This is a genomic window from Clostridium sp. D33t1_170424_F3 (assembly GCF_015667585.1).
Lineage (GTDB): Bacteria > Bacillota > Clostridia > Oscillospirales > Acutalibacteraceae > Anaeromassilibacillus.
The window spans coordinates 173,015-227,726 of record NZ_JADPEG010000002.1 but is presented as its reverse complement, the minus strand read 5'-3'; the positions used below and the strand labels follow the sequence as shown (position 1 = coordinate 227,726).

Annotated in this window: 69 protein-coding genes (1 of these 69 only partly in view); 51 read left to right on the top strand and 18 right to left on the bottom strand. The window is 54.8% G+C overall.

The genetic code is table 11. The features are described from left to right. Positions 1–256: 256 nt before the first annotated feature. The gene (locus tag I4V53_RS02450) at positions 257–1,390 is read left to right on the top strand and encodes an LCP family protein (RefSeq protein WP_195983802.1); all 1,134 of its coding nucleotides are present in this window, start codon (positions 257–259) and stop codon (positions 1,388–1,390) included. A gap of 59 nt (positions 1,391–1,449) precedes the next feature. On the opposite strand, the gene I4V53_RS02445 is transcribed toward I4V53_RS02450, so the two are convergent. Next, on the bottom strand, positions 1,450–1,980 hold the full coding sequence (locus I4V53_RS02445) for a helix-turn-helix domain-containing protein (protein ID WP_195983801.1): 531 nt from the start codon (positions 1,978–1,980) through the stop codon (positions 1,450–1,452). A 504-nt stretch (positions 1,981–2,484) separates the two neighbouring features. Between I4V53_RS02445 and I4V53_RS02440 the strand changes: the two genes are divergently transcribed. After that, positions 2,485–2,832, top strand: coding sequence for a MazG nucleotide pyrophosphohydrolase domain-containing protein (locus I4V53_RS02440; protein ID WP_195983800.1), 348 nt, complete (start codon positions 2,485–2,487; stop codon positions 2,830–2,832). 457 nt (positions 2,833–3,289) lie between these two features. Here the strand turns inward: I4V53_RS02440 and I4V53_RS02435 are convergent, their stop codons facing one another. Continuing rightward, on the bottom strand, positions 3,290–3,739 hold the full coding sequence (locus tag I4V53_RS02435) for a GNAT family N-acetyltransferase (protein WP_195983799.1): 450 nt from the start codon (positions 3,737–3,739) through the stop codon (positions 3,290–3,292). 1 nt (position 3,740) lies between these two features. After that, the gene (locus I4V53_RS02430) at positions 3,741–4,262 is read right to left on the bottom strand and encodes a glutathione reductase (protein WP_195983798.1); all 522 of its coding nucleotides are present in this window, start codon (positions 4,260–4,262) and stop codon (positions 3,741–3,743) included. A 331-nt stretch (positions 4,263–4,593) separates the two neighbouring features. Here I4V53_RS02430 and I4V53_RS02425 point away from each other — a divergent pair, with 331 nt between their 5' ends. From I4V53_RS02425 to I4V53_RS02400, 6 genes are all read left to right on the top strand, one after another. Further along, complete coding sequence (locus I4V53_RS02425; protein WP_195983797.1) at positions 4,594–8,349, top strand: phosphoribosylformylglycinamidine synthase; 3,756 nt, start codon at positions 4,594–4,596, stop codon at positions 8,347–8,349. 106 nt (positions 8,350–8,455) lie between these two features. Continuing rightward, positions 8,456–9,652: an alanine racemase gene (alr, locus tag I4V53_RS02420; RefSeq protein ID WP_195983796.1), complete on the top strand. Its 1,197-nt coding sequence runs from the start codon at positions 8,456–8,458 to the stop codon at positions 9,650–9,652. A 55-nt stretch (positions 9,653–9,707) separates the two neighbouring features. Then, positions 9,708–10,199 (top strand): GNAT family N-acetyltransferase, encoded by a 492-nt coding sequence (locus tag I4V53_RS02415; protein WP_195983795.1) that lies wholly within the window; start codon positions 9,708–9,710, stop codon positions 10,197–10,199. A 67-nt stretch (positions 10,200–10,266) separates the two neighbouring features. After that, positions 10,267–10,800: a GNAT family N-acetyltransferase gene (locus I4V53_RS02410; RefSeq protein WP_195983794.1), complete on the top strand. Its 534-nt coding sequence runs from the start codon at positions 10,267–10,269 to the stop codon at positions 10,798–10,800. A 325-nt stretch (positions 10,801–11,125) separates the two neighbouring features. Then, on the top strand, positions 11,126–11,626 hold the full coding sequence (locus I4V53_RS02405; protein ID WP_195983793.1) for a DUF6530 family protein: 501 nt from the start codon (positions 11,126–11,128) through the stop codon (positions 11,624–11,626). Next, on the top strand, positions 11,610–11,951 hold the full coding sequence (locus I4V53_RS02400) for a GIY-YIG nuclease family protein (RefSeq protein ID WP_195983792.1): 342 nt from the start codon (positions 11,610–11,612) through the stop codon (positions 11,949–11,951). Before I4V53_RS02405 ends, I4V53_RS02400 begins: the two co-directional genes overlap by 17 nt. Before the next feature lie 224 nt (positions 11,952–12,175). On the opposite strand, the gene I4V53_RS02395 is transcribed toward I4V53_RS02400, so the two are convergent. From I4V53_RS02395 to I4V53_RS02385, 3 genes are all read right to left on the bottom strand, one after another. Further along, positions 12,176–12,871, bottom strand: coding sequence for a hypothetical protein (locus tag I4V53_RS02395; protein WP_195983791.1), 696 nt, complete (start codon positions 12,869–12,871; stop codon positions 12,176–12,178). Between the two features lie 336 nt (positions 12,872–13,207). Beyond that, on the bottom strand, positions 13,208–14,008 hold the full coding sequence (locus tag I4V53_RS02390; RefSeq protein WP_195983790.1) for a putative ABC transporter permease: 801 nt from the start codon (positions 14,006–14,008) through the stop codon (positions 13,208–13,210). A gap of 58 nt (positions 14,009–14,066) precedes the next feature. Next, the gene (locus tag I4V53_RS02385; RefSeq protein ID WP_195983789.1) at positions 14,067–15,425 is read right to left on the bottom strand and encodes an oligosaccharide flippase family protein; all 1,359 of its coding nucleotides are present in this window, start codon (positions 15,423–15,425) and stop codon (positions 14,067–14,069) included. Positions 15,426–15,503: 78 nt separating this feature from the next. On the opposite strand from I4V53_RS02385, the gene prmA reads away from it, so the two are divergent. Continuing rightward, the gene (gene prmA / locus I4V53_RS02380) at positions 15,504–16,436 is read left to right on the top strand and encodes a 50S ribosomal protein L11 methyltransferase (RefSeq protein ID WP_195983788.1); all 933 of its coding nucleotides are present in this window, start codon (positions 15,504–15,506) and stop codon (positions 16,434–16,436) included. A gap of 122 nt (positions 16,437–16,558) precedes the next feature. Further along, positions 16,559–17,779: a cation:proton antiporter gene (locus I4V53_RS02375; RefSeq protein WP_195983787.1), complete on the top strand. Its 1,221-nt coding sequence runs from the start codon at positions 16,559–16,561 to the stop codon at positions 17,777–17,779. 71 nt (positions 17,780–17,850) lie between these two features. On the opposite strand, the gene I4V53_RS02370 is transcribed toward I4V53_RS02375, so the two are convergent. From I4V53_RS02370 to I4V53_RS02330, 9 genes are all read right to left on the bottom strand, one after another. After that, complete coding sequence (locus I4V53_RS02370; protein ID WP_195983786.1) at positions 17,851–18,729, bottom strand: NAD-dependent epimerase/dehydratase family protein; 879 nt, start codon at positions 18,727–18,729, stop codon at positions 17,851–17,853. Between the two features lie 18 nt (positions 18,730–18,747). Then, positions 18,748–19,872: a bifunctional chorismate mutase/prephenate dehydratase gene (locus I4V53_RS02365; protein WP_195983785.1), complete on the bottom strand. Its 1,125-nt coding sequence runs from the start codon at positions 19,870–19,872 to the stop codon at positions 18,748–18,750. Next, positions 19,869–20,984, bottom strand: a complete 1,116-nt coding sequence (gene aroC / locus I4V53_RS02360) for a chorismate synthase (protein WP_195983784.1) — start codon at positions 20,982–20,984, stop codon at positions 19,869–19,871. Before aroC ends, I4V53_RS02365 begins: the two co-directional genes overlap by 4 nt. Beyond that, positions 20,965–22,233, bottom strand: coding sequence for a 3-phosphoshikimate 1-carboxyvinyltransferase (gene aroA / locus I4V53_RS02355; RefSeq protein ID WP_195983783.1), 1,269 nt, complete (start codon positions 22,231–22,233; stop codon positions 20,965–20,967). Before aroA ends, aroC begins: the two co-directional genes overlap by 20 nt. Continuing rightward, positions 22,226–23,287 carry a 3-dehydroquinate synthase gene (aroB, locus tag I4V53_RS02350; protein WP_195983782.1) on the bottom strand — a complete coding sequence of 354 codons (1,062 nt, stop codon included), beginning with the start codon at positions 23,285–23,287 and terminating at the stop codon, positions 22,226–22,228. The genes aroA and aroB overlap by 8 nt, the downstream gene beginning before the upstream one ends. Beyond that, a complete protein-coding gene (locus I4V53_RS02345) occupies positions 23,288–24,124 on the bottom strand; it encodes a prephenate dehydrogenase (protein WP_195983781.1) in 837 nt (278 codons plus the stop codon). A gap of 339 nt (positions 24,125–24,463) precedes the next feature. Further along, positions 24,464–25,495 carry a 3-deoxy-7-phosphoheptulonate synthase gene (aroF, locus tag I4V53_RS02340; RefSeq protein ID WP_195983780.1) on the bottom strand — a complete coding sequence of 344 codons (1,032 nt, stop codon included), beginning with the start codon at positions 25,493–25,495 and terminating at the stop codon, positions 24,464–24,466. Positions 25,496–25,823: 328 nt separating this feature from the next. Continuing rightward, the gene (locus I4V53_RS02335) at positions 25,824–26,336 is read right to left on the bottom strand and encodes a shikimate kinase (protein ID WP_195983779.1); all 513 of its coding nucleotides are present in this window, start codon (positions 26,334–26,336) and stop codon (positions 25,824–25,826) included. Further along, positions 26,333–27,217: a shikimate dehydrogenase family protein gene (locus tag I4V53_RS02330; protein WP_195983778.1), complete on the bottom strand. Its 885-nt coding sequence runs from the start codon at positions 27,215–27,217 to the stop codon at positions 26,333–26,335. The genes I4V53_RS02335 and I4V53_RS02330 overlap by 4 nt, the downstream gene beginning before the upstream one ends. A 222-nt stretch (positions 27,218–27,439) precedes the next feature. Between I4V53_RS02330 and acpP the strand changes: the two genes are divergently transcribed. The 39 genes from acpP to nagA all read left to right on the top strand — a co-directional run bounded on the left by acpP (position 27,440) and on the right by nagA (position 49,641). Next, positions 27,440–27,667: an acyl carrier protein gene (acpP, locus tag I4V53_RS02325; RefSeq protein ID WP_050698929.1), complete on the top strand. Its 228-nt coding sequence runs from the start codon at positions 27,440–27,442 to the stop codon at positions 27,665–27,667. A 150-nt stretch (positions 27,668–27,817) separates the two neighbouring features. Further along, the gene (locus I4V53_RS02320; RefSeq protein WP_195983777.1) at positions 27,818–28,015 is read left to right on the top strand and encodes a hypothetical protein; all 198 of its coding nucleotides are present in this window, start codon (positions 27,818–27,820) and stop codon (positions 28,013–28,015) included. A 26-nt stretch (positions 28,016–28,041) separates the two neighbouring features. Then, complete coding sequence (gene proS / locus I4V53_RS02315; RefSeq protein WP_195983776.1) at positions 28,042–29,478, top strand: proline--tRNA ligase; 1,437 nt, start codon at positions 28,042–28,044, stop codon at positions 29,476–29,478. 65 nt (positions 29,479–29,543) lie between these two features. Next, positions 29,544–30,050, top strand: coding sequence for a PH domain-containing protein (locus I4V53_RS02310; RefSeq protein WP_195983775.1), 507 nt, complete (start codon positions 29,544–29,546; stop codon positions 30,048–30,050). A gap of 158 nt (positions 30,051–30,208) precedes the next feature. Next, on the top strand, positions 30,209–30,481 hold the full coding sequence (locus tag I4V53_RS02305) for a hypothetical protein (RefSeq protein ID WP_195983774.1): 273 nt from the start codon (positions 30,209–30,211) through the stop codon (positions 30,479–30,481). A 441-nt stretch (positions 30,482–30,922) separates the two neighbouring features. Beyond that, complete coding sequence (rpsJ, locus tag I4V53_RS02300; RefSeq protein ID WP_038325938.1) at positions 30,923–31,234, top strand: 30S ribosomal protein S10; 312 nt, start codon at positions 30,923–30,925, stop codon at positions 31,232–31,234. A 69-nt stretch (positions 31,235–31,303) separates the two neighbouring features. Further along, entirely contained in the window at positions 31,304–31,936 is a 633-nt protein-coding gene (rplC, locus tag I4V53_RS02295) for a 50S ribosomal protein L3 (protein ID WP_195983773.1), read from the top strand. A gap of 17 nt (positions 31,937–31,953) precedes the next feature. Next, positions 31,954–32,577 carry a 50S ribosomal protein L4 gene (gene rplD / locus I4V53_RS02290; RefSeq protein ID WP_195983772.1) on the top strand — a complete coding sequence of 208 codons (624 nt, stop codon included), beginning with the start codon at positions 31,954–31,956 and terminating at the stop codon, positions 32,575–32,577. Next, the gene (gene rplW, locus I4V53_RS02285) at positions 32,577–32,867 is read left to right on the top strand and encodes a 50S ribosomal protein L23 (RefSeq protein ID WP_050698921.1); all 291 of its coding nucleotides are present in this window, start codon (positions 32,577–32,579) and stop codon (positions 32,865–32,867) included. The genes rplD and rplW overlap by 1 nt, the downstream gene beginning before the upstream one ends. Before the next feature lie 94 nt (positions 32,868–32,961). Beyond that, positions 32,962–33,795 carry a 50S ribosomal protein L2 gene (gene rplB / locus I4V53_RS02280; RefSeq protein ID WP_050698920.1) on the top strand — a complete coding sequence of 278 codons (834 nt, stop codon included), beginning with the start codon at positions 32,962–32,964 and terminating at the stop codon, positions 33,793–33,795. Positions 33,796–33,821: 26 nt separating this feature from the next. Then, positions 33,822–34,103, top strand: a complete 282-nt coding sequence (gene rpsS / locus I4V53_RS02275) for a 30S ribosomal protein S19 (RefSeq protein ID WP_050698919.1) — start codon at positions 33,822–33,824, stop codon at positions 34,101–34,103. A gap of 20 nt (positions 34,104–34,123) precedes the next feature. Continuing rightward, positions 34,124–34,465, top strand: coding sequence for a 50S ribosomal protein L22 (rplV, locus tag I4V53_RS02270; protein ID WP_050698918.1), 342 nt, complete (start codon positions 34,124–34,126; stop codon positions 34,463–34,465). 19 nt (positions 34,466–34,484) lie between these two features. Then, positions 34,485–35,150, top strand: a complete 666-nt coding sequence (gene rpsC, locus I4V53_RS02265; RefSeq protein WP_050698917.1) for a 30S ribosomal protein S3 — start codon at positions 34,485–34,487, stop codon at positions 35,148–35,150. Then, positions 35,150–35,575 carry a 50S ribosomal protein L16 gene (gene rplP / locus I4V53_RS02260; RefSeq protein WP_050698916.1) on the top strand — a complete coding sequence of 142 codons (426 nt, stop codon included), beginning with the start codon at positions 35,150–35,152 and terminating at the stop codon, positions 35,573–35,575. Before rpsC ends, rplP begins: the two co-directional genes overlap by 1 nt. Further along, positions 35,575–35,781, top strand: coding sequence for a 50S ribosomal protein L29 (gene rpmC, locus I4V53_RS02255; protein ID WP_050698915.1), 207 nt, complete (start codon positions 35,575–35,577; stop codon positions 35,779–35,781). The genes rplP and rpmC overlap by 1 nt, the downstream gene beginning before the upstream one ends. A gap of 19 nt (positions 35,782–35,800) precedes the next feature. Then, positions 35,801–36,058 carry a 30S ribosomal protein S17 gene (rpsQ, locus tag I4V53_RS02250; protein WP_195983771.1) on the top strand — a complete coding sequence of 86 codons (258 nt, stop codon included), beginning with the start codon at positions 35,801–35,803 and terminating at the stop codon, positions 36,056–36,058. Positions 36,059–36,090: 32 nt separating this feature from the next. Further along, complete coding sequence (rplN, locus tag I4V53_RS02245) at positions 36,091–36,459, top strand: 50S ribosomal protein L14 (RefSeq protein ID WP_050698913.1); 369 nt, start codon at positions 36,091–36,093, stop codon at positions 36,457–36,459. Positions 36,460–36,474: 15 nt separating this feature from the next. Next, positions 36,475–36,795: a 50S ribosomal protein L24 gene (gene rplX, locus I4V53_RS02240; protein ID WP_195983770.1), complete on the top strand. Its 321-nt coding sequence runs from the start codon at positions 36,475–36,477 to the stop codon at positions 36,793–36,795. A gap of 13 nt (positions 36,796–36,808) precedes the next feature. Continuing rightward, positions 36,809–37,348, top strand: coding sequence for a 50S ribosomal protein L5 (rplE, locus tag I4V53_RS02235; protein WP_050698911.1), 540 nt, complete (start codon positions 36,809–36,811; stop codon positions 37,346–37,348). A gap of 12 nt (positions 37,349–37,360) precedes the next feature. Further along, positions 37,361–37,546, top strand: coding sequence for a type Z 30S ribosomal protein S14 (locus I4V53_RS02230; RefSeq protein ID WP_050698910.1), 186 nt, complete (start codon positions 37,361–37,363; stop codon positions 37,544–37,546). Between the two features lie 24 nt (positions 37,547–37,570). Next, the gene (rpsH, locus tag I4V53_RS02225; protein WP_050698909.1) at positions 37,571–37,969 is read left to right on the top strand and encodes a 30S ribosomal protein S8; all 399 of its coding nucleotides are present in this window, start codon (positions 37,571–37,573) and stop codon (positions 37,967–37,969) included. A gap of 16 nt (positions 37,970–37,985) precedes the next feature. Further along, entirely contained in the window at positions 37,986–38,534 is a 549-nt protein-coding gene (gene rplF / locus I4V53_RS02220; protein WP_195983769.1) for a 50S ribosomal protein L6, read from the top strand. Positions 38,535–38,548: 14 nt separating this feature from the next. Then, entirely contained in the window at positions 38,549–38,908 is a 360-nt protein-coding gene (gene rplR / locus I4V53_RS02215; protein ID WP_050698907.1) for a 50S ribosomal protein L18, read from the top strand. Between the two features lie 57 nt (positions 38,909–38,965). Beyond that, entirely contained in the window at positions 38,966–39,433 is a 468-nt protein-coding gene (gene rpsE / locus I4V53_RS02210) for a 30S ribosomal protein S5 (RefSeq protein WP_154666566.1), read from the top strand. A gap of 15 nt (positions 39,434–39,448) precedes the next feature. Next, positions 39,449–39,628, top strand: coding sequence for a 50S ribosomal protein L30 (gene rpmD, locus I4V53_RS02205; RefSeq protein WP_050698905.1), 180 nt, complete (start codon positions 39,449–39,451; stop codon positions 39,626–39,628). A gap of 19 nt (positions 39,629–39,647) precedes the next feature. Continuing rightward, positions 39,648–40,088: a 50S ribosomal protein L15 gene (gene rplO / locus I4V53_RS02200; protein WP_195983768.1), complete on the top strand. Its 441-nt coding sequence runs from the start codon at positions 39,648–39,650 to the stop codon at positions 40,086–40,088. Position 40,089: 1 nt separating this feature from the next. Then, positions 40,090–41,424: a preprotein translocase subunit SecY gene (gene secY / locus I4V53_RS02195; RefSeq protein WP_195983767.1), complete on the top strand. Its 1,335-nt coding sequence runs from the start codon at positions 40,090–40,092 to the stop codon at positions 41,422–41,424. Positions 41,425–41,439: 15 nt separating this feature from the next. Further along, positions 41,440–42,072, top strand: a complete 633-nt coding sequence (locus I4V53_RS02190; RefSeq protein WP_195983766.1) for an adenylate kinase — start codon at positions 41,440–41,442, stop codon at positions 42,070–42,072. Positions 42,073–42,074: 2 nt separating this feature from the next. Beyond that, on the top strand, positions 42,075–42,827 hold the full coding sequence (map, locus tag I4V53_RS02185) for a type I methionyl aminopeptidase (RefSeq protein WP_195983765.1): 753 nt from the start codon (positions 42,075–42,077) through the stop codon (positions 42,825–42,827). A gap of 12 nt (positions 42,828–42,839) precedes the next feature. After that, complete coding sequence (locus tag I4V53_RS02180) at positions 42,840–43,127, top strand: KOW domain-containing RNA-binding protein (RefSeq protein ID WP_286166997.1); 288 nt, start codon at positions 42,840–42,842, stop codon at positions 43,125–43,127. Further along, complete coding sequence (gene infA / locus I4V53_RS02175; RefSeq protein ID WP_050698900.1) at positions 43,109–43,327, top strand: translation initiation factor IF-1; 219 nt, start codon at positions 43,109–43,111, stop codon at positions 43,325–43,327. The genes I4V53_RS02180 and infA overlap by 19 nt, the downstream gene beginning before the upstream one ends. 64 nt (positions 43,328–43,391) lie before the next feature. Continuing rightward, positions 43,392–43,505 carry a 50S ribosomal protein L36 gene (rpmJ, locus tag I4V53_RS02170; protein ID WP_022174947.1) on the top strand — a complete coding sequence of 38 codons (114 nt, stop codon included), beginning with the start codon at positions 43,392–43,394 and terminating at the stop codon, positions 43,503–43,505. A gap of 153 nt (positions 43,506–43,658) precedes the next feature. Continuing rightward, on the top strand, positions 43,659–44,027 hold the full coding sequence (rpsM, locus tag I4V53_RS02165) for a 30S ribosomal protein S13 (protein WP_050698899.1): 369 nt from the start codon (positions 43,659–43,661) through the stop codon (positions 44,025–44,027). 19 nt (positions 44,028–44,046) lie between these two features. Continuing rightward, positions 44,047–44,454 carry a 30S ribosomal protein S11 gene (gene rpsK, locus I4V53_RS02160; protein ID WP_050698898.1) on the top strand — a complete coding sequence of 136 codons (408 nt, stop codon included), beginning with the start codon at positions 44,047–44,049 and terminating at the stop codon, positions 44,452–44,454. Between the two features lie 33 nt (positions 44,455–44,487). Beyond that, positions 44,488–45,108: a 30S ribosomal protein S4 gene (gene rpsD / locus I4V53_RS02155; RefSeq protein ID WP_195983764.1), complete on the top strand. Its 621-nt coding sequence runs from the start codon at positions 44,488–44,490 to the stop codon at positions 45,106–45,108. A gap of 72 nt (positions 45,109–45,180) precedes the next feature. Further along, on the top strand, positions 45,181–46,134 hold the full coding sequence (locus I4V53_RS02150) for a DNA-directed RNA polymerase subunit alpha (protein ID WP_050698896.1): 954 nt from the start codon (positions 45,181–45,183) through the stop codon (positions 46,132–46,134). A gap of 33 nt (positions 46,135–46,167) precedes the next feature. Continuing rightward, entirely contained in the window at positions 46,168–46,509 is a 342-nt protein-coding gene (gene rplQ / locus I4V53_RS02145; RefSeq protein WP_054324043.1) for a 50S ribosomal protein L17, read from the top strand. A 228-nt stretch (positions 46,510–46,737) separates the two neighbouring features. After that, positions 46,738–48,318 (top strand): leucine-rich repeat domain-containing protein, encoded by a 1,581-nt coding sequence (locus tag I4V53_RS02140; RefSeq protein WP_195983763.1) that lies wholly within the window; start codon positions 46,738–46,740, stop codon positions 48,316–48,318. Positions 48,319–48,483: 165 nt separating this feature from the next. After that, the gene (gene nagA, locus I4V53_RS02135; RefSeq protein ID WP_353616459.1) at positions 48,484–49,641 is read left to right on the top strand and encodes an N-acetylglucosamine-6-phosphate deacetylase; all 1,158 of its coding nucleotides are present in this window, start codon (positions 48,484–48,486) and stop codon (positions 49,639–49,641) included. 438 nt (positions 49,642–50,079) lie between these two features. Here the strand turns inward: nagA and I4V53_RS02130 are convergent, their stop codons facing one another. From I4V53_RS02130 to serC, 3 genes are all read right to left on the bottom strand, one after another. Further along, a complete protein-coding gene (locus tag I4V53_RS02130; RefSeq protein WP_195983761.1) occupies positions 50,080–50,280 on the bottom strand; it encodes a helix-turn-helix domain-containing protein in 201 nt (66 codons plus the stop codon). Positions 50,281–50,636: 356 nt separating this feature from the next. After that, on the bottom strand, positions 50,637–51,797 hold the full coding sequence (locus I4V53_RS02125) for a 3-phosphoglycerate dehydrogenase family protein (RefSeq protein ID WP_195983760.1): 1,161 nt from the start codon (positions 51,795–51,797) through the stop codon (positions 50,637–50,639). A 61-nt stretch (positions 51,798–51,858) separates the two neighbouring features. Beyond that, a complete protein-coding gene (gene serC / locus I4V53_RS02120) occupies positions 51,859–52,944 on the bottom strand; it encodes a 3-phosphoserine/phosphohydroxythreonine transaminase (RefSeq protein WP_195983759.1) in 1,086 nt (361 codons plus the stop codon). A gap of 400 nt (positions 52,945–53,344) precedes the next feature. Between serC and I4V53_RS02115 the strand changes: the two genes are divergently transcribed. Then, positions 53,345–53,656, top strand: a complete 312-nt coding sequence (locus I4V53_RS02115) for a hypothetical protein (RefSeq protein WP_195983758.1) — start codon at positions 53,345–53,347, stop codon at positions 53,654–53,656. Positions 53,657–53,692: 36 nt separating this feature from the next. Then, on the top strand, positions 53,693–54,712 hold the 5' portion of the coding sequence (locus I4V53_RS02110) for a V-type ATP synthase subunit I (protein ID WP_195983757.1). 993 nt of this gene lie beyond the right edge of the window; the window shows 1,020 of its 2,013 coding nt (coding positions 1–1,020); its start codon is at positions 53,693–53,695; its stop codon lies beyond the right edge, outside the window.

The following is a 54,712-nucleotide window of genomic DNA, read 5'->3' as shown; positions in this document are numbered from 1 at the left end:
GGAATTTGTTTGATTTTTCAATAGGTGCGCTCTGGATTCCTATTATAGTACCTTTATGCCCGGGAATTGTTACAATATTCTTAATTCTTATGTTTGCAGGCTGCTGTGGAAGTTGACAGAAACCCACCTGTGCAATACAATAGAAATTATTCGCAAAAGAAGATGCAAGATTTTTACGTTCTAAGTTGTATTGTCTTTGAAGCGTGAGAATATAAGGAAGAATGAAAAAGCTCTTTGATGGCTTAGGAGTGAAAAAATGAGCAACAGAAATGTTCCCCCGCGCGGCTCCCGCGACATTTACAGCAGCAGCAAACGCCCCCGCTCCAATCAGGGGGAGATCGACCGCTACAATTATGTGGATCGGGATATTTACAGCAGCAGCAACAAACGCGCCGCTGTGCAGAGCGCGCAGAAACGGAAAAAAAGCCGGCGCGGAAAAAAGAAGCGCGGCGGCGCCAGAATTCTGACGGCGTTCGTCTGTGTCCTGCTGGTGATGGTGCTGGGCGCCGCCGCCTATGCCGGCGTGATGATGAGCCGCCTGAGCCGCCCTGAAATCGATACCTCCCAGTATGAGGAGCAGCCGGAGGCCGCGCCCTCCTGGGACGTCATCTCCAAGAACGGCGTGACGAATATCCTGCTGATCGGCGCGGACAACGGGGACGACGGCAACAGCCACCGTTCCGACACCACGATGCTGGTATCCATCGACAATGAGACGAAGAAAATTCGTCTGGTGTCCTTTTTACGCGACCTCTATCTGGAAATCCCGACAGTCGGCAAGACGAAACTGAACGCCGCTTATGCCCACGGCGGCCCGGCGCTGACGATGCAGACGATTGAAAACAATTTCCGCGTCAACATTGATAAATATGTGTCGGTCGATTTTGACAATTTTGAGGCGATCATCGATAAGATGGGCGGCATTGACATCGATATGTCGGACAAGGTGGCCAAAGAAGAAAACAAAAACATGGGCAGCAACCTGCACGAGGGCGTCAACCATCTGGATGGACGCCTTGCCCTCTACTACGCGCGGATCCGCGCGACGGACAGCGACTTTGGGCGCACCGGACGGCAGCGCCAGGTGGTTGAGGCAATGATAACCCGCATGAGGGAGCTGAACCCTGTGGAGTTCAGCAAGCTGATCTACGACTATCTGCCCTATGTGGAAACCAATCTGAGCGATGGCGACCTGCTTGCGCTGGCGGCTTTGGCGCCCGCCGCGATGGGGTTTGAGATGGAAACCATGGCAGTGCCGAATCCCGATACCTATGAAGACCAGACCATCAAGGGCAGCGGTATGGTGTTGGTGCCGGATCTGCCGGAAAACTGCGCGCTGCTGCGCGAGTTCCTGTATGGGAAAGACGGTATGCCGGATTCCAACGAATAAAACAAAGACAGGCTCCCGGTGCACATGATCGCGCCGGGAGCCTGTTTGGTTCTGGTATGCTATGCTCTTTTATGGAACAGCTTAAACAGGAAAAATCCGGAACACACCGTCAGGATGCAGCCGGTGCCGATGATCGGCAATTGCAGGCGCGCGACGTCCGCATGGACATAGAACCAGCCGCCGTCGTTGTATATGGGAGAGGTGCTCAAAAAGATTCCCAACCCGTTGGAGCCGCAGATCATGCTGAGGCCCAGCAGGAGTACCAGCAGCCAGCAAACCAATTGGATATTGCGGTTTCGTTTTTCCCGTTCCACCTCCACCAGGCGGAAGGAATCCTGCACAGCCCGTACCGCCTGCGCCTGTGGAATTACCGGCGCCATGCTGTGTTCCCCCTGCATCAGCTCCAGAACGCTGACATTCAGTATTTCCGCCAGCGGCTCCAGCAGTTTTATATCGGGAAAACCGGCGCCCCGCTCCCACTTGGAAACGGCTTTGTCGGTCACACCCAGCTTTTGTGCAAGCTCCGCCTGTGTCCAGTGCTTCTCCTTGCGCAATTCAGCCACGAATGCGCCAAATTTTTGATTGTCCATAAGCTCCTCCGTTTGCTGCGATTTTATGTGTGACAGGTGGTTTTCTGTATCCAGCATACCAGCTTTTAGCGTAAATGCCAACCGACAGAAAGTAGAGTTGAGGAACCGGCGGGAGAAATCCCCGCTTTTTGGCTTTGCTGAACCATGTAAAAGGTTTAGATGCATAAATTTGGAAAGGGCAGAGGATTTGCAAAGGCAGAAGACGCATCCGGAGGCATAAAAAATAGCTATGTCATTCCGGTTTCTGAGGGATGTTCCGGTTAACCCGGCAGAAAGGGATTTTTTGTTACATTCAGAGGTGGAAAATTCAACAATTTTCTTGATGTAATAAAAAATAGCATTTAATTTTTGGGTGTCATAAAGCCTTGAACTGTGAAATCTCTTGCAAATACTGACTTTTCAGAGATTAAGGCACTCAAAATAACATTGAAGAATTCATATATTGGGTGCTATGATAGATGGTATACAAATCGACAAAGTAGAATTTGACGGAGGAGTTGCGTTGTGAAAGTTACTATAGAAGAGCTACAGGCATATTTGTTTGACCATTATAGAAATGATGGAATCGACCAAAGCTTGTTTATGAAGCTGGTAGAAGAAATCGGTGAGGTGGCCGAGGTTCTGAACAAAAAGGCTGGAAGAAAATCAACTGGTAAGGAAGATTTGCAGGCGCAACTGGGGAATGAATTGGCCGACGTGATACATTATGCTGTAGCGATTGCTGCATTAAATGGGATTGATATGAATGACAATATCATTAACAAGGATAAAATGGCTTCAATAAAGTATAACCATAAAATAAATTTAGAGCAGTTTATCTTGAATAAGAGAAATGATAAAACGAACCAGTAAATTTCTATTTGCGTAAGGGTTTGAGATATTTCCAACAAGCAAAAATCTCGCTTATTGTTGCAGACAGAAACGGGTGATTTTTACGGAATCAATTTAGGTTTTTGTTTGCAGTGCTTATGGAATCTTAAATGCGCAACATAATAACATTGAACAAGGTAGTCCTCAACTGCCTTTGTGGGTGTGGTAACACGGCCCTGTGCTCATGTGTATCGTCTTATTTGTGGTGCTAAAATGGCAGCTCACGAACAAAATCAACTTATGCGGCAATATGAAAAGATACAAGCAGGAACGGGGAAACCCTTGCAAGAGTTATAAGGCGATTTTCGTTTATCAGGGTCTATACAAAATCGTTTAAACAATGCAAAAAAACAACGCCGGAACGCTGCAAAAGCAGCAGCTGCGGCGTTGTTTTTGTGTCAAATTTAAATTGCGGAAAACAAACGGAGAAAGCCGGAAGTTACAGCCATTGGATAAACGCCGTCTTGTCGTTCCGGTTAAACCCGGCCCTTTCATAAAAGCGCAGGGTGCTTTCCTCCCTGGAACCGGTCAGCAGCATGAGTTTGTAACAGCCGGCCTGCCGCGCCAGTGCTTCTGCGCGCCGCAGGCACAGGGAAGCCAGTCCCCGCCCGCGGTATTCTCCGTGTGTGACGACGTTTTCAATCAACGCGTACGGACGCTGCCCGCGCGTCAGGTTGGGGATCACCACCAGCGTGCAGGAGGAGACGATTCGTCCGTCCAGCCGGACGATCAATATATGATAGGAAGGGTCGGCGCAGATTTGCTCCCACAGCGGGGCGGCCTGCGCATCCGTTCCGGATGGAGCGGAGTCGTGCAGGTGCGTATACAGGTGCAATAAATCGTACAGGTCGCCCGGTCCGGCCTCCTGTACACAGAACGTCTCTTCCATATTACGCCGTCGGGTTCTGCTCGCGCCGCGCTTCCAGCAGGTTCCACACCTCATCCATCGAGAGCGCAAACATTTTGGATTCCGGTGTAACCGGCTGGAAATAGAAGTCCACAACCGGTTTGGTGTATTCCTGTTCCAGTTCCGCCCATGCGGCGGCGGGCAGCAGGCAGAAGGCGAGCGTGTCGCCGCCCAGCGTCTCCATAAACCAGCGCAGCTGGTACTTCGGCGCCAGAATACCGCTCAGCGCGATGAGGGTGGTGTCCCGGTCGGCGTGGGAATCCGCGTAGGGAACCGTCACCTGTTTGTCTCCCATGGTGATGACCATATCAAAGCCGCGCTCCAGGCTGGAATCGCGCACCTGTGCGGAGACGGCGTCCCCGTCTTCCAGGTAGCCGTCTGCATACTGTACGATGGCGTCGTCATAATCGCGCCAGTCCACCCAGAACAGAGAACCGGAATCCTCCCACAGCGCGTCCAGCGTCTGGTCGCAGGGGTTTTTTAAATAAGCTTTCAGCTTTTCCAAGTTGTAGATGCCTCCTTTTTGTGCCGGGAAACGGGTTCCGTCCCCTTAGATATCACGCTGGAAATCTCTGCTATCAGTCTACTGGGTATAGCGGTGTCTGTCAAACCTTTTTTGCGTATTTTTCCGCTCTTTTTATTCGAATATGTACGGGAAACGATTGGTTTTGCATGGTACTTCGTGCTTCCTGACCAATTTATTGGAAGTTTGCGGGCGTATCTCTGTCTCTTTAAAATGGCTGGATACTCTTTATTACAAAGGCAAAATATGCTATGATAGTCGTATCAAAATCTGTCCGCCGCGCAAGGGGCGGCACAGGGAAACGGGGGAGACAATGTCTGACGTCATCAGAGTATTTGTAGAAAAGAAACCCGGCTTCGACGTGGAAGCGCAGCACATGAAGGCTGATCTGGTGGAAAATCTGGGAATGCCGGTCGAAGATTTAAAATTACTGAACCGGTACGACATTTCCGGACTGAGCAAAATGGAATTTGAGGCCGCGCGCGGCACCATCTTCTCGGAGCCGAATGTGGATACCATTTATGATGAGGAATATCCGCTGCCCAAGGGATATTCCGTTTTTGCGATGGAGTACCTGCCCGGCCAGTACGACCAGCGCGCGGATTCCGCCGCGCAGTGCGTGCAGCTGCTTACACAGGGCGAGCGCCCGCAGGTGCTGACCGCCCGTGTAATCGCCCTCAAGGGCAGCCTGGATGCGGACAAGCTGGGCCGGATTCAGAATTATCTGGTCAATCCGGTGGAAAGCCGCCTGGCTTCCCTGGAGAAGCCGGAGTCGCTGGACATGCAGGCGGATGTGCCGCCGGACGTGGCGCGCGTTGAGGGCTTCATCGCCTGGGACAACGAGGAAATGAAAAACTATTACAACAGCATGGGCTTTGCGATGACGCTGGAGGACCTGGTATTCTGCCGCGACTATTTCCGCGATCAGGAAAACCGCGACCCGAGCGTCACGGAACTGCGTGTGATCGATACATACTGGAGCGACCACTGCCGTCATACCACCTTCTCCACACGCCTGGAGAACATTACCATTGCGCAGGGCGCGCTCAGCTCCGCGATTGAAGACGCGCTCAAGGCCTACTATGAAGCCCGCGACGAGGTGTACGGCGAGACGGACCGCCCGGTTTCCCTGATGGATATGGCGGTCATCGGGATGAAGCTGCTGCGCAAGCGCGGCCAGATTCCGGACCTCGACGTCAGCGACGAGATCAACGCCTGCTCCATCGAGGTGCCTGTGACCATCGACGGCAAAGAGGAAACCTGGCTGGTGCAGTTTAAAAACGAGACGCATAACCATCCGACGGAGATTGAGCCGTTCGGCGGCGCGGCCACGTGCCTGGGCGGCGCGATCCGCGACCCGCTTTCCGGCAGGGCGTACGTCTATCAGGCGATGCGCGTGACCGGTTCCGGCAATCCGTGCCTCCCGTTTGAGGAGACGCTGCACGGCAAGCTGCCCACCCGCAAAATTACCACGGGCGCGGCCTCCGGCTACAGCTCTTACGGCAACCAGATCGGCCTGGCGACCGGGCAGGTCACCGAACTGTACGACCCCGGCTATGTGGCGAAGCGCATGGAGATCGGCGCGGTCATCGGCGCTTCCCCGAAGAGCAACGTGGTGCGCGAGGAGCCGAAGGCGGGCGACATCATCGTCCTGCTGGGCGGCAGCACCGGACGCGACGGCATCGGCGGCGCAACCGGTTCCAGCAAGGCTCACACGGAGCAGTCTGTGGAGGTCTGCGGCGCGGAGGTTCAGAAGGGCAACCCGCCCACGGAGCGCAAAATTCAGCGCCTGTTCCGCGACCCGAAGGTTTCCCGGCTGATCAAGCGCTGCAACGACTTCGGCGCGGGCGGCGTGTGCGTCGCCATCGGCGAGCTGGCGGACGGTCTGGAAATTGATTTGAATAAAGTCCCCAAAAAATATGAAGGACTGGACGGCACAGAGCTGGCAATCTCCGAATCCCAGGAGCGCATGGCGGTTGTGCTGGCCCCCGGCGATGTGGACGCGTTCCGCGCCGCCGCCGCAGAGGAAAACCTCAACGCGCAGGTGGTTGCCGTTGTGACCGAGTCTCCCCGTCTCAGGATGGAGTGGCGCGGCGACGTGATCGTCGACATTGCGCGTTCCTTCCTGAATACAAACGGCGTGACCCAGCGCACGGATGTGGAGATCACCGCGCCCAACCCGGATCAAAACTACCGCAAGCTGGTGCCGGACTGCCTGAAGGATAAGCCGCTGGCGCAGGCGTTTGGCGACAACCTTGCCCGTCTGGAGGTCTGCTGCCAGAAGGGCCTGGCGGAGCGCTTTGACGCAAGCATCGGCGCGGCGACCGTGCTGATGCCGTTCGCGGGCAAATACCAGCTCACCCCCGAAGAGGCCATGGTGGCCAAGCTGCCGGTGGGCAGCCGGGAAACGGACGACGCGACCGTGATGAGCTACGGTTACATCCCGGGGATCGCGCGGTTCTCCCCGTTCCACGGCGCGGCCTATGCCGTGGTCGAGAGCCTTTCCAAGCTCTGTGTGGTGGGGGCGGACCCGCTGAAATGCCGTCTGACCTTCCAGGAATATTTTGAACGTCTCCGCAACGATCCCAAGCGCTGGGGCAAACCGGCTGCGGCGCTGCTGGGCGCGCTCTCCGCGCAGCTGGGCATGGGCCTGCCGTCCATCGGCGGCAAGGACAGTATGTCCGGCACGTTTGAGCAGATGGACGTGCCGCCCACGCTGGTCAGTTTTGCGGTCGGCATGACAAAGGCAAGCAAAACCAAATCCGCCGCGTTCCAAAAGGCGGGTTCCCGCGTGGTGCTGGTGCCTCTGCCGGAGGATGCGAAAACCATGCTGCCCAACTGGGAGCGCCTGAAGCGGTACTATACGGTGCTCGGTGAAAAGATCGCCGACGGCAGTATCCTTTCCGCGTCCGTCGTCAAAGAGGGCGGCGCGGCGGCCGCCGTTGCAAAGATGTGCTTTGGCAACGGGATCGGTTTTGACTTTGATATTGAGGACGAGGGCGTTTTATTTGCGCCGCTGTCTGGTTCCATTGTCGCGGAGCTGGCGGACGATGTGCCGATCCGTGACAGCGCCGCGATCCTGCTGGGCGAGACGACCGCCAACCCGGAGGTCATTATTGGCGGAGAACGTCTGCCGCTGAATCAACTGGTCAGCCGTTGGACGGGCACGCTGGAAAAAATCTTCCCGAACGGCGCGCCCGCGGTCGCCGTGACGGAGGAAGTGCCGCTCTGTACGGAGCGCAACACAAAAGCGCCGGCGATCAAGGCAGCCAGGCCGCGCGTGTTCATCCCGGTTTTCCCCGGGACCAACTGCGAGTACGATTCTGCCCGTGCGTTTGAGCGCGCCGGCGCGGAGGCGGAGGTCCTGGTGGTGCGCAACCTCCACTCCTCCGACATTGAGTACACGATCGACCGCATGGAGAAGGCCATCCGCAATGCGCAGATTATCATGCTGCCCGGCGGGTTCTCCGGCGGCGACGAGCCGGACGGCTCCGGCAAGTTCATCGCCACCACGTTCCGCAACCCGAAGATTGCGGACGCGGTCGCGGAGCTGCTGCAGAAGCGCGACGGGTTGATGCTGGGCATCTGCAACGGCTTCCAGGCGCTGATTAAACTGGGCCTGGTGCCGTACGGCGAGATCACGGAGCCGGGCGAGGACGCGCCGACCCTGACGTTCAACACGCTGGGCCGCCACGTATCCCGCATGGTCTACACGCGTGTAACCTCGGTCAAGTCCCCGTGGTTCTCCGGTGTAAACGCGGGCGACGTCTTTACCGTGCCGGTTTCCCACGGCGAGGGCCGCTTTGTGGCCAGCGACGCGGATGTGGCCAGGCTGATCGCGAACGGGCAGGTCGCCACACAGTATGTGGATCTGGAGGGAGATCCCAGCGGCGACATCGCCTGGAACCCGAACGGCTCCGTCTGTGCGATCGAGGGAATCACCAGCCCGGACGGCCGTATTCTCGGCAAGATGGGTCACTCCGAGCGCAGGGGCGAAAATATTTGCCTGAATGTGCCGGGAGAAAAAGATCAGCGTATTTTTGAATCCGGTGTGGCATACTTTAAATAAGGAACCCACTGCCGTATAAAAATCCAGACGCGCCGCCACGCAGGAATGTGCCGCGGCGCGTCCGATTTGAGAGAGAATAGAAAGTTTGGGAGCGTAAAGTAAGAATATGAGCGACTTTTTCAGACGCACCTGGGCGGAAATCGACCTGGATGCCATTGCGCACAATTTCAGAGAGATCAAAAAGCAGCTGAAGCCGGAAACAAAGGTCTGCTGCGTCATCAAGGCGGACGCCTATGGCCACGGCGCGGAGCTTTTGGCGCGCGAATATGAGGAGCTGGGCGCGGACTGGTTCGCCGTCTCCAATCTGGAGGAGGCGATCCAGCTGCGCAATGCGCAGATCGGTCTGCCGATCCTGGTGCTGGGCTATACGCCGCCGGAAATGGCGAAGGAACTGAGCAATATGGATGTGGCGCAGGCCATTTTATCCAGAGAGTACGGGGAGCGCCTCGCCGCCTGCGCACAGGAGGCCGGTGTGACGGTTCGCGCCCACATCAAGGTGGATACCGGCATGAGCCGCATCGGCTTTATGTTCCAGGACCCGTCGCGTGATGCGGGAGCGGTGGAGGAAATTGCCAACGTCTGCGGGCTGGAGGGACTGGAAGCCGAGGGCATCTTTTCCCACTTTGCCGTTGCGGACGAGGGGAACGACGGCTGCGGCTACACGCTGATGCAGCTGGATCTTTTCCGCAAGCTGGTGGACCAGCTCGCCCTGCGCGGCGTCACCTTCCCGCTCAAGCACTGTTCCAATTCCGCCGCCGTGCTGGACTATCCGGACGCGCAGCTGGATATGGTGCGCCCCGGCATCATCCTTTACGGCCTGAACCCCTCGGGACAGGTGAAGAACAAGATCGATTTGCGCCCGGCGATGCAGTTGAAGTCAATCATTTCCATGATTAAAACGGTGGAGCCGCAGACCAGCGTCAGCTATGGACGCCGCTATACGACTAAGAAGCAGACGGTGGTGGCGACCGTGCCGGTCGGCTATGCGGACGGCTATTCCCGCCATCTGTATACCCGCGCCAGCGTACTGATTCGCGGCAAAAAGGCCAAGATCATCGGCCGGGTATGTATGGACCAGCTGATGGTCAACGTTACCGCAATCAAGGACGCGAAAGAAGGCGATGTTGTGACCCTCTTTGGGCGCGACGGCGACGCGGTGATCTCCGTGGATGAATTGGCGGCGTACAATCACACCATCAGTTACGAGCTGGTTTGCCTGCTCAGCAAGCGCGTACCGCGCGTCTATTACCGCAACGGAGAGGCGGTTGCGGAGCTGGATTATCTCTGTTCCAACAATCAATAAGTTTAGGGCGGCCTGTTGGGCCGCCCTTTTTTGCAGAAAAAAGGAGGTATATGGTATGGAAATCCACATCCGGCCCGCCAGGCCCAGCGATCATGAGGCGCTCACCAAAATTTCCTTTGCATCCAAGCGGCATTGGAACGATCCGGAATCGTACTATCGCGTCTGGAAGGAAGAGCTGACGATCACACCCCGCTATATTTTGGAAAACCGCGTCTATGTAGCGGAAGCAGCCGGAAAGCCGGTAGGCTACTTTTCCATTGTGGAGGTAAAGAAGGATTTCCATGCGGGAAAGGTTTTGGTACGCAAGGGGTTTTGGCTGGAGCATCTTTTCCTGCTGCCTGCCTATATGCGGAAGGGGATCGGAACCAGGCTGATGCATTTTGCGGAAACGTATTGCCGGAAGGAGGGGATTCCCAGTCTGTACATTTTCAGCGATCCGCATGCCAACGGATTTTACGATCAAATGGGCGCAGCGTATCTGCGCGAATCCCCTTCCAGTATTGAGGGACGCACCGTTTCCGTGTACGAATACCGGATTGCGCAGTAAAAACAGCGGTTAACTGTGCGTTCAATCGCACCTGCGGCGTCAAATAACGACAGAACAGGAGAAATATATGAATCTGACAGTAGAGCTTGTGAAGGGAAAAAGCAGAAGGAAAGTAAGGGAAATCTATACAGCGTCGTTTTTAAAAGAAGACCGAATGCCCTTTTGGCTGATGCTTGCGCTGGCAAAGACGAAAAACACGGACTTTTTGACCTTTTATGATGGGGATACCCTGTGCGGCTTTGTTTACATGGCCGCGGTGAAAGACCTGGCGTTCGTCATGTTTTTTGCAGTGGATGAAACTCTCCGGTCGAAGGGATATGGCGGTAAAATTCTGAAGGAAGTGCAGTCTATTTATCCCGATCATAAAATCATCATGTCAATCGAGAGATGCGACGAACCTGCGGAAGATTTGGAACAGCGGTTGAGACGTAAAAGATTTTATCTGCGCAACGGATATGCGGAAACCGGCTGTTTTTTGGAAATGAACCATAAGGCACAGGAAATATTGATAAAGAACGGAACGTTTCAAACGGAGGAGTTTCTCTCATTTTTCTTAAAATACAGCAATGGCACTGTAAGGCCAAAAATATGGAAGCGGTAAAGCGATCAAAAGAAGAAAATATGAAATGTCAGGGGATAAACGCAGGAGCCGCCGGCCGGTGAGTGGAGAACGGTTGGAAATGGTGCGCGCTTGTTTTTCATGAAGGATACATACGTGCAAAGCGCGGTGATGGAAGCGTTGTGCAGACGCCAGGCCTGAAAGTAACCGGCTTGTATAGGGATAAAAAACGATATACCGGTTCTAAATGCACAGATCCTTAGTTTGGCGTGTGGATTTTAAAAGATATTTCTTGACAAACAGGTTCAAAAGGCGTAATATCTAGTAAATTAGTAAATTACTAATTTACTAGATAGGAGATGGTAATATGAAAATTCCAACAACATTGAAGCATAAACCGGTCATCGTGTCGGAAAATTACAGCAACATCGACGGCCGCAGCGCTTATGAAACGGATGCGCAGGGACTTTCCCTCGGCCTGGCCCAGTGGAACGACCGCGGAAGGGTGGATATTTCCGCCAAGGTGTGGCGCTATACCGGCGAGAAGTGGTCCCGTCAGTCGGAAGAGCTGCCGATCCACCGGGTGCTGGACCTGGCAATATTGATCTGCCGTTCCAAGCAGTATTTCAATGAGACGGCGTACCGCTATGACAAGATGTACGAGAAGGAAAACCCGAATATTGACCGCATCGGCCTGCAGGGAGATGCGATGACGATTTCCGTTTGTACAGACAACGAGAAGATCGATGAGGACATCAAGCTGTTTGCCGAGGCTTTCAGCCGGGATGACGAGCTGCTCTCCGAGCGGCTGCATCTGCTGGCAAATCTGCTGCGCGAAATGGGGTACGGACATGGAAAAAGAGAATAAGAAAGCGGCAATCAAAGCGTATAAAGAGCGCAGAGCCGTCGGCGGCGTTTACAGTATCACAAATACGCAGACCGGAGAAAAGCACCTCTTTTCCACCCCGGACCTGCGCGGGGCGGAGAACCGTTTCAAGCTCACCGCCCAGACGGGAAGCTGCTGTGTGCTCTCGCTGCAAAAAGAATGGAACGCCTATGGGGCGGGAGCGTTTTGTTTTGAGGTGATGGAATCCCTGGAGCAGGGGGAACTGCAGGAATCCCGGGAGTTTCGTGAAGACGTCAAGGCGCTGCTGGAGCTCTGGCAGACGGAGAAGCTGCAAAATCAAAGTTAAAAGGCCAAAAGCAATCCATATGGCAATAAAACGCCCTGCCGATACCACAATGTTGGGTTTCGGCAGGGCGTTTTTAGTTGTGGTTATTTAATCATTGGTATATCCAACCAAATCTCCGGAGTAGGTAGCTCTGTAACTTAAACTGTATGGTTCAACATAATCAAGGTATACATACCCTTGAAATGTTACTACTTCACTTCCTATAACTAATTTAGTGATAAATATTACGTGGTAACAGCTAACTTACAAATCTCGTCATCTGTTTGGGTGGTATCCGTGGTGAAAGAAAAATTTTGCGTAACCGTAGAACCGTCTATCTTTAAAATTTCAGCCTTTATCGTAAAAGGTTCGACTTCTTGCATTCCATTATCCTGCAATTCGTGAAAATAACGGATAAGGAGATGCGATGGCCGGTTGGGCGATACGGATAGCTTGACCGGCTCAGTCAGCAGCTTTGTAATGGTGGTTTCTCCATCCAGATATGCGCCCGGTTCACTATATTCCGGGAATACCAAATCCTCGTACTGCTTACAACGTTCATTGTCCCAAAGAAGGGCGGAAAATTCAGGATATTTCATGGTAACACGTTCAACCAGATAGGGCTGATGCAACAGATTCCGGGATGCAGGGAGAGATAGAATAACCTGTTCCACCTGCTCGTCCCTGCATTGAAATTGTAAGGATCGAATGGTAATACCATCTAAATAACTGCCGCCGCCATAGACCGGATCGCCAATGGAACAAGTCAGCAGAGAAGCTGATTCCTCCTCTTGCGAAGTTTGAGAAGTATGATCGGAATTGGTCTCCAAGAAAGGAAGTTCCCGAAGCTCTTCCTGTGTTGCGGTGCAAGCACACATCCATGTTGCAAAAATAAGGAATACTGCTAAAAGTTTCACTTTTTGCCGATTAAAAAACTTCATATTGCTATCACCTCAATTACAATGCGGAGATAGAACGATTATCATGTGAAATTCTCTTTCTGCATGGGAATCACCTTCTCGTAAAAATAGACTTTCTTCTATTTGAATATACTTTATACCAATTAAAAAGTCAACCTATATTAGAATATTTTTTTGGAAAAATCAGGTTTTTTATTGCATTAGGAAAATCGCTTAGATTTTCCACCTCTGAACGTAACAAACAGTCCCATTCTGACGGGTTATCCGGGAAGCAGATAAAGACTGGGAAAACCCAGCAATTTTTTTATAAAAAGAGCTGGAAGGTTACTCGAATCTTCCAGCTTTTGTTTGTAAGTATTATTTTTTTCGGTTTTGCATCCGTTCCCGCAGCGCCTGCTGTACATGTGCCAGCGATTCGCTGTGGCGGATGGATTGCATTGTTGGGAAAGCGTTGATCAGACGGCGGTGCAAAAGTTTGCTTTCCTGCTCCAGCGCCTTCTGCCGGCTGCGCAAGGCTTCCAGTCGTGCTTTTGTCTCCTCTTCCAGGCGGGCCTTGGTTTCCAGTACCGTGCGGCGCTTTTCATCCAGGACAGATTCGCCTTTTTCCCGTATTTCATCCAAGATCGTTTGCAGCTCTGCCAGTTTGCCGTTGAGCTGAAGGATGGCGCGCACCGTAACGGCGGTATCGGATAAAAAATAAATGCCCAGTGCAATAGAGAGCGCCAACGACCAGTCGGCGGGGATTTGCGCGAGCAGGCGCAAAATGGACGGGTGTATCCGGTGTGTGACAATAACGCCCATCACGCCGAACAGCAGTGCGTTCCCCAGGCAGACGCGCCCCCGCAGGTTGAAGCGGCGGTGGGAGTAATCCCACCACTTGGTGTGGAACAGCTTTTCCAAAAGAAAACCAGTCAGGTATTCCAGGACGCTGGTCACCGCGACGGACGCCAGGTATAAAACCGCTGTGTTCCCCGCGAATGGCGCCAGCAGCTTTACCACCAGCAGTGCGCCCACCCCGTAAATGGGGCAGAAGGGGCCGTTCAGAAATCCGCGGTTGATAAATGTTCCGGCAAGGACGGAACAATAAATACTTTCACATATCCAGCCGATGAAGCTGTAGATGGTGAACAGGAGGAACAGCTCGGATAAATTGTGCAAAAAAACGCCTCCATATACAAATTTATACACATTATCATAGCTGTATTGGCTTTCTTTGTCAACAAAGCTGCCGGAGCAGCGTCAGTACATAGTAAAGGAGCGCGGCGCTTACGGCAGGTGTGAGAATCCACCCGACAATGTCCACCTCTACGCGGGCAACTTTTAAAAGCCGGCTGATGCTCAGGGACGCGTTGAAGATTTCGCTGAGGAACAGGATGAAGATATACGCTTTGACGCCAAACAGCGGCAGCGCCGTCGCAATCAGAATCACCCGCATGATGGAATCCATAAAATTGTATTTAAAAGAGTACATTTGCTGGTCCAGCCCCTTGAGCATACCGTCCACCACGCTGTCCAGGTACATCAGGGGAATGATGGGCGCCATAATGCGCAGGAACATACCCGCTTCCCGGCTGTTGTAAAAGGCGGTCCCCAGATCTTCCGCGTAGACGATCAACAGGGTTGTGACCAAAAAGGAGAACAGCAGGGTGAACCGAAAGGTGCGCGACGCGGATTCCTCGATGGATTTGTGCTTTCCCTGCGCATTCGCTTCCGCCAGCTCCGGGATCAGCATGGAGGACATGGAGGACAGGAACGAGGAAGGGAAAAACAGGATGGGCATCACCATGCCCTGGATAATGCCGTATTGAGATAAAGCGGAAGAGCTGTCCGCGCCGAAGCGCTTGAGCCCGCGCGGCACCAGCAGGTTTTCCGTGCTGCTCAGAAAACTGCGGATAAATGAGCCGCTGAGGACCGGCATGGCGATGTGCGCAATCTGCCGGTATCCGGCGGACCGGCTGCAATCCGCTGTGGGGCGCTTGCGCGTCATGAGGCGGTATACGAAGAACACCACGGCGCAGGAGGCGACCTCTCCCACAGTGGAAGCCAGCATCAGCGCGCTGAACGGCGTGAAGACAAAAAAGAATGCAACGGTTGCGCCGATGGTTGTAAACTGTTCCAAAAGCTCTGCCAGAGCTGGCACCACGCTGTTGCGGACAGCGAGAAAATAGCCTTTGAGGCAGGCGCAGATCGCCATGAAGGGCAGGCCGGGAGCCAGCAGACGCAGCGGCAGACCGCTTTCAATATTCAGAAACTGCTGTGCAAAGAAATCAGAGCCGATCCAGAGCACGGCTGCCGCCAAAAAACTGACGGACAGAGAAAAGATCAGGCATTTGCGGATGCAGGGCCGCGTGCCGCGGCCTTCCGCCACCATGCGGGTGACCGTCAGTCCGGCCCCGCTGGTGCAGGTGGCGATTGCAAGGGAAAAGATCGAAAAGATCAGCTGGTACAGGCCCATGCCCTCCGTGCCGATTTTTCCGATGATATATACGCGGAACCAGATATTGCAGAACCGCAAAAGGAGCGTGCCCCCCGTCAGGATCGCCGTGTTTGCCAGAAATTCGCCCCGCTTCTTCACTGCATCGCCTCCTTTGCCTGTACATACCATATATATTGGTTTATAATAAAATTTATCATCAAAATTTTGGAGGGCGTTATGGACTGGACAGAAGTGACCGTTTCCGTAGATGCAAAAGAAGTGGACCGCGCGGGGGACATTGCGCAGATGGTGGTGCCGTACGGCATCTATATTGAGGACTATTCCCATTTGGAGGAAGAGGCCTGGGAAATCGCGCACATCGACTTGATCGACGAAGACCTGTTGAAAAAGGACCGCACCAAAGCGCTGGTGCATGTTTACATCAGCCCGGAGGCAAACCCGGCGGAGGCAATCGCTTTCCTGAGTGAGCGATATCATGCGGAAGGCATAGCACATACCATCTCCACCACCGCCTGCGTGGAGGAGGACTGGATCAACAACTGGAAAAAGTACTTTAAGCCGATCCCGGTGGGAGAAAAGCTGCTGATCCGTCCCAACTGGGAAAATGCGTTTGACGCGCAGGGCCGCACCGTGCTGCATCTGGAGCCCGGCCTCGCCTTCGGCACAGGGACGCATGAGACGACGCGTTTGTGCATGGAACTGCTGGAACAGGTGGTCCAGCCCGGAAGCACCGTGCTGGATGTGGGCTGCGGGAGCGGCATCCTCTCCATCGCATCGCTGCTGCTGGGCGCGCAGAGCGCCGTCGGCGTTGATATCGACGAACTGGCGGTCAAGACGGCGGTGCAAAACGCAGAGCTCAACGGCGTTCAGGAAAGATTCACCGGCATCTGCGGCAACCTGACGGACAAGGTCAGCGGGACTTACGACGTGGTGGTGGCCAATATTGTGGCGGATATTATCATCACGTTGACGGAGGATGTGCAGCAGTTTTTGGCGCCGGGCGCCGTTTACCTGATGAGCGGCATCATCGATACGCGCGAACAGGACGTTCTGCGCGCACTGGCGGGTAAATTTGAAATATTTGACCGCCGTGAGGAAAAGGGATGGATCGCGCTCGCGGCAAGGCCGGTTAATCCGCAACCGAAATAGGCAAAAAATTCCCCCGAAGGCACTCGGATTTTGTCAGGTCTTTCATTGACAATTGCCCCTTCTGAGTCGTAAACTTTAATTTGTTGAAAAATTATGAACGAGATATGAGGGGGACTTGAACAATGTCGTACGACTTTTTCCTGGATTTGGGAATCATTGTGATTGCGGCGAAGCTGTTTGGAATTTTATTTCGGAAAATTCACATCCCGCAGGTGGTGGGAGAGATCGTCGCGGGCCTGATCATCGGCCCGAATGTATTGGGAATTGTGGATTCCAGCGAGTTTTTGGTCAAGATGGCGGAGATTGGCGTCATCATGCTGATGTTTGTGGCCGGACTGGAAACCGATTTGAAAGAATTGAAAAGCACCGGCGGCCCCGCTTTCCTGATCGCCTGCATGGGCGTTCTGGTGCCGCTGGGCGGCGGATACCTGCTGTACTCCCTGTTTAACGGCTTTGCGCCGGCGATGTCGGAAGGCTTCTTTAAGGCGGTGTTCATCGGTGTGATCCTGACCGCGACGTCCGTCAGCATCACGGTGCAGACCCTGCGCGAGATGGGACGGCTGAAGGGCAAAGTGGGAACGACCATCCTGAGCGCCGCGATCATCGACGACGTGATCGGGATTATCCTTTTAACCTTTGTTGTCGGTATGAAGGACCCGAGCGTCAACCCGAGCAGCGTGCTGATCAATACCGGCCTGTTCTTTGTCTTTGCGGCGGTGATCGGTGTGGTCTGCTATTACTTCTTCAAATGGCTGGATAAGCGGTATCCGCGCCAGAGAAGATTGCCGATCTACGGCTTTGCTCTCTGCCTGATCCTGGCCTATGTCGCGGAGCGTTTCTTCGGCATCGCGGACATCACCGGCGCGTATCTGGCGGGCATTATCCTCTGCAATGTGCGCTCTTCGGAATATATTGTCGAGAAGGTGGACGTCAACGCCTACATGCTGTTCGGCCCGATCTTCTTTGCCAGTATCGGCCTGAAGACGGAGATTAAGGGCATGACCCCCACGCTGCTGGTATTCTCCCTGGCGCTGGTGGTTGTGGCGCTGGCGACCAAGATTGTCGGCTGCGGTCTGGCGGCCAAGGTTACAAAATTCAACTGGAATGAATCTCTGAAGATCGGCGTGGGCATGATGACGCGCGGCGAGGTTGCGCTGATCGTTGGCCAGAAGGGTTTGGCTGTTGGTTTGCTGGAGCCGGTTCTCTTCAGCGCCATCATCATTCTGATTATTGTTTCCTCCATTATCACACCGATTATCCTGAAGGTCCTGTACCGGAAGGACCCGCCGGCAGAGGTGGAAACAAAGGCGGTTCCGACCCCGGTAGCCGCAGCGCAGGCGTAAACCACTATATTTAGATATAAAGAAATCCCCGCACAGTCTTGCAGATTTTGCAAAGCTGTGCGGGGATTCTTCTATATTGAAACGCGAGCCTGTTGGATAAGCGCATCCAACAGCGTGTAAATCCAGTCATCCAGGTTGGAAAAGAGGAATCCCAGGCGACGCGATAGGGCCGTATCGATGGAATAGGGGCCGGTTCCATTGTAGGGAGCGAGCAATCCATTTGGATCGAGAACCGCCCGCGAACCGGTCTGCCTTTCTACATATTGCAGGATTTCCCGAATCGAAATAGTCCCAACGCTCGCCCCGTTGAGCGAGCCGGTGTAGTCCTGCACGGCGGCCCAGGCGAGAAAGCGCCCCGCCTCCTGCGCGTGGACAAACGCCATCTGCGCGTCCAGGTTGTCAACATACACAGGAATTCCTTTGATGGTATTTTCCACGTAAAAATACAGCCTCCGGGTGTAGTCGTCCTCCCCGATGACAAAGGGAAACCGGACGGCGACGGCGGGAACCGACGGGTATATCTGGCGCAAAGCTGCTTCTGCCTGCTGCTTACATGCGGCATAGGAATCGTCCCCTCTGGCACACCATTTGAGAGGAATTTGCAGGGGATCAAAGTCCGCCTCTGTGGTATGAAGCGTCAGCGGTTGGTAGACCACAGTGGAAGAAGTCATAACATACCGGGATGGATGATACGAGTCCAACAGCGCGCGCACATCGTTGGAGGTATAGGCCAGGCTGTCGCAGACGACATCGAAGGACTTTCCTGAAAGGGCCTCGCAGATACAGTCTGCGTCCGTCCGTTCCAGTACGATGCGTTCCACGGTACCGCCGAAGGGGTCCGGTGTCTGTCCCCGGTTTGCAATGGCAACGGAGTGCCCCTGCGCGAGCAGCGCGGAGACCATATGCTTGCCGAAAAAGCGTGTGCCGCCTAAAACCAGAATGCGCTTCATGGAAAGACCTCCCTGTTTTTATTCCTGCTCCAGATAGTTGCCGAGGAAGGAAAAGCGCGGAAGCTCGTCGCTCAACGCGGCAATCAGGTCGAGCGTGTGCGGTTCCAGCACATTGCCGGTAAAGTCGAGGTAAAAATCGTATTCAAAGGTTTTGCCCGCGATGGGACGGCTCTCGATCTTCGTCAGGTTCAGCCCCGCGGCGGCAAAACGCGCCAGAACGCCGTGCAGCGTGCCGGTGCGGTGCGGCAGGGAGAAGCACAGGCTGATCTTGTTCGCGCCCTGTGGGATGAACATCCGGCGGCTGATGGCAATGAAACGCGTGCAGTTGTTGCTGCTGTTCTGAATGTCCTTTGCCAGAATATGCAGGCCGTATTCCTGCGCGGCGGGCTCGGAACAGATCGCCGCCGTACCGGGCTGCCGCTCCTGCGCAACCTTTTGGGCCCCCGCTGCCGTGGCGGAACAGGGGATCGTCTGCAAATGATGTCTTGCAATAAAATTGGAGCACTGTGCGATCGGCTGCGGATGGGAGTAAGCGATACGAACGTCCTCTATTTGGACTCCTTCCGGCGCCGCCAGGCAGTTGTGGATGTGCAGCGTTTCCGCCGCTACAATATAAAAGCGGTATTTTAAGATCAGGTCATACACTTCACTGACGGAGCCCGCAGAGGAATTTTCTACGGGCAGCACGCCGAGATCGGCCTCCCCGCCGGCGACGGCGGCAAAGATCGCCGCAAAGTTGTCAAAGAAAAGCGGTTCGGCCTGCGGATACATCCCTTTGACGGCCTCGTGGGAAAACGAGCCGTTGACGCCCAGGCAGGCGATGCGGTCGGTCTTCACCGGAACGGGCTCCGCGTTCTTCACCAGTTCGCGCAGTTCTCTGCCGCTGCCCAGCAGGTTGTGCTGGAGCGCACGGCTCATATCCATCAGAGTGGCGTAGAGCATGCGGGCTTCTCCGGCGTAACGGTCTGCCCGCTGTGCCATGGAGTCGAGAATTTCCTGCTCGCGCACGGAATTGAGTACGGGAAGGTTTTGTTCCCGTTTGATTTCCGCCACCTGCTTGGCACAGTCCATGCGCTTGAGGAACAACGGAAGCAGCTGACTGTCGATTGCGTCAATTTCTCTGCGAACCTCTTCCAACGTCATGCGCGCCAGCCCCCTTCCGCATTGCCGCCCGTCAGGATGCCGTCAAAGTTCATCAGCGCGACAGCCGCCGCGGCTTCCACCACGGGGACGGCGCGCGGCACAATGCAGGGATCGTGCCGTCCGTGGACGGATAACACCTGCTCCTGTTTGGTCTGCAAATTGACGCTTTGCTGGTTCTGGCTGATGGAAGCCGTCGGCTTGATTCCCACGCGGAAAACCATCGGCATGCCGGTGGTGATGCCGCCCAGAATACCGCCTGCGTGATTGGTGCGGGTGCGGACCGCGCCCGTTTCGTCATAGTAGAACGGATCATTGTTTTCGCTGCCACGCAATGCGCAGGAGCCAAAGCCGTCGCCGAATTCCACCCCCTTGACGGCAGGGATGCCGAACAGGATGGAGGAGAGCACCGGCTCGATGCCGCCGAACAACGGTCCGCCGATGCCTGCGGGCGCGCCCGTAATCGCGCATTCCACAACGCCGCCGACGCTGTCCTGCGCCATGCGCGCCTCTTCGATCAGCGCGCGCATCTCTTCCTTTTTCTCCACGTCGATGACCGGGAAGTACGCGGCGGAGAGCTCCTCCAGCAGCTGGTCCGGAATCTGTGCCGGGTCAAACGGGATGTCGAAAATATTGGCGACGGACGCCACATGCCCGCCGATGCGGATGCCGCGCCGCGCCAGAATCTGGCGGCAGACGGCGCCGGCAAATACGAGAGGCGCGGTCAGACGGCCGGAGAAATGGCCGCCGCCGCGGATGTCGTTGCAGCCATGGTAAAGGAGATAAGCCGGGTAATCGGAATGGCCGGGACGCGGGACGTCCAGCAGATTGCCGTAGTCCTGCGAACGCGTATTGGTATTTTCAATCACGGCGCAGAGCGGTGCGCCCGTCGTGGTGTGGTTCAGCAGGCCGCTGACCACCCGCGGGAAATCGCTCTCTTTGCGCGGCGTGGCGGATTTATCCTGTCCGGGTGCGCGGCGCCGCATCTGCTCCAGAACGGCGTCCATGTCGATCGGTTCGCCGGCGGGCAGGCCGTCGATCACAACGCCGATGGCAATGCCGTGGCTCTCTCCAAAGATCGAAATTTTGACTTTTTCACCCCATGCTGATGACATCTGCTTTTCCTCCCAGTCTGTTGTAATCCGCAAAAAAGGCGGGATAACTCTTGTTGATGCTCTCCGCGTCGGTGATGGTGACCGGCCCGTCCGCTTTCAGAGCGGCAATGGACAGGGCCATCACAATGCGGTGGTCGTTATAGCCTTCGACTGTACCGCCGTGCAGGCGCTCCACGCCGTCGATCAGCAGGCCGTCGTCCGTTTCCCACACCTGTGCGCCCAGACGGTTCAGGCCGTCCGCCATCGCGGCGAGGCGGTCGCTCTCTTTGATGCGCAGCCGTGCCGCGTGGTAGATGCGGGTGCGGCCCTTGGCGAGCGCGGCTGTGGCTGCCAGAATGGGGACAAGATCGGGAATCTGCGCGGCGTCAATGTCCATTCCGTATAATTCATTTTGTTCTATACATAAAGTTTCGCCTTTCCAGGCAGATTTTGCTCCAAAAGCGGTAAAAAGCGCTTCTGCGGCGCGGTCGCCCTGCGTAGAATCCCGTTTCAATCCGTCGATCGAAAGGGAACCGCCCAGCGCGCCGGCGGCCAGAAAGAACGCCGCCTGCGACCAATCCCCCTCTACCCGGAAGTCCCGCGCACAATAGCGTTGTCCGCCGGGGACGCGCCAGCCGTTTTCAACCGGCTCTACAGTAACGCCAAATGCTTGCATGGCCTCCAGCGTCATATCCACATAGCCTGCGCTTTCCAGCGGTGAGGAAAGCTGGATGACGCTGTTTCCCTCCAAAAGAGGGCAGGCGAGCAGCAAACCCGTGATAAACTGGGAACTGATATTTCCAGGCAGTATAAAATATCCAGATTTTAACGTTCCGTTAATTGAAAGCGGCAGCCCGCCTTCGGTTCGGCAGGAAACGCCGTGTTCCGGCAGCAAATCCAGATAAATGCCGATGGGCCGTTCGGGAAGGCGGCCATGTCCGGTGAACGTTGCCTGCATCCCCTGGGCGGCGCAGATGGGAACCAAAAAGCGCAGAGATGAACCGCTTTCTCCGCAATCAATCTCCGCGCTTTTTTGCGGCGCCTTTCCGGCGTTCACCCGGTAGACGGATCCGTCAGCCGTAATTTCCGCCCCCAGCGCGCGGGCCGCCTCCGCCGTCACGCGGATGTCGTTGGATTCCGCGATGGGGGAAAGCAGGCTTTCGCCGTTTGCCAATGCGGCGCACAGGATGGCCCGGTGTGCCGCGCTTTTGGAACAGGGGACGGCCACGGTCCCATTTAAAGCGGAAGGCGTAATGACAACGTTATGCATGGCAGCCCTCCGCCAGAGTGGCGAGCTCCGTGCGCGACACCGTATGCACAAAGCTTTCTCCGATTTTTTTCAGTAACACAAGGCCGATGGAGGAGCCGCTGCTCTTTTTATCCGACGCCGTCGCAGCGACGATTTGTTCCAGCGGCAGATCACTGGAGGTGGGCAGCCCGTACTTTTGCAGTACAGCAATGATCTGTTCCGCTGTCCCCTGTTCCGTCAACCCGGCGTTTTCTCCCAACCGCGCCATCATCACCATGCCGATGCCGACCGCTTCCCCGTGGGACAGGCCCTCGTAATGGTGCAGCTTTTCCAGCGCGTGGCCGAAGGTATGCCCAAAATTGAGCAGCGCGCGCTCGCCGGTGTCGAACTCGTCGCGCTCCACCACATCCCGTTTGATGTCCACACAATGATAGATGATTTCCTCCATACTGGCGCGGAGGTCCTCCGCCTGCGCGATGCGGTCGAACAGCGCCCGGCTCCTGATGCAGCCGTATTTGATCACCTCGCCCATGCCGTCCGCAAAGTAATGCGCGGGCAGAGTGGAGAGCGTGTCCGGGTCGATCAGCACAAAGGAAGGCTGATGGAACGCGCCCACCAGATTTTTACCCTGCGGCAGGTCCACGCCGGTCTTGCCGCCCACGGAGGAATCCACCTGGGACAGCAGGGTGGTGGGGACCTGTACAAACGGGATACCGCGCAGGTAAGAGGCGGCGGCAAAGCCCGCCATATCGCCCGTAACGCCGCCACCCAGCGCGACGATGAAGTCGCTGCGGGTGACGTGGGCTTCCGCCATGTGGGAGTACATGTCCTCAATGGTGTGCAGCCGCTTGGAGGCTTCCCCTGCGGGGAACGCGCAGCTGGTGACAGAGAAGCCCGCGCCGCGCAGGGAGGCGGAGACGCGTTCCAGATAAAGCGGCGCGACGTGGGTATCTGTTACGACAACCGCCTTCGCGCCGGGGTGAAAAAGAGAAGCGCAGCGCGCGCCGGTCTGGTCCAGCGCGCCGCGTTCAATCCATATTTGATAGCTTTTTGAGGTGTTTACGGTCAGTTCCATTTATTCGCCAAGCCTTTCTTTGATTTCCCGGCCCTGCCGCAGCAGGCCGCGCAGGGTGTCCGCGTCGCGCTGCCGGACCGCGCTGCTGATGCGGGTGATATTCTCGATCAGGATGTCCAGTTCGGTGGTCAGGGCGTCCGCGTTGTCGAGGAACAGCTCCGTCCAAAGCGTCTCGTTGATGCGCGCCACGCGGGAGACGTCGCGGTAGCTGCCGGCGGAAAAGCCGTTGTGCTCCGGGCAGCGCGGGCTCATCACATAGGCGCAGGCCAGCACATGGGGCAGCTGCGACGTATAGGCAATCATCGCGTCGTGGTGTTCCGGCGTGCTGACCACCGTGCCGCCGAAGCCCAGCTCAATCGCGATGGCCTTGAGCGTGTCCACCGCGCGCAGGGGCGCCCCGCAGGGAACGATGATGTAGCTGGCCCCGTCAAAGAGGTCTGCGTCGCTGGCGGCAAAACCGTTCTGTTCCTTGCCCGCCATGGGGTGCCCGCCGACAAAGGTAAAGCCGAACTGCGCCGCCAGCTTCGGCAGGTGCGCGCAGATTTCCGTTTTGATGCCGCAGGTGTCCGTCACAATGCAGGAGGGGGGGATTTTTGCGCCGTGTTCCCGGATAAAGTCGATGTCCGCCTGCGGATACAGGCAGAGAAAAAGCATATCCGCGTTTTGCAGCTCCTCGTCTCCGGCGGCCCGGTCGATCGCGCCGCATGCCAGAGCGGTGCGCAGGACCTCCGGATCGCGGTCCGTGCCGGTGACGGTGCATTCGCTGTATTTTTGGAAGGCTTTGGCCAGCGATCCGCCGATCAGACCAAGCCCGACGATCATAATATTCTGTTTCATTTAGACGCCTCTTTCCGCAAAGCCCCACACAGGAAAACGCTTTGCCGCTGTAATCCAATATAGTATAGCAAATGCGGGAGGGGTCCGTCAATTCCGGGGAAGGCGGGGGTTCCCCTTATTGCGCCCATGGTTTATAGAAAATCCCGAAATATCCACGCGCAACAAAAAATGGACTGTTATGGCTTTCCTATTGTTCTGCGCAGAGATTTCCTCGAAATCAGCTGTTTTTTATTACATTAAGAAAATCGTTTAGATTTTCCACCTCTGGAAGTAACAAAAAATCTATTTCTGCCAGGTGAACCGGAACGCACTCAGAAACCGAAATGACACAGCTGTTTTTTATTCCGCGCGCTCCAGACGGGACAGCGCTTCCTTGCTGCGGAGGATATGCGCGGCGATGCGGTCGAACTGGTCGGGGGTGAGGGACTGCGCGCCGTCGGAAAGCGCCTTGGCCGGGTTGTTGTGTACCTCGATGATCAGGCCGTCCGCGCCCGCGGCAACCGCCGCCATGGCAAGCGGCTCCACCAGCCAGGAGATGCCGCCCGCGTGGCTCGGATCGACCACGACCGGCAGGTGGGAAAGCTTTTTGAGAATCGGGATGGCGGAAATGTCCAGCGTGTTGCGGGTGTAGGTTTCATAGGTGCGGATGCCGCGCTCGCACAGGATGACCTGGTCGTTGCCGCCCGCCATGATGTACTCGGCGCTCATCAGCAGCTCCTCAACGGTGCTGGACAGGCCGCGCTTCAACAGGATGGGTTTGTTGATCTTGCCCAGCGCCTTGAGCAGTTCAAAGTTCTGCATGTTGCGCGCGCCCACCTGGATGATGTCCACGCCCTCTTCCTCGAACAGCGGGATATGCGCGATGCTCATGATCTCGGTCACGATGGGCAAACCGGTTTTCTCCTTCGCCTTTTTGAGCAGCTCCAGGCCCTCTGCCTTCAGACCCTGGAAGGCGTAGGGAGAGGTTCTTGGCTTGAACGCGCCGCCGCGCAGGAAGGTTGCGCCCGACGCTTTGACACGCTCCGCTACCTCGCAGATCTGTTCCTCGCACTCTACGGAGCACGGGCCCGCCATCAGAGTCAGGCTGCCGTCCCCGATCTTCTGCCCGCCGGGCAGGGTGATTACGGTATTATCCGGATGGAATTTCCGGTTCGCTTTTTTATACGGTTCCTGCACACGCTTCACGCTTTCTACAAAATCCTGTGCGGCGATATAGTCGATGTCGATCGAGGTGGTATCGCCGATCAATCCCAATACGGTACTCTGCGTTCCCACCCAGGTATTGACCTTGACGTTATAGTCGTTCATCAGGCTTTCGGTAAAGCTTTTCACCTGGGGCTCCGTGCACTGCGGTTTTAATACGATAATCATGTTGATTCCCTCCGAATTTTAATTTATGTATGCAAAAAAGCGGAGCTGCGATGCAGCTCCGCTTAAAAACAGCCAGGTTACAATATGGGTATGCTTCGGCTATTTCCTTCTACGGGAGTCGTCACAGCGAATAAAATTGCATGCACAAAAATCCCACGCCCAAAAAAAGCGGGGATAGCCAAAGCTTGTAAATCGTGTTGTGTTTACAATTGTACGCATGATGAAACTCCTTATCAGGAAAAATCTTATTCGTATCATAATACGGGAGAAGGGGTTTGTCAAGAAAAGTTTTTTAAAAAATTGCAGAAGTTTTCCGCAAGGCTGCCGCCTATCCCTTCCGAACGCGGTCCAAAATCTGTGCCGCGACCTTCTCCACGGGATAGCCGCCTTCTACAATCAAATCCGCCGCCATGCAGTAGGCGGGCATGCGTCTGCGGTACAGGTCGGCGATAAATTGTTTCCGGTCCGGCCGCTGTAAAAGGGGACGGAAGGCGTCGTTTTTCAGCCGTTCCTGCAGGATGGAGAGCGGCGTATCCAGCAGGACGATGGAACCGTTTTTGCGGAAAATCCGGACGTTTTCCGCGCGCAGAAGGGTGCCGCCGCCCGCGGCGATCACCAGGCCCGTCCGGTTGGAAAGCGCTTTCGCGGCTTCCGTTTCCATGCGGCGGAACACTTCCTCACCCTGCTCGGCAAAGATGGCGCTAACGGTTTTGCCCTGCTGTTCCGCGATATAGTCGTCCAGATCGATAAACTGCATTTTAGCGAGCGGCGCCAGACGGCGGCCCACCGTCGTTTTACCGCTGCCCATAAATCCGCAAAGAATGATGTTCTTCTGTTTCATCGGAAAATCCGCTCCATTTCTGCAACCGCATCGCGGCAGAGCGCATCGGTATCCGCCGCGCGGAACTGCGCGCCGTGCCAGATTTCCTGCGCGGCGGCGGCCTGTCCCACTAGCATCGCCATACCGCCCACGGCCTTTGCGCCGTTTGCTTTGGCCCGTTTTAAGAGCAGCGTTTCGTCCGGATTGTAGACCGCGTCGAATACGGCGGCGCACCGTGCGATCACGGCGGCGGAAACCGGACAAGCGTCTGCGCGCGGGTACATGCCCGCGGGCGTACCGTTGACCAGGAGGTCGAAATCGCCGGAAAGAGCGTCCAGTTCCGCGGCGGCAATGCGGCCGTGCCTGCCTTCTTTGCGGAGCGCCTCCTCCAATTCCCCGCAGAGCGCCTGCGCGGCGGGAAAGCTGGAGGGACGTGCGGCGATGGTAATATCCGGCGTTTCCGCCGCGGCGAGCGCTTCAAAGGCCATCGCGCGGGAAACGCCGCCCGCGCCGAGGATGGCGATTCTGCCCGTCAGCGGAACGTCTGCGCCCGCCAGCGCGCGCGTAAAGCCCGCGCCGTCCGTCGTGTAGCCTATCAGGCGGCCGTTTTCATTTTTAACGGTGTTGACGGAATGAAAAAAGGCGGCTTTTTCATCCAGTGCGTCCAGATGAGGAATAATCGCCTGCTTATGGGGAATTGTGATGTTGAACCCGTCCAGTTCCCGCAGGCGGGGGGGAGAGGCTTCCAGTTCCTCGGGCGGAATATCCATCACAGCGTAGGATGCGGTCTGATGATGCAGTGCAAACAGGCGGCTGTGAATAAAAGGGGACATGGTATGAGCAATCGGATGGCCGATAACAGCAAATTGCTCAATTTCTGAATTCCGTTCGATTCTGTTCATGATGTGCTCCTTTGAGAAAATTTATAAAAATCATGGAATCGTATTGACAAAGCCGTGGATTGCTAATAATATGTTGTTAAGTCAATGGGGCGCCGGTAAAATTTGCCGGACAGCCTGGGGCAATTGTATCACACTTCGCGCTGCTTTGTCCACTTTCGACACCGAAAGAACGGCGGCGCTTTTGCATGTATGCCCACTCACAAATCAGAAGGAGGAAAAGACATGGTTCTGGAAAAGGTAAAAGCGATTCTGAGCGAGCAGTTCGATGTAGAGGAGGATTCCATTACTCCCGAAACTACCATCGCTGACGATCTGGGCGCTGATTCCTTGGACGTTGTCGATTTGCTGATGTCTATCGAAGACGAGTTTGAAATCGAAATTCCCGATGAAGAAATTGACAACATTAAGACGGTCGGGGAGCTCGTCAAGTACATCGAGGGGAATGTATAACCCGCAATACCGGTTTGTAATGAAATCCGCTGTGTGTTACACGGCGGATTTTTTACTTGAAAAGGGCAGGGCTTTCCTATATAATGAAATGTACCAATAAAAGCCCGGCGTTCCGATCAGACGAACGATTCCGGCAAAAGGGGGATCCACATGCGCATGTACATTCTTTCGGCGGCTGCGCCCGGCGCTGTGGACGCGGTGTTCTTGCTGCTGCAAAGCCTTTTGGGAATCGCCGTCATTATGGGATTGATCGGGCTGGTCCTTTGGGCAGTCGGCAGATTTGCCGGAAAGAAAGGGCAGGAGCATCCGCGGGAAGACGGGGATGAAAAACACGATAAACAGGCGTAACGGCCTGTGACAGAGGAGTAGACAGTATGGCGGATCAAAAGAAGATGGTGGAGGCAATCACTCCCATGGAGGAGGATTTTGCCAAATGGTACACCGATATTGTGAAAAAGGCGGAGCTGATGGATTACACCAGCGTGCGCGGCTGCATGGTCATCGAACCGTACGGCTTTGCCATCTGGGAGAATATCCGGGACAACCTGGACCGGCGCTTTAAAGAGCTGGGGCATGAGAATGTCTCCATGCCGATGTTTATCCCGGAAAGCCTTTTGCAGAAGGAAAAGGACCACGTGGAAGGCTTTGCGCCGGAGGTGGCCTGGGTGACCATGGGCGGCAGCGAGCAGCTTGAGGAGCGCCTCTGTGTGCGTCCTACCTCCGAGACGCTGTTCTGCGACCACTATGCCAAGGTGATCCACTCCTGGCGCGACCTGCCCAAGCTGTACAACCAGTGGTGCAGCGTGGTGCGCTGGGAAAAGACGACCCGTCCGTTCCTGCGCAGCGTGGAGTTCCACTGGCAGGAAGGCCACACCATGCACGAGACCGCCGAGGAGGCGATGCAGGAGACCGAGCAGATGCTCAAGGTCTACGCCGACTTCTGCGAGAGCGATCTGGCGATCCCTGTCATCAAGGGCCGCAAAACCGACAAGGAGAAGTTCGCGGGCGCTGAGGCGACCTATACCATCGAGGCGATGATGCACGACGGCAAGGCGCTGCAGAGCGGCACCAGCCACTACTTCGGCGACGGTTTTGCCCGTGCGTTCGACGTGACCTTTACCGGGCGCGACAACATGCTCCAGCATCCGCACCAGACCTCCTGGGGCATGAGCACCCGCATCATCGGCGGCATCATCATGACGCACGGCGACAACAACGGCCTGGTTCTCCCGCCGGCTGTGGCGCCGATCCAGGTCATGATTATCCCGATCGCCCAGCACAAGGAGGGCGTTCTGGATAAAGCAGGAGAACTGCTGGCACGCCTGAAGAAGAGCTTCCGCGTCAAGATGGATGATTCCGAACAGTCGCCCGGCTGGAAATTCGCACAGTACGAGATGAAGGGCGTTCCGCTGCGTCTGGAGATCGGCCCGAAGGATATTGAAAAGGGCCAGTGTGTCCTGGTGCGCCGCACGGACCGTGAAAAGGTTTTTGTGCCGTTGGAACATCTGGAGGAGGCCATCGCGGAGCAGCTGGAAATTGTGCGCAAGGGCATGTACGAGGCGGCGCTCGCCCGCCGGGAGTCCATGACCTACACGGCGGAAACGCTGGACGAGTTGAAGGAAATCGCGGAGAACAAGCCTGGCTTCATCAAGGCCATGTGGTGCGGCAGCCAGGATTGTGAGGAAAAGCTCAAGGATATTGCGGGCGTATCCTCCCGCTGTATGCCATTCGAGCAGGAGCACATCGCGGATACCTGCGTCTGCTGCGGCAAGCCGGCGAAGGAAATGGTTTACTGGGGCAAGTCTTATTGATCAGCCGCTGAACGGCGGCGCGGCGGGGAGTGGGAAGGAAGCTCCCCTGAAAGGGATGTATGAAGATGCGCAAGACCATTCCGCCGGAGGGAACAAAGTATTCCTCCAAAATTGACCGCTCTTTTTATGTTGTCATGGCGGTCACCGCCGTGATAGGCGTCGGCTGTCTGGCATATTACCTGTTTATACAGCACCTGCTGTTGGTGGGCCTGATCGGCACCTGGGCGTTGATCGCGCTGCTGCTGATCTTTCTGCCGCAGTACAGGGCAACCTATTATATCATCGGTGAAGACCGGCTGTTTATCAAAAACGGCTTCTTTGAAAAGGTAAATATCCTGTACCGCCAGTTGCTGGAGGTCTCGCAGGAGAAGGAAGAGAAGCTGAACGGGTATTCCAAGGTTGCCTTGAGCAAAGACCGCGTCTATATCCGCTACCGGGTCAAGAAGAAACAGTATCTGCTGGAGATCTCCCCGGAAGACAAGGAAGGCTTTTTAAAGGAGCTGGAGGCCAAACGTATTGCGGTGCCCAGCCGTAAGGCGGAGTCCGGCGCGATGACGGCGGCGGAGTCCTGATCGAGAATAGGGCCGTCTGAACATGTATGTTTTGCATCAATAAACGAGAATAATCCCCCCTGCCAGCGGCGGGGGGAATTATTGAATGCGGCTGATTGCTTTGAATTCAGCCGATTACTCCCTTCTCATGTATTTGAAACGGAAAGGTTGTGTTGGAATTGAAACGGAACGCTTTATGGCTGGCAATCTTGTTCGGCGCCCTCGCGGCGGCCGGGATGACGCTGAACCGGATGAAAAAGCCGCCCCAAGTCCGTCAGGGGGACGCGCACGTCGCGATCATCGGCGGCGCGGACGGGCCCACCGCTATTTTTGTGGCGGGAAAATCCGTCCCGTGTATCTGGCGCGTGTTTTGGGTGCGGACCTGCCTGGCGGTCTCCCGTTTTCAGCAGTGGCGCGTCCGGCGCTGGCGGTCCCGCCAAAAGAGGCGGTAAAACGCCCGAACCGCGCATTTTGCCTTACTTTTCTGCCCCTGTTGCCGCTCTTTTTCTCTTTTCACGGGAGGACTGTCAGATTATCTAAAAAAACACCAGGAATTTCTTGCAAAAAAGAGAAAATAAGTCTTGCACTGTACCTGCATCTATGGTATTATAATTGAGCGTGACTGCGACAGATATGCGTTGAAGCGGGAGGTTGCGGCTGAAAGATGCCGGTTTTTCCGTGGAGTATGTCCGATTTTAAACCGGGCGACAGATATTTTGAGTAACGAGAGGATTGGGTTGCACTGCCTTTCTGCGCTCAGACGTTTTTTGCCTTCACCCGGATGCATCTTGCAAAAGATGGTCCGGTTTTTCAATGCCGGTTGGAGAAACACCCGGTTCCGTGTTAGGTTTTAAAAAACGCCGCCCGCCAACTACAATAAGGAGGCGATTCAAGTGGCAGTCAAGGAAAAAATCAGGATCAGAATCAAGGGGTACGATCATCAGCTGGTCGACCAGAGCGCTGAAAAAATTGTACAGACAGCAAAGCGCACGGGCGCAAGGGTTTCCGGCCCGGTGCCGCTGCCGACGGAGAAGCAGATCATCACGATTCTGCGCGCCGTTCACAAGTACAAGGACAGCCGTGAGCAGTTTGAAATGAGAACCCACAAGAGATTGATCGACATCCTCAGACCCTCCAACAAAACCGTTGAGGCTTTGATGGGTCTGGAGCTCCCCGCAGGCGTTGAAATTGAGATCAAACTCTGATTTTAACCAACCAGCGGCCGAGGTCAAGTTGGCGAAAGCCAACCAATAACCTGTACAGGAGGTAAAATAATGCAAAAAGGTATCATCGGCAAGAAGATCGGCATGACGCAGATCTTCGACGAAAACGGGAAAGTGGTCCCGGTAACCGTCATCGAGGCAGGCCCCTGCGTCGTCGCACAGAAAAAGACTGTTGAGAACGACGGCTACGCAGCGGTTCAGCTGGGTTACGGCGATCTGAAGGCCCACAAGGTGAACAAGCCCATGAAGGGCCATTTCGCCAAGGGCGACGTCGCTCCCAAAAGAGTCCTCCGCGAGTTCCGCTTTGAAAGCACCGATTCCTACAATGTAGGCGACCTGGTGAAGGCAGACGTCTTTGCCAACGGCGACAAGGTCGATGTCAGCGGCACCAGCAAAGGTAAGGGCTACGCCGGCGCGATCAAGCGCTGGAATCTGCACAGGCTCAAAGAAACCCATGGTTCCGGCCCTGTGGCCCGCCATGCAGGCTCCAACGGCGCCTGTTCCGATCCGTCCAGAGTGTTCAAGGGCAAGCATCTGCCGGGCCACCTGGGTGCGGAGAAAGTCACCGTCCAGAATCTGACTGTCGTCAAGGTGGACGTCGAAAACAACCTCATCGCCGTCAAAGGCGCGATCCCGGGTCCCAACGGCGGTACCGTCGTGATCCGCGACAGCGTGAAGGCGTAAGGGAAGGAGGAATTGGTATGCCTACAGTAGCAGTACTCAACACGGCCGGCAAAGAAGTCGAAAAGATGGACCTGGCCGAGGCTGTATTTGGAATTGAGCCCAATGTGAGCGTCATGCACGACGTAGTGAAAAACTACCTCGCCAACCAGCGCCAGGGCACACAGTCCGCGCTGACCCGCGCAGAAGTTTCCGGCGGCGGCAAAAAGCCGTGGAGACAGAAGGGCACCGGACACGCAAGACAGGGTTCCACCCGCGCGCCCCATTGGACGCACGGAGGTATCTCGTTTGCCCCGAAGCCGCGCAGCTACCGTTATACTTTAAATAAAAAGGTAAGACGCCTTGCAATGAAGTCCGCGCTGTCCAGCAAGGTTGCCGGCAACGACATGATCGTTCTGGACCAGCTGGCGATGGACGAATACAAGACAAAGACCATTGCAAACATGCTCAAGGCGATTGGCTCCGAGAAGAAGACGCTGATCGTTCTGCCCGAGCTGAACGGCAAGGTCGTCGCTTCCGCCGCGAACATCCCCGGTGTGAAGACCGCAATGGTAAACACCCTGAACGTTTACGACATCCTCAACGCCGACAAGTTTGTCGTTGTGAAGGACGCCGTCGCTCAGATTGAGGAGGTGTATGCATAATGGCAGCACAGGATATCGTTATCCGCCCCATTATTACAGAAAAAAGCATGACCGGCATCGGCATGAAAAAGTACACCTTTGAGGTTGCCAAAAGCGCCACAAAGATCGACATCAAAAGAGCGGTTGAAGAACTGTTCGGCGTGAAGGTCAGCAAGGTCAACACTCTGCATGTGAGAGGCCACCTCCGCCGCCAGGGCAGAACCGAGGGCTACACCCCGTCCTGGAAGAAGGCCGTCGTCACCCTGACAGAGGACAGCAAGACCATCGAATTCTTTGAAGGTATGATGTAATCTCCGGGCCGCGCGAGCGGCTTCCCGGGCCTTCGGCAACGTATGGGGCGTCGGCAGCGTCCCGCAAAGCCATCATGAGGAGTGTGAAACCGAAATGCCGATTATCAATTATAAACCGACAACCAATGCCCGAAGGGACATGTCCACCACGGACTACACTGGCCTTTCGAAAGTTGCACCGGAAAAGAGTCTCCTGGATTCCAAGAAGAACCACTCCGGCCGCAACAGCTACGGCAGAATCACCGTCCGCCACCGCGGCGGCGCAAACCGCAAGAAGTACCGCATCATCGACTTCAAGCGCCAGAAGGCGGATATGCCGGCCACCGTGCTCACCCTGGAGTACGATCCGAACCGCTCCGCGTTCATCGCGCTGGTTCAGTATGAAGACGGCGAAAAGAGATATATTATCGCACCGCACGGCCTGAAGGTCGGCGACGTGATCGTTTCCGGCACCGGCGCCGATATTAAGCCCGGCAACGCGCTTCCGCTTGCCAACATCCCGACCGGTACCTTCATCCACAACGTCGAGCTGTATCCCGGCAAGGGCGCGCAGCTTGCACGCGCAGCGGGCAACATGGCCCAGCTGATGGCGAAGGAAAACGGCATGGCGCTGCTGAGGCTGCCTTCCGGCGAGCTCCGCAACGTGCCGGCAAACTGCATGGCCACCATCGGCCAGGTCAGCAACATCGATCATGAGAACGTCAAGATCGGTAAAGCGGGCCGCAAGCGCCACATGGGCTGGAGACCGACGGTCCGCGGTTCTGTTATGAACCCGAACGACCACCCGCACGGCGGTGGTGAAGGTAAATCTCCGATCGGCCATCCGGGCCCGATGACCCCCTGGGGCAAACCGGCGCTCGGCTATAAGACGCGCGCCCATCATAACCGTTCCGATAAGTTTATCGTGAGACGCAGAAACGGCAAATAAGGCGTACGGAAAGGAGCTTGTGAATTATGAGCAGAAGCATTAAAAAGGGTCCTTATGTACAGCCTGTGCTGCTGAAAAGGATTCAGGAAATGAATGCGGCCGGCGAAAAGAAGATCGTGAAGACCTGGAGCAGAGCTTCCGTGATCTTCCCGGATTTCGTAGGCCACACCTTTGCGGTCCATGACGGCCGCAAGCATGTTCCGGTGTATGTCACCGAGGATATGGTCGGTCACAAACTCGGTGAGTTTGCACCCACCAGAACCTATAAGGGCCACGCCGGTTCCAAAACCACATCGCCGGGTAGATAACGGCCGAAAGGAGTATATACATGGAAGCAGAAGCAAGGGCTTATCTGAAATACGCCCGCATTTCTCCCCGTAAGGTATCCATCGTGCTGGATCTGATCCGCAATAAGCCGGTGGACGTTGCAATGGCTATCCTCAAGAATACCCCAAAGGCCGCTTGCGAATACCTTGAAAAGTTGCTGAAGTCGGCTATGGCAAACGCTGAGAATAACCATAACATGGATGTTTCCAGACTGTACGTGGCAGAGTGCTTCGTATGTCCGGGCCCGATCCTCAAGCGCATCCGCCCGAGAGCACAGGGACGCGCGTTCCGTATCGAGAAGAGAACTTCGCACGTGACCCTCGTGCTCAAGGAAAAAGAATAAGCAGAAGAGGAGGTAAACTATGGGCCAGAAAGTAAATCCACATGGCTTTCGTGTGGGCGTAATTAAAGATTGGGATTCCCGCTGGTTCGCGAAGGACAACGTTTTCGGCGATACGCTCGTTGAGGACTACAACCTGCGCAGAACGCTGAAGAAACAGCTTGCAGCAGCAGGCGTTCCGAAGATTGAAATCGAGCGTGACGCCTCCAAGGTGCGCGTTCATATCCATTGTGCAAAACCCGGCATGGTCATCGGCAGAGGCGGCTCCGAAATTGAAAAACTTCGTGTGCAGTGCGAGAAGATGCTCAAAAAGCCGGTTACGATCAATATTGTTGAAGTGAAGTCCCCGGACCTCAACGCGCAGCTGATCGCAGAGAACATCGCACAGCAGCTGGAGAAGAGAACTTCTTTCCGCCGCGCGATGAAGCAGTGCATCGGCCGTGCCATGAAGCTCGGCGCGAAGGGTATTAAAACCCAGGTATCCGGCCGTTTGGGCGGCGCTGAAATCGCCAGAACGGAACAGTACCACGACGGAACGATTCCGCTGCAGACCATCCGCGCGGACATCGACTACGGTTTTGCAGAAGCCGCCACAACCTATGGACGCATCGGCGTCAAGGTTTGGCTGTACAAGGGCGAGGTTCTTAACGACAACCGCAAGCCCCGCAGGGAAGGAGGCAGTAAATAATGCTGTTGCCTAAACGTGTAAAATACCGCAGAGTGCACCGCGGTCGTCTGACCGGTAAAGCATATCGCGGCAATAAGGTGACTTACGGTGATTTCGGCCTCCAGGCGATGGAGCCGGCATGGATCACTTCCAACCAGATTGAAGCAGCTCGTGTCGCCATGACACGTTACTGCAAGAGATTCGGCCAGGTCTGGATCAAGATTTTCCCGGATAAGCCGATCACAGAGAAGCCGGCTGAAACCCGCATGGGTTCCGGTAAAGGCTCCCCGGAGTACTGGGTTGCCGTTGTCAAGCCGGGCAGAGTCATGTTCGAGATTGGCGGCGTTCCGGAGGAAACCGCCAGAGAAGCATTGCGTCTTGCGTCCAACAAGCTGCCGATTAAGTGCAAGTTTGTTAAAAAGGAAGAAACGGGTGGTGAGCAGTAATGAAGGCCTCAGAAGTCAGAGATTTAACAACCGCGGAATTGGAAAGTAAGCTGAAAGACCTCAAGGCCGAGCTTTTCAACCTGCGTTTCCAGCTTGCCATTAATCAGCTCGATAACCCGATGCGTATTTCCGCTGTTAAGAAAGATATCGCGCGTGTAAAGACCGTTATTCGCGAGAATGAACTCAAGGACAGCGCGAAGGCGTAACGGAAGGGAGGATTAATCAGTGAGCGATAGAAATATGAGAAAAACGGCGGTCGGTAAAGTTGTCAGCAACAAAATGGATAAGACGATTGTCATTGCCATTGAGGACAGCGTCAAGCATCCGCTGTATAAGAAAATTATCAAACGTACCGTTAAGCTGAAGGCACATGATGAGAACAATGAATGCACAATCGGTGACCGCGTGCGTGTGATGGAGACCCGTCCGCTCAGTAAAGAAAAAAGATGGCGTCTCGTCGAGATTATAGAGAAGGCCAAATAAGCTTTTTGGCTTAAGCGAAGGAGGAACGCACTGTGATACAACAGCAGACCTACCTGAAAGTAGCCGATAACACCGGCGCGAAGGAGCTTATGTGCATCCGCGTTCTCGGCGGTACCGGCAGAAGGTATGCAAATATTGGCGACGTGGTCGTGGCTTCTGTAAAGAAAGCGGCGCCCGGCGGCCAGGTGAAAAAAGGCGACGTGGTCAAGGCGGTTATCGTCCGCACCGCGTTCGGCGTACGCCGTGACGACGGTACTTACATCCGTTTTGATGAAAATGCCGCCGTTATTATCAAGGAAGACAAAAACCCGAAGGGCACGCGTATCTTTGGACCCGTGGCGAGAGAGCTGCGCGATAAGGATTATCTGAAGATTCTGAGCCTTGCCCCGGAAGTACTTTGATGGAGGTGTTCCCAAATGAATAACAAAGTTCATGTTAAAACTGGTGACACCGTCGTCATCATTACAGGTAAAGATCGCGGCAAAAAGGGCAAGATCCTGGCCGTCAGCCCCAAAGAGGGCAAGGTCATCGTCGAGGGCCTCAACATGATCAGCAAGCATGTGAAGGCCCGCAAAATGGGCGACCAGGCAGGCATCGTTAAGGCTGAAAGCGCAATCTATGCCTGCAAGGTCCAGATTGTCTGCCCCCGCTGCGGCAAACCCACGCGTGTCGGCCACAAAATGTATGAGGACGGCACCAAGGAACGCATTTGCGTAAAATGCGGCGAAGCGCTGTAAGGGAGGATAAGACATGGCCAGACTTAAGGAAACTTATAGAAAAGACGTCGCTCCGGCACTGATGAAAAAGTTCTCCTACAAAAGCGTGATGCAGATCCCGAAGATCGAGAAAGTTGTCATCAACGTAGGAGCCGGCGAGGCGAAAGACAACGCCAAAGTAATTGACGCCATCGTGACCGATCTCTCCGCCATCACCGGCCAGAAGCCGATGATCTGTAAGGCAAAGAAATCCGTCGCAAACTTCAAGCTCCGTGAGGGCATGAATATCGGCGTAAAAGTAACCCTCAGAGGCGACAGAATGTACGAGTTCATTGACAGACTCTTCAACGTCGCCCTGCCCCGCGTAAGAGACTTCAGAGGCATCAACGCCAACTCTTTTGATGGCCGCGGCAACTACAACATGGGCATCAAAGAACAGTTGATCTTCCCGGAGATCGACTACGATAAGATCGATAAAGTCCGCGGAATGGACATCTGTTTCGTGACCACCGCAAACACCGACGAGGAATCCAGAGAGCTTTTGTCCCTCATGGGTGCCCCGTTTGCGAAATAAGGAGGGATTATTGTGGCCAAGACTTCTATGAAAATCAAGCAGAGCAGACCGGCGAAGTATTCTTCCCGCGCGTACAACAGATGCAAAATCTGTGGCAGGCCGCATGCCTATCTTCGCAAGTTCGGAATTTGCCGCATATGCTTCCGGGAACTGGCCTACAAGGGCGAGATTCCGGGTGTGAAAAAGGCCAGCTGGTAAAAGCTTAGCAAAGGAGGTAACGGTATGCAAATTACAGATACGATTGCTGATTTGCTCACCCGTATTCGCAATGCGGTTTCCGCAAAGCATGATTCCGTTGACATTCCCGCTTCCAACATGAAGAAAGCCATTGTCCAGATTCTGGTCGATGAGGGATATGTAAAGAATTTTACGGTTGTAGAGGACGGCAAACAGGGCATCATCAAGGTGAACCTAAAATATGGCGAGGGCAAGACGCCTGTTATCAAGGGTCTGCGCCGGGTTTCCAAACCGGGCCTTCGCATCTATTCCAGCGCTGAGGAGCTGCCCCGGGTCATGAAGGGCCTGGGCGTCGCCATCATCTCCACTTCCAAGGGCATCATGACCGACCGTCAGGCCCGTAAGGAAAATGTAGGCGGCGAAGTCCTCGCATTTATTTGGTAATTAAGGGGGTGCAGAAATGTCTCGAATTGGAAGAAAACCCATAAATATTCCCGCTGGCGTCAATATCAGCATTGACGGCAACGTCATCACAGTGAAGGGCCCGAAGGCGACCCTGACCCAGGCGTTCCATCCGAATATGAGCGTCGCGGTTGAGGGAAGCGAAATCCTCGTGACCCGTCCGAACGACGAAAAGCAAAACCGTTCTCTGCACGGCCTGACCCGTACGCTCATCGCCAACATGGTGGTCGGCGTAACGGACGGCTTTAAGAAAGAGCTCGACGTCAACGGCGTTGGCTACCGTGTGCAGAAGCAGGGCAAAAATCTGGTTATGAACCTGGGCTATTCCCATCAGGTTATCGTACCGGAGATCGACGGCATCACGATTGAATGCCCGTCCGCTAACAAAATTGTGATCCTTGGCTCGGACAAACAGAAGGTTGGACAGTTTGCCGCGGAAGTCCGCGAGAAACGCCCGCCGGAGCCGTACAAGGGCAAGGGTATCCGCTATGCTGGCGAATTTGTCCGTCATAAGGAAGGCAAGGCCGGTAAGGGCGCTAAGAAGTAAGGAGTGAATGACAAATGGTGAATAAGGCTGATACAAACAAAGCCAGATTGAACCGCCACAAGAGAGTGCGCGGCAAGATTTCCGGCACCGCTGAGTGCCCGCGCCTGAATGTATTTCGCTCTACCACAAACATCTACGCCCAGATCATCGACGATGTAAAAGGAGTTACCCTTGTGGCAGCTTCTTCCCTGGACAAAGAGTTCAATGGTAACGGCGGAAACAAGGAAGCCGCAAAAAAGGTTGGCGAGCTTATTGCCAAACGCGCCGCAGAAAAGGGCATTTCCAAGGTCGTATTTGACCGCGGCGGCTATATTTTCCACGGCCGCGTCAAAGAGCTGGCCGAAGGCGCCCGTGAGGGCGGCCTCAAGTTCTAAGAAGGAGGAATACTTTTGGCTAGATTTGACGCACCCAGACAGCAGTCTCAGGATGAGATGAAAGAACATGTTGTTGCAATCAACCGTGTCAGCAAGACTGTAAAGGGCGGCCGTATCTTCAAGTTCGCTGCGCTGGTCGTGGTGGGAGACGGCAAGGGCACGGTCGGTTTCGGCATTGGCAAAGCGGGTGAAGTTCCCGAAGCGATCCGCAAGGGCATCGAAGACGCGAAGAAGAACCTCATCAAGGTTGCGCTGCGCGGCTCCACCATCCCGCACGAAATCATCGGCGAATATGGCGCAGGCAAGGTTCTGATGAAGCCCGCCGCACCCGGTACCGGCGTTATCGCAGGCGGCCCGGTTCGTGCGGTCGTCGAAGCTGTTGGTATCAGAGATATCCGTACAAAGGCTCTCCGTTCCAACAATCCGTGCAATGTAGTCCGTGCAACGCTGGCCGGTATGGCACAGCTGCGCACCGCCGAAGAAGTTGCCGCCATCCGCGGTAAGTCGGTGCAGGATATTCTTTAAGGAGGGGGGAGCAAGATGGCACAGCTCAAAATCAAGCTGGTGAAAAGTCTCATCGGCAGTAAAAAGGACCAGATTGCAACCGCCCAGGCGCTTGGTCTGCGCAAAATCGGCGACGTTACCGTACAGCCGGACAACGATCAGACCAAAGGCAAGGTGGCCAAGATTATCCACCTCATCGAGGTAGTGAACGCGTAAGCAAGGAGGTGCGAGTAAAATGAATTTGCATGATCTAACCGCTACGCCGGGCGCCAAAAAGGCATCCAAGCGTATCGGAAGAGGACACGGCTCCGGCCAGGGCAAGACCGCAGGCAAAGGCCATAAAGGCCAGAAGGCCAGAGCGGGCCACGGCATGCGTCCCGGCTTTGAAGGCGGCCAGATGCCGCTGCAGAGACGTGTTCCGAAAAGAGGATTTAACAATATTTTTGCTAAAACCATCGTGGCAGTCAACGTAGGTACGCTGGAGAAGTTTGAAAACGGCGCGGTCGTTGACACACAGGCATTGATCGACGCGGGCATTGTGAAGCAGTGCTGCGACGGCATCAAGATTCTCAGCAACGGCAAACTGACGAAAAAGTTAACCGTGAAGGTCTCTGCCTATTCTGAAGCTGCAAAGCAGAAGATAGAAGCCGCCGGCGGGAAGGCAGAGGTGATCTGAATTGTTCAAGACAATCAAGAATGCCTGGAACGTCCCGGATCTTCGTAAAAAAATTCTGTTTACCCTGTTTATCATTGTAATCTTCCGTTTTGGCGCGACCATCCCGGTTCCGTTCCTGGATGTCAACGCGCTGAAAGGGTTGATGGGCACAGTGGGCGAGTCCGGCAATGCGCTGGGCTACCTGGATATGCTCTCGGGCGGTGCGTTCGCAAACGCGACCATGTTTGCAATGGGCGTCACCCCGTACATCAACAGTTCCATCATCATGCAGCTTTTGACGGTTGCCATCCCTCCGCTGGAGAGAATGGCGAAGGAGGGTGAGGAAGGACGTAAGAGAATTGCGACCATCACCCGCTATGTCACCGTCATCCTGGGCCTGGTTCAGGGTACCGCTTACTATTTCTATCTGCGCAACAGCACATATCAAGGCGCTCCGATCGCCCTGTATACAAGCGGCTGGGAGCAGGTATTCGCAGCGATCGTGATCATCCTGGCATTCACCGCCGGTACGGCGATGATGATGTGGATGGGCGAGCAGGTCAACCAGAAGGGTATCGGCAACGGTATCTCCATTCTGTTGTTCTCTGGTATCGTGGCAAGACTGCCGCATACCATCCGCCAGCTCGGCCAGTATATCAGCGCTGCCATCGAGGACCCGACCAACTACGGCAAGTTCTATTTCCTTGTCCCGCTGTTTGTCGTGATTTTCCTCCTCGTTATCTGGGTTATTGTCTTTATGAACGATTCTGAGCGCCGTATCCCGGTCCAGTACGCCAAGCGCGTGGTAGGACGCAAGATGTACGGCGGCCAGAGCAGCCATATCCCGATCAAGGTTGCAATGTCCGGCGTTATGCCGATCATCTTCGCAAGCTCGATCCTTTCCATCCCGAGCACCATCCAGCTCTTCATGGGCGGCAATGCGGCGACCGGTTTCTGGAAGTCCTTCTTTGACGCCTTCTCTTCGACCGGCTGGCTGTACTCGGTTCTGTATTTCCTTCTGATTATCATGTTCGCTTACTTCTATGTAACGATCCAGTATAATCCGATTGAGATGGCCAATAATCTTCGTCAGAACAACGGTACGATTCCGGGCATCCGTCCCGGCAAGTCCACTTCTGATTTCATCGCAAAGATCCTTTCGAAGATCACGTTGATTGGCGCGCTGTTCCTCGCTCTGATTGCTCTGCTGCCGATTATTTTCGGCGCGGTTACCGGCATGCACAACCTGACCCTGGGCGGTACCTCCGTCATCATTCTGGTTGGCGTTGCGCTGGAGACCATGAAGCAGATGGAATCTCAGTTGATGATGCGCCATTATAAGGGCTTCCTTGACTGATAAGGAGGAAATCATATGAATCTGATTCTTCTCGGCGCTCCCGGCGCCGGTAAAGGCACACAGGCTGAAGTGATCTGTGAGCATTTGAACATTCCCGCGATTTCCACGGGTAACATTATCCGTGAAGCGCTGAAGAGCGGCACTGAGATGGGCCTGAAGGCAAAGTCCTTCATGGATGCAGGCAAGCTCGTGCCCGACGAGGTCGTGATCGGCATCATCCAGGAGCGTTTGGCGAAGGATGACTGCAAGAACGGCTTCGTACTGGACGGTTTCCCGCGTACCATTCCCCAGGCCGAGGCTCTGGACAAAATGGGCATCGTCATCGACAAAGTCATCGATATTGAAGTTGCCGATGAAAAGATCGTGGAGCGTATGTCCGGACGCCGTGTCTGCGAGAGCTGCGGTGCCAGCTACCACCTGCTTTACAAGAAGCCGGAGGAAGAAGGCAAATGCGGCAAATGCGGCGGCACCCTCGTTCAGCGCAAGGATGACCATCCGGATACAGTGAAAGAACGCCTCAATGTCTACCACGAGCAGACAGAGCCCCTGAAGGACTACTACGAAAAGCAGGGTAAGCTCTGCATCGTGGAAGGCCAGGAGGAAGTGGCGGATACCACCAAGCTGACGCTTGCTGCGTTAGAGGCGTAATCATGATCGTGCTGAAAACCAGCCGCGAACTCGCAATCATGCGGGAAGCGTGCAGGATCTCTGCAAAGGCACTGAAGCTGGCCGGCGAGGCGGTCGAACCCGGGGTTTCCACCTGGGAGATCGACCGTGTCGTCCGCCGTGCAATCGAGGAAGAGGGCGCTAAGCCAAACTTCCTCGGGTACGGCGGGTTTCCGGGCAGTGCATGTATATCTGTAAACGACGTGGTGATCCACGGCATACCCCGTAAGGACATCATCCTCAAACAGGGCGACATTGTCAGCATTGACACAGGCGCCTTTTATGAGGGATTCAACGGCGACAACGCGTGGACGTTCCCCTGTGGGGGCGTCAGCGAAGAAGCCCGGCGCCTTATGGACGCGACACGCGAAAGCCTCTTCGAGGGCATCAAGGCCGCACAGGCCGGCGCCCGCATCGGAGATATTGGCAGTACGGTGCAGCGGTATGTCGAGGCTCGCGGTTACTCGGTGGTACGGGATTTTGTCGGCCACGGAGTGGGCGCGAAACTGCATGAAGACCCCAGCGTTCCCAATTACGGCACGCCCGGCAGAGGCGTGCGCCTGTTACCAGGCATGACCATTGCGATTGAACCAATGATCAACGCCGGTGTAAAGGAAGTCAAGACGTTGCAGGACGGTTGGACGACCGTCACCGTCGATGGAAAACTTTCCGCGCACTTTGAGCACACCATCGCCATCACCCCGGATGGACCGGTGATTATGACCATGCCGGAATAAAAGGGGGATACCATGGATTTTCAAAAAGGACTCGTTGTCCGCGCTCTTGCGGGGCGCGACAAAGGCGGCTTTTTCACCGTGCTGGAGGCTGACGCCGATATGGCCGTGATCTGTGACGGCAGGCGGCGCAGACTGGAGCATCCCAAGCGGAAAAAGCTGAAACACCTTTTGGCAACCAAAACGGTGCTGAACGAGGGTTCATTGCAAACCAACCGTGAAATTCGAGGCGCTCTCCGGTCATTTGAAACGGAGGGCCGTTTTCCACAAGAGGAGGGTACGATATGTCGAAACAGGACGTAATTGAAACTGAGGGTATTGTAACCGAGGCGCTTCCTAACGCAATGTTTAAGGTAGAGCTTCAAAACCACCATGAGGTGTTGGCGCATATCTCCGGTAAGCTCCGGATGAACTTCATCCGCATTCTGCCGGGCGACAAGGTGACGATCGAGCTTTCGCCTTACGATCTGACCCGCGGCCGCATCACATGGCGTTCTAAATAAAGCGCGGGCTTTTTCAGCCGGCGCAGTTGTAAACGAGACGACTTCACTAAGGGAGGGCGCACAAATGAAAGTCAGACCTTCTGTAAAGAAAATTTGCGAGAAGTGCAAGATCATCAAGCGCAAGGGTAAAGTCATGGTTATCTGTGAAAACCCGAAGCATAAGCAGCGCCAGGGTTAAAAGCTTCCGCTTTTATCAAGGCCCGCCGGTTTTGGCGGGGACCGCGAAGCCAGCACGGTTTGTATCAGGATTGATATGAATTTGTACGGCCGCGTTTCGCTTTTGGGGGACTCCCCCTATAAACTGAATGATTAATTTGGAGGTGCAACCAGTATGGCGCGTATAGCAGGTATTGATCTGCCCAGAGATAAGCGCATCGAAATTGCTCTTACCTATATTTTTGGTATCGGCCGCAAGACCGCCACGGATATCTGCAAAGAGACGGGCGTAAACCCGGACATCCGTGTGAGAGACCTCACCGAAGACGATGCATCCAAGCTGAGAGAATATATTGATAAGAACTGCCGCGTAGAAGGCGATCTTCGCCGCGACGTTGCGTTCGATATCAAGAGACTGATTGAAATCGGTTGCTATCGCGGAATCCGTCACCGCAAGGGCTTGCCGGTAAGAGGCCAGCGTTCCAAGACCAATGCGCGTACCCGCAAAGGTCCGAGAAAGACCATGGCCAACAAGAAGAAATAAGCAGGGAGGGATTTAAAAGATGGCAGCACAGAAGGGCGCTAAAAAAGGAACCACCGTTCGCAGACGCCGTGAACGCAAGAATATTGACCGTGGAGCTGCTCATATCCAGTCCACCTTTAATAACACAATCGTGACCATCACCGACACCCAGGGCAACGCGATCTCCTGGGCGAGCTCCGGTGAGCTGGGCTTCAGAGGCTCCAGAAAGTCCACCCCGTTTGCCGCGCAGACCGCTGCGGAGACCGCTGCGAAAGCTGCGATGGAGCACGGTATGAAGACAGTAGAGGTTTTTGTTAAGGGACCGGGCGCCGGCCGTGAGGCGGCGATCCGCGCGCTGCAGGGCGCGGGGCTCGAAGTCAGCATGATTAAAGACGTTACCCCGATCCCCCACAATGGATGCCGTCCTCCGAAGAGAAGACGCGTCTAATCAAAAACCGATTACAGGAGGTGCAACCATATTATGGCAAGATATACTGATGCTGTGTGCAAGCTCTGCCGCCGCGAGGGCCAGAAGCTGTTCCTGAAGGGCGCGCGCTGCTACACAGATAAATGCGCGATCACGCGCAGAGCATATGCGCCTGGCCAGCACGGCCAGGGCCGCAAAAAGACGTCCGAATACGGCCTGCAGCTGCGTGCGAAGCAGATGACCAGACGCTACTACGGCGTTCTGGAAGGCCAGTTCCACGATTACTACGAGATGGCGACCAAGAGAGAGGGCAAGACCGGCGACGAGCTGCTCACCATCCTGGAAAGCCGCCTCGATAACATCATCTACCGCCTCGGCTGGGCGTCTTCCAGAGCGGAAGCCCGCCAGCTCGTGGTGCACGGCCACTTCAACGTGGACGGCAGAAGAGTGGACATTCCGTCCTACCTCGTAAAGCCGGGCCAGGTCATTGCGATCCGCGAAAAGAGCCGTCAGAGCGCCAAGATCAAGGCTGTGCTGGAACAGAACCGCCTTGTCCCGAAGTGGCTTGATGTAAACGGCGAAACCCTGGAAGCCAAGATTTTAGCGCTGCCGACTCGTGAGGAGATCGACCTCGACGTCGATGAGACCCTCATCGTTGAGTTGTACTCCAAGTAATGCCGTTGCCTAACAGCATCATTAACAGGATGGCAGACAGAATCATCCGCTTTATGTCAAGGAGGGTCGCTAATGATCGAGATTGAGAAGCCAAGAATTGAAACAGAAGTCCTGAGTAACGACGGAACTTACGGTAAATTTGTAGTGGAACCGCTCGAGCGCGGCTTCGGCACAACGTTGGGCAACAGCCTGCGCCGTGTGCTGTTGTCTTCCCTACCGGGCGTTGCAGTCACCTCTATTAAAATAGACGGTGTGCTGCATGAGTTTTCCACCGTTCCCGGCGTCAAGGAAGATGTCACCGAGATCGTGCTGAACATCAAAGGATTGACCGCGAAGCTTCATTGTGACGGCCCGAAAACAGTGGAAATCTGTGCAGAGGGTCCGTGCGAGGTCACGGCCGACTCTATCAAGTGCGACAGCGAGGTTGAGATCCTGAACCCGGAAATGCACATTGCAACCCTGGGAGAGGGCGCGAAGCTGTATATGGAACTGACCTTGGACAAGGGCCGCGGATACGTCCCCGCCGAGCGGAACAAGCAGAATATGCCCGCAGGCGTGATCGGCGAACTTCCGGTTGATTCTATTTACACTCCTGTTTATAAAGTGAACTTCAACGTGGAACCGACCCGCGTGGGCCAGCGCATCGATTTTGATAAGCTGACGCTCGAGGTTTGGACCAATGGCGTGATCAGTGCGCAGGAAGCGGTCTCTTTGGCCGCCAGAGTCCTGACCGAGCACCTAAACCTCTTTGTCAACCTGTCCGACAAGGGCAGCAGCACGGAGATTATGGTGGAGAAGGACGACAAGGGCAAGGAAAAGGTGCTGGAGATGACCATCGAAGAGCTGGATCTCTCTGTGCGTTCCTTTAACTGCCTCAAGCGTGCTGGAATCAATACGGTTGAGGACCTCATCAACAAGTCTGAGGAAGACATGATGAAGGTGCGCAATCTGGGACGCAAGTCCCTGGAAGAGGTCGTGTGGAAACTGGCCTCTCTCGGCTTTAATCTGCGCAAGGAAGACGAATGAGCCTTGCAGCCAAAGGTAAAGGAGTGATATTCGATGCCCGGAACCAGAAAACTCGGAAGAGCAACCAGCCATAGAACTGCTATGCTGCGCGCGATGGTTACGTTCCTGCTTGAAAACGGCAAGATCGAGACAACCGTCACCCGCGCGAAGGAAGTCCGCTCCCTGGCAGAGAAGATGATTACAATTGCAAAGACAAACGATCTGCACAGCAAGCGCCTTGTTATGGGCTTCGTTACGAAGGAAGCGGTAACAAACAAGCTGTTTACAGAGATTGCCCCGAAGTATGCGGACCGCAACGGCGGCTATACCCGCATCACGAAGCTTGGACCGCGCCGCGGCGACGCTGCGGAAATGGCGATTATTGAGCTGATCTAATCGGGATTGCATAGTGAAGCCCTGCACGGTTTGTGCAGGGCTTTTTTATGTTGCCAAAAAGTTATTACAAAGCGTTTTCAATTTGATGACGAACAAGACAGATATTACCAGTGCAAATTACACAAGTGTAACCGCCTGAAACCTTGCATAATTTGACGTGCTACGGTATAATAGGATTTACCAAAACAGATAAAACCTATGAAACATTTTAGACAAGGAGAGGAAAGTATGAGAAGAGCAAAAAAACTGCTGTCGTTGGCGCTGTCCGCTTTATTGACAGTTACGGCGTTCACCAGCACGGTTGCTTATGCTGCAAAGATAGACGATGCTTATGATGTGGAAAGAATTGATAGCAAATACACGGTGGTCAGTATTGATGACGATGGAGAGTACTATCATTCCAAATCATCCATTTCAATTCCGAACAAAATTGGAAGCAGAACAATTACTCGAATCGGCAAAGGTGATGGCAGCGTTTTAGAAAACGGTGGTAGCGGTAAGAATATTTACTTGCCTGATAGCATCGATCTTGTTGCAGATGGAGCCTTTGAAGGCACGGATATTAAAAGAATTTCCATGGAGGAGGGCGTTAAGGAGATCGGAGAACGCGCCTTTGCAGATGCGGACGAAATGACATCTGTAACTTTTGCAAACAGTATAACGAAAATTGGTTTGGAAGCGTTCAGCGGCTGTTCTTCCCTGCGTTCCGTTACACTGCCCTCAAGTTTAACAAAAATTTTAGACAACACTTTTGAGGGATGCAGTGACTTGCGTTCTGTTACCATCGGCAGTGCGGTGACCAGCATTGGAGACAGCGCTTTTGCAGGTTGTGACGAGCTGGACGAAATTACAATTCCGCCGAATGTTACCCGCATCGGATATGACGCCTTTGAGGACTTTATCACGATTAAGGGCTATGCCGGTTCCGCCGCAGAGAAATATGCTAAAGAGTACGACATTGACTTTGTCAATCTCGGCAATTCCTACAGCGCGGCGGTTCGTTTGAGCGTCAGCTCTCTGAGCGTTGCAGTCGGCGCGACAAACAGCTTTACGGTTACCAACCCGACGAACGGAAGCTACAGCGTATCTTCCAATTCCAGCGCGGTCAGCGTAACCCAGAGCGGCTCCACCGTTACAGTTCGGGGCGTTTCCGCGGGTTCCGCTACATTGACAGTTACTTCTTCCGGTTTGGCTGCTGCGACGATGACCGTTACAGTCGGCAGCGGTGGGGGTACTACCAATTCCGGCGTGCTCTCTCTGGATACCAGCTCCTATTCCTTTAATGTGGGTAATGTGTATTATCCGCTCGCCAGAGTAAATTCTTCTACAACGCCAACCTGTACCAGCAGCAACCCGAATGTGGTGGCGGTGAAGTTCCAGGCGGACCGTTCCAACCGTTCCGATCTGAAGGGGAGTTACACCAACGCATACCTGTATCAGATTCAGGGCAAATCCGCTGGAACAGCTACGATTACAATTACGAGCGGCGCTTATGTCGCTTCTTTCCCGGTGACGGTTTCGACTTCCCCGAATGGTTCGGCGTTCTGCAATCCGAGTGTGAACTTTGGTGTTTACAAGGGAAGCTACTATGACGTCCAGATGACGGTGACCGGCACCAATAACGCGCCGAGCTTTACGGTCGGCAACGGCAAGGTTTTCAAGACCCAGTATTTGGGCAAGAATGGCAATGTGTATTCCTATCGGGTGTGGGCAATCGGAAACAAGGGTGAAAAGACAGGACTTTACACTCAAATGCCCGGTGATTCCAAAGTCGTCCTCCATTGTGAAGGGCAGATTGCCTACGGCTGATCATTATTTGGATAAAAAAGAAGGCGGGTCGATTGGCCCGCCTTCTTTTTGTCTTTTCTTATCGCGCAGGTGTCGGATTGTGTATTCTTTTGGAATTCCAGCTTTTATGAGTTGTATCGGCAGAGCCTTTCCGCTATAATGAAGATACTATAGAACTAAATTGAGGTGATTGCTGTGATTTTGAAGAATGCACAAATTATGGACGATACATTTACGTTGGTGGATGCCTGCCTGTCAGTGGAGGGAGACCGCATTGCGGATATTGCGCCCGACCTGAGCGGGGAGGAAGAGCTGGACCTGAGCGGGTGCTGTGTGGTACCGGGCTTTGTCGACATCCACATCCACGCCTGTGTTGGGGCGGACACCTGCGATGCTTCCACGGCGGGCCTTGCCAAGATGGCGGGGCATTTGGTCACGAAGGGCGTCACATCCTTCTGCCCGACGACGATGACAGTTTCCCATGAGGAGATTGCCGAGGCGCTGGCGACGGTCAAGGCTTGTATGGACGACCGCCCGTTTGGCGCGGCGATAGCCGGTGTGAACATGGAAGGCCCTTTCATTTCCATTAATAAGAAGGGCGCGCAAAAGGGCGAGCATGTCCGTAACCCAGATTGGAATGAGTTTAAAACGCTCTATGATGGCTGCGGCGGTATTATCAAGCTGGTCGATATTGCGCCGGAGTGCGAGGGAGCGGACGACTTTATTAAGAAGGCCAGCAAGCTCTGTACGGTTTCCATTGCGCATACGGACGCCGACTACGAGCAGGCAAAGCATGCGTTCAATCTGGGCATCACTCATGCGACGCATCTGTATAACGCCATGAGCGGCATGACGCACCGCAATCCCGGTGTGGTCGGTGCGGTGTTTGACGACGAGCGTGTGCATGCGGAGATCATCTGCGACGGCTTCCATATCAATCCCGCTGTGCTGCGCATCACGTTCCGCCAGTTGGGAGAGGACCGTTCCATTATCGTCAGCGATTCCATGCGTGCGGCCGGGGAGCCGGACGGTATCTCGGAGCTGGGCGGTCAGACGGTCTATGTCAAGGATGGACAGGCCCGGCTGAAGGACGGCACAATTGCCGGTTCGACAACAAATATTCATCAGGAAGTCTGTAACCTGGTCAATTTCGGTGTACCGTTTAAGCAGGTAATCAAAAGCGCGACCATCAATCCGGCGCGCGCGATCCATGAGGATGGCGAGATCGGCAGTATCAAGGTGGGGAAACGCGCCGACCTGGTGGTGTTGGATAAAGATTTGAAGATTCAAATGGTCATTGCCCGTGGTAAAATTGCGGTTGACCTGCGGTCGGCAAAGGCTTGAGATTAAAACGCGTTTATCCACCTTTCTAAAAGGTGGCGGGATCAAAGGGCAGGGCCCTTTGTCGTTCTCCGCAGAGAACGGACGTACAACGTCTTTCATGCCTCCGGCGATTGTTGTTTAGAACATCGCCGGAGGCGCGTCAGACACTGCGTGTCCGTCTTGCCACAAAAGTAAGCAAAAGGACGTGCAACGTCTGACGCGCCTTCGGCGGTAAACAGTGGCAGTTTTCCGCTAGTCTATTTCCTGTGCGTGTCAATTGGTTTTTTAGGGGGCGCGAGAGTGGGCTCCGGGGTACTTCGACTCACGCCCCCCTACTCCTCATATGCCTGAGTGGCTCAGGGAGGGCGGCGTGCTTTTCATTGCCGGCGGAGCTTAAATATTGTTTTATAAATAAAAAATCCTGCTAAGCTTTAGCAGGATTTTTTTATTTAAGTTATTCTATTCAGATATATATTCCGCCACATCGCAAAGTTCACAATCCAGAATTTTACACAACTTGTTAAGCGTATCTGTTGTAACGTTTTGATTTGCTCGAAGCCGCCGAATTGTCCGGCTTTCTACATTGTATTCTTCCCTCAATACGTACGTCGATATGCCTTTTGCCTTCATTGTGTCCCAGAGTTTATTAAAAACAATCATATATCTTCCCTCATATCACTTTTTGCTTGCATACTTGTATTATGAGGTATATAATCATCATATATAAGAGGGATAAAATCCCCATATCATGAATGGAATACACAAGTGAAAGGGAGAAAAAACATGCGGTGTGAAAATTATTTTTGTGTTTATTGGGAGGATGAGAGTTGTACAGTGGAGAACATTTATTTGGACATCCTAGGCTGTTGTCAAACCTGCATTTATGTGGACATACCGGAAGATCTACTGGAGGAACAAAGGCAAAAGTATCTGGATAAATTTGAGCGTGAATAAAAACCAGCCTGCGGTACATTTCTTTACCGCAGGCTGGTTTTATTATTTTATATTGAATGAAATCAGATCACACGGACCTTCACAATATCCGCAGATTCTTCCATTTTGGCGGCGTTGCCGTTGAGATCGCCGGTAACGTCGAGAATCGTATAGGCGTAATCCTTGCGGGACTTGCTCTGCATATTTTCGATGTTGATGCCAAACTCCGCAAGCTTGCCGGCCAACTGACCGATGGTGTTCGGAACATTGCGATGGATGATGCATACGCGGGTGAACGCCGGATCACGCGGCATGGAGACGTTCGGCAGGTTCACAGAATGGGTGATGTTGCCGTTCTCCAGGTAATCCTTCAGCTCGTCGGCCGCCATGCGTGCGCAGTTGTCTTCGCTCTCCGGGGTGGAAGCGCCGAGGTGCGGGATGGCAATGACGCCTTCCGCGCCAAGCATCTCGTCGGTCGGGAAGTCGGTGACATAGGCGGAAACCTTGCCGTCCGCCAGTGCCTTCAGGATGTCGGCGGAGTTCACCAGATCGCCGCGGGCAAAATTCAGGATGCGGACGTTATCCTGCATCTTGGCGATGCTCTCTGCGTTGATCATCTCCTTGGTGTCCGGGGTGAGCGGCACATGCATGGTGATGTAATCGCAGTTCGCATATATTTCATCCAGTGTCTGGGCGTGCTTGGTGGAACGGGAGAGGCCCCATGCCGCGTCGACGCTCAGATACGGGTCATAGCCGTAAACTTCCATGCCCAGGCTCTTCGCCGCGTTAGCAACCAGGATGCCGATTGCGCCGAGGCCGATGACGCCGAGCTTCTTGCCGCTGATTTCCGGACCGACAAACGCGCTCTTGCCTTTTTCGACCATCTTGGTCACATCCGCGCCGTTGCCCTTGAGGGTCTTGGCCCACTCGATGCCGGAGATAACCTTCCGGGAGGAGAGCAGCAGGCCCGCAATCACCAGTTCTTTTACGGCGTTCGCGTTTGCACCGGGCGTATTAAATACGCAGATGCCCGCCTCGCTGCATTTGTCCAGCGGGATATTGTTGACGCCCGCGCCCGCTCTGGCGATCGCCAGCAGGCTCTGCGGCAGCTCCATGTCGTGCATGGAAGCGGAGCGGACCAGAACGGCTTCCGGATTCTCCACGTCTTCGCCGACGTTGTAATTTGCGCCGAAGCGCTTGGTGCCCACGGGGGAAATTTTATTCAAACATTTAACGTTAAACATTGTAATCACCTGTACCATTCAAATTTAATGGGTTCCCATCTTCCTATAATATGCAGCCCTGTTACGCGTTCTCTTCTTCAAACTTCTTCATGAAGGCAACCAGTTTCTCCACGCCTTCCATCGGCATTGCATTGTAGATGGAAGCGCGCATGCCGCCGACGGAACGGTGGCCCTTCAGGTTGACGAAGTCGTTTGCAGCGGCTTCTTTCACGAACTTGGCGTTCAGCTCCTCGCTGTCGGTGACGAACGGGACGTTCATCAGGGAACGGTCCTTCGCGACGACGGTGCCGCGGAACATCTTGGAACTGTCCAGATAATCGTAAAGGATACCGGCCTTTTTCTCGTTGTATTTTTTCATCTCATCCAGGCCGCCCATGGTGTTCTTGATCCAGTCGAGCACCAGCATGCACATGTAGATGCTGTAGCACGGCGGGGTGTTGAACATGGAACCGTTGTCCACGTGCGTCTGATAGTTGAACATGGTGGGCGTGATGTCCATCGCATTGCCGACGAGGTCCTCGCGGATGATGACGACCGTCAGGCCGGCGGGGCCCATATTCTTCTGTGCGCCCGCATACAGAATGCCAAACTTGCTCACGTCAATCGGCTCGCTCAGGATGCAGGAGGAGATGTCCGCCACCAGCGGCACATCGCCGGTTTCCGGCAGTTTGGTGAACTTGGTGCCGTAGATGGTATTGTTCAGGCAGATGTGGAAGTAGTCCGCATCCTTGGTGAAGGTGGAAGAATCCAGCTCCGGGATATAGTTGAAGGTCTGGTCCTTGGAGGAAGCCACGATATTGGCCGTGCCGTAGCGGGCCGCTTCCTTATACGCTTTGGTGGCCCACTGGCCGGTGATGACGAAATCCGCCTTGTTGCTTTTGGTCATCAGGTTCATCGGCACCATCGCAAATTGAGAGGATGCACCGCCCTGCAAGAACAAAACCTTGTAATTGTCGGGGATATTCATCACTTCGCGAAGCAGACTTTCAGCAGAATTGATAATGCCCTCGTAGACCTTGGAGCGGTGGGACATTTCCATCACAGATTGGCCGCTGCCCTGGTAGTCCAGCATTTCGTCCGCAGCGCGGCGAAGAACAGCTTCGGGCAGCATCGAGGGGCCCGCGGAAAAGTTGTAAACGCGTTTCATATGTAGTGCAACCTCCTATAAATTACTGCTTCTGTGAGCAGACTATAATGTTATTAATTATACCGCTTTAGTAAACTAAAATCAATGGAAGCGCTCGATAAAAATATTTAAAAAACGGCGGGATTTTCCAAGCTTTTTTGTATGGAAAACCGGCGAATCCCGTTCGGAGTTTCGTCATATTATCAGGAAAGCGGACAAAATGAAACACATTGTACAAAATGGAAAGATTTTTAGAAATAAGTTGGTTTATGTTGTTGCACTTTCCTCTATTTTCATGTACAATGAATATAATTTTGGGAATCCCAAAAGAATATGATTTTACAGATTTATCAAAAGCGCGCAGGGCCGCAGCTGTGCGGCCGGGTGAGCTCATAGTAACCGATACAGGGGGTGAAAATCAATGGCACAGCAGATGATCGACGCCGTGCGCGAGGCCGAGCAAAAAGCGGAACAGGCGGAGCGCGACGCCGCGCGAAGGGCGGAGGAAATCCTGAAGCAGGCCCGGAGCGATGCGGAAAAGACCGTGGCAGAGATCGCTGCCGACGCGCAAAAGGAAGCGCAGGCGGCGCTCAACGCGGCTCAGAAGCAGAGCGAGGCGGAGACAATAAAGGTCCAGCAGAGCACCAAAGAGGAAATTTCAGCTTTGCAGGCCGGCGCGCGCAAAAAAGAAAAAGAAGCGGCTGCACGGATTTTAAAGGAGCTGGTGGGTTAGCCGGTTCCCGTGCAAAGCAAAGGAGGTATGGCACTTATGGCGGTATTGCAGATGCAGCGCATCAGCATATACGGTCTCAAGAAACATCGCAAACATATTCTGGAATTTATCCAGCGGCGCGGCGTTGTGGAAATCAACGATGTTTTACAGGAGGACAGCGTATTCCAGCAGGCAGATATGTCCGCGCAGAAAACGCAGTTTGAAAAAAACATCGTGGCGTCCGGACAGGCGCTGGAGGTTCTGAACCGGTATGCGTCGGAAAAGAAATCCCTGTTTGCCTCTCTGGAGGGGCGCAAGGAAATCGACGCGGCGGAGTACGACGCGTTTGCGGAGGAGAGCGAAAAGGTCCTGCACATCGTTTTGCGGATCAACGAGCTTTCCAAAGACATCGCGGACGCCCGCGGCAGCATCCAGAAGCTGGAAACGCAGATCGAAGCGCTCACCCCCTGGGTGGCGTTGGACGTGCCCATGCGGTTCAAGGGGACGAAGGCGACGGCGGCTTTTATCGGCACGCTGGCCGGGGACCTGAACCAGGCGGCGCTGGAGGAGCGGCTCGCGGAGCTGCTTCCGCAGACGCCCGTCCAGGTGGACGTGATCAGTTCCTCCCGCGAACAGACCTGCGTTTTCCTGCTGTGCCGGAAGCCCGACGCGGCAAACGTGGAAGACGCCCTGCGCACGCTGGGCTTTGCAAGGCCTGCCGCGCCCTCCAAAACGCCGCCCGCAGAGCGCGTCAAAACGCTGGAGGGCCGCGTAGCCGAGCAGCAAAAGATCATGCAGGCCGCGGAGGACGAGATCAAGGGCTATGCCGACCGGCGGGAGTCCATGAAATTCATGGTGGATTACCTGACGATGCGGCAGGAGAAGTACGAGGTCATCGGCCGCCTGATGCAGTCCCGGCGCACATTCGTGCTGACCGGTTATATCCCGGCGCGCGACGCGGACAGGCTCTCCAAGGAGCTGGAAGAAAAATTCGACGCGGCGGTGGAACTGAGCATACCCTCGGAGGACGAGGACGTCCCGGTCCTGCTGCAGAACAACAAGTTTGCGGAACCCGTG

Coding starts and splice junctions, on each gene's coding strand:
- I4V53_RS02125 (WP_195983760.1), bottom strand. CDS start 51,797: ATGTTTAACGTTAAATGTTTGAATAAAATTTCCCCCGTGGGCACCAAG.
- rpsM (WP_050698899.1), top strand. CDS start 43,659: ATGGCGCGTATAGCAGGTATTGATCTGCCCAGAGATAAGCGCATCGAA.
- I4V53_RS02405 (WP_195983793.1), top strand. CDS start 11,126: ATGAAAATTCCAACAACATTGAAGCATAAACCGGTCATCGTGTCGGAA.
- I4V53_RS02330 (WP_195983778.1), bottom strand. CDS start 27,217: ATGAACAGAATCGAACGGAATTCAGAAATTGAGCAATTTGCTGTTATC.
- I4V53_RS02345 (WP_195983781.1), bottom strand. CDS start 24,124: ATGAAACAGAATATTATGATCGTCGGGCTTGGTCTGATCGGCGGATCG.
- rplQ (WP_054324043.1), top strand. CDS start 46,168: ATGCCCGGAACCAGAAAACTCGGAAGAGCAACCAGCCATAGAACTGCT.
- rpsC (WP_050698917.1), top strand. CDS start 34,485: ATGGGCCAGAAAGTAAATCCACATGGCTTTCGTGTGGGCGTAATTAAA.
- rpmC (WP_050698915.1), top strand. CDS start 35,575: ATGAAGGCCTCAGAAGTCAGAGATTTAACAACCGCGGAATTGGAAAGT.
- I4V53_RS02115 (WP_195983758.1), top strand. CDS start 53,345: ATGGCACAGCAGATGATCGACGCCGTGCGCGAGGCCGAGCAAAAAGCG.
- aroF (WP_195983780.1), bottom strand. CDS start 25,495: ATGATTATCGTATTAAAACCGCAGTGCACGGAGCCCCAGGTGAAAAGC.
- I4V53_RS02375 (WP_195983787.1), top strand. CDS start 16,559: ATGTCGTACGACTTTTTCCTGGATTTGGGAATCATTGTGATTGCGGCG.
- proS (WP_195983776.1), top strand. CDS start 28,042: ATGGCGGATCAAAAGAAGATGGTGGAGGCAATCACTCCCATGGAGGAG.
- rplX (WP_195983770.1), top strand. CDS start 36,475: ATGAATAACAAAGTTCATGTTAAAACTGGTGACACCGTCGTCATCATT.
- rplE (WP_050698911.1), top strand. CDS start 36,809: ATGGCCAGACTTAAGGAAACTTATAGAAAAGACGTCGCTCCGGCACTG.
- I4V53_RS02310 (WP_195983775.1), top strand. CDS start 29,544: ATGCGCAAGACCATTCCGCCGGAGGGAACAAAGTATTCCTCCAAAATT.
- rplB (WP_050698920.1), top strand. CDS start 32,962: ATGCCGATTATCAATTATAAACCGACAACCAATGCCCGAAGGGACATG.
- rpmD (WP_050698905.1), top strand. CDS start 39,449: ATGGCACAGCTCAAAATCAAGCTGGTGAAAAGTCTCATCGGCAGTAAA.
- rpsS (WP_050698919.1), top strand. CDS start 33,822: ATGAGCAGAAGCATTAAAAAGGGTCCTTATGTACAGCCTGTGCTGCTG.
- rplD (WP_195983772.1), top strand. CDS start 31,954: ATGCCTACAGTAGCAGTACTCAACACGGCCGGCAAAGAAGTCGAAAAG.
- I4V53_RS02365 (WP_195983785.1), bottom strand. CDS start 19,872: ATGACGTTGGAAGAGGTTCGCAGAGAAATTGACGCAATCGACAGTCAG.
- rplC (WP_195983773.1), top strand. CDS start 31,304: ATGCAAAAAGGTATCATCGGCAAGAAGATCGGCATGACGCAGATCTTC.
- I4V53_RS02400 (WP_195983792.1), top strand. CDS start 11,610: ATGGAAAAAGAGAATAAGAAAGCGGCAATCAAAGCGTATAAAGAGCGC.
- serC (WP_195983759.1), bottom strand. CDS start 52,944: ATGAAACGCGTTTACAACTTTTCCGCGGGCCCCTCGATGCTGCCCGAA.
- I4V53_RS02425 (WP_195983797.1), top strand. CDS start 4,594: ATGTCTGACGTCATCAGAGTATTTGTAGAAAAGAAACCCGGCTTCGAC.
- rpsH (WP_050698909.1), top strand. CDS start 37,571: ATGCAAATTACAGATACGATTGCTGATTTGCTCACCCGTATTCGCAAT.
- I4V53_RS02140 (WP_195983763.1), top strand. CDS start 46,738: ATGAGAAGAGCAAAAAAACTGCTGTCGTTGGCGCTGTCCGCTTTATTG.
- alr (WP_195983796.1), top strand. CDS start 8,456: ATGAGCGACTTTTTCAGACGCACCTGGGCGGAAATCGACCTGGATGCC.
- I4V53_RS02150 (WP_050698896.1), top strand. CDS start 45,181: ATGATCGAGATTGAGAAGCCAAGAATTGAAACAGAAGTCCTGAGTAAC.
- rplO (WP_195983768.1), top strand. CDS start 39,648: ATGAATTTGCATGATCTAACCGCTACGCCGGGCGCCAAAAAGGCATCC.
- rpmJ (WP_022174947.1), top strand. CDS start 43,392: ATGAAAGTCAGACCTTCTGTAAAGAAAATTTGCGAGAAGTGCAAGATC.
- rplP (WP_050698916.1), top strand. CDS start 35,150: ATGCTGTTGCCTAAACGTGTAAAATACCGCAGAGTGCACCGCGGTCGT.
- I4V53_RS02320 (WP_195983777.1), top strand. CDS start 27,818: ATGCGCATGTACATTCTTTCGGCGGCTGCGCCCGGCGCTGTGGACGCG.
- I4V53_RS02410 (WP_195983794.1), top strand. CDS start 10,267: ATGAATCTGACAGTAGAGCTTGTGAAGGGAAAAAGCAGAAGGAAAGTA.
- I4V53_RS02445 (WP_195983801.1), bottom strand. CDS start 1,980: ATGGACAATCAAAAATTTGGCGCATTCGTGGCTGAATTGCGCAAGGAG.
- I4V53_RS02370 (WP_195983786.1), bottom strand. CDS start 18,729: ATGAAGCGCATTCTGGTTTTAGGCGGCACACGCTTTTTCGGCAAGCAT.
- map (WP_195983765.1), top strand. CDS start 42,075: ATGATCGTGCTGAAAACCAGCCGCGAACTCGCAATCATGCGGGAAGCG.
- I4V53_RS02415 (WP_195983795.1), top strand. CDS start 9,708: ATGGAAATCCACATCCGGCCCGCCAGGCCCAGCGATCATGAGGCGCTC.
- rplW (WP_050698921.1), top strand. CDS start 32,577: ATGGCAGCACAGGATATCGTTATCCGCCCCATTATTACAGAAAAAAGC.
- I4V53_RS02190 (WP_195983766.1), top strand. CDS start 41,440: ATGAATCTGATTCTTCTCGGCGCTCCCGGCGCCGGTAAAGGCACACAG.
- aroA (WP_195983783.1), bottom strand. CDS start 22,233: ATGCATAACGTTGTCATTACGCCTTCCGCTTTAAATGGGACCGTGGCC.
- I4V53_RS02395 (WP_195983791.1), bottom strand. CDS start 12,871: ATGAAGTTTTTTAATCGGCAAAAAGTGAAACTTTTAGCAGTATTCCTT.
- I4V53_RS02180 (WP_286166997.1), top strand. CDS start 42,840: ATGGATTTTCAAAAAGGACTCGTTGTCCGCGCTCTTGCGGGGCGCGAC.
- acpP (WP_050698929.1), top strand. CDS start 27,440: ATGGTTCTGGAAAAGGTAAAAGCGATTCTGAGCGAGCAGTTCGATGTA.
- rpsD (WP_195983764.1), top strand. CDS start 44,488: ATGGCAAGATATACTGATGCTGTGTGCAAGCTCTGCCGCCGCGAGGGC.
- prmA (WP_195983788.1), top strand. CDS start 15,504: ATGGACTGGACAGAAGTGACCGTTTCCGTAGATGCAAAAGAAGTGGAC.
- I4V53_RS02335 (WP_195983779.1), bottom strand. CDS start 26,336: ATGAAACAGAAGAACATCATTCTTTGCGGATTTATGGGCAGCGGTAAA.
- rplV (WP_050698918.1), top strand. CDS start 34,124: ATGGAAGCAGAAGCAAGGGCTTATCTGAAATACGCCCGCATTTCTCCC.
- rpsK (WP_050698898.1), top strand. CDS start 44,047: ATGGCAGCACAGAAGGGCGCTAAAAAAGGAACCACCGTTCGCAGACGC.
- aroC (WP_195983784.1), bottom strand. CDS start 20,984: ATGTCATCAGCATGGGGTGAAAAAGTCAAAATTTCGATCTTTGGAGAG.
- I4V53_RS02450 (WP_195983802.1), top strand. CDS start 257: ATGAGCAACAGAAATGTTCCCCCGCGCGGCTCCCGCGACATTTACAGC.
- rplR (WP_050698907.1), top strand. CDS start 38,549: ATGGTGAATAAGGCTGATACAAACAAAGCCAGATTGAACCGCCACAAG.
- rpsE (WP_154666566.1), top strand. CDS start 38,966: ATGAAAGAACATGTTGTTGCAATCAACCGTGTCAGCAAGACTGTAAAG.
- I4V53_RS02130 (WP_195983761.1), bottom strand. CDS start 50,280: ATGATTGTTTTTAATAAACTCTGGGACACAATGAAGGCAAAAGGCATA.
- infA (WP_050698900.1), top strand. CDS start 43,109: ATGTCGAAACAGGACGTAATTGAAACTGAGGGTATTGTAACCGAGGCG.
- rplF (WP_195983769.1), top strand. CDS start 37,986: ATGTCTCGAATTGGAAGAAAACCCATAAATATTCCCGCTGGCGTCAAT.
- aroB (WP_195983782.1), bottom strand. CDS start 23,287: ATGGAACTGACCGTAAACACCTCAAAAAGCTATCAAATATGGATTGAA.
- I4V53_RS02435 (WP_195983799.1), bottom strand. CDS start 3,739: ATGGAAGAGACGTTCTGTGTACAGGAGGCCGGACCGGGCGACCTGTAC.